Here is a 49,566-nt window from a genome sequence, read left to right as displayed (position 1 = left end):
TTTTATTGCCTCAAAATAGACTACTTAATTAAGCGGATTGGTATAAAAACAGTAGCTTATAGCTTTTCATTAAGTTTTTAAGCTTGAAATAAAAAAGCCCGAGAACGCGTCACTCATTCTCGGGCTACTGTGAAAAAACAAGATGAAATTTATTTAATTGCTGCTGTCGACTCACGAGTAATGAGCTTTGCTTCAAGGGTTACTTGATAAGGCGACTCTTGTGGATCACCAATATGAGTGATCAATTGCTTAACTGCTTGCTGAGTCATTTCTTCAACTGGTTGTGCAATGGTCGTTAACCCTGGCCAAATATGACGTGCAATTGGGGCATTATCAAACCCAGCAATAGAAATATCATCTGGCACTCTTAACTGCATTTGCGTAGCAAGCTTTAATACCGCCGCTGCCATGTAATCATTTGAAGCAAATACCGCTGTTGGGCGAGGGTTCAAATCTAAGATTGTACGAGCACTGTCAACACCAGAGTGATAACTGAAGTTACCTTCTTCAACTAAGCGTTCATCAAACTCAATACCATTTGACGCAAGCGCTCTTCGATAACCTTTAAAACGCTGCTCTGTCGCACTGTGATCAGGGTGACCTTTGATGAAGGCGATTTCTTTATGGCCCAGCTTAATAAGATGCTCTGTTATTTCAAACGCTCCCTGCTCGTCATTACTTCTTACCGAAATAGAGTCGTCTTCAAGTACCGCAGATGCGACACGGGCATAAGGGATCTTTTTCGACTTCAAAAAGCTTACAAGTTCAGGGAAATCTGAAAATGGTGGGGTCAGTACAATGCCGTCTAAACGTGAGGTTTGAATTAATTGCTCAATGTTACTAATTAATTCTTCGCCGCGTAATTCACATGGGTGGATCAATAAATTGTAGTTAAGCTCATGACATGCCGCTAAAGCACCGGTTTGTACACGTGTAATATAGCTTTTACTCGGATTGTCGTACAAGCAACCAATGATGAAACTGCGGTTTTGTGCCAAGCCACGAGCGATTGGGTTTGGTGTGTAATCAAGCTCTTTAAATACTTTAAGTACTTTTTCGCGCGTTGCATCACTCACGTTTGGCTCATTGTTGAGCACGCGAGATACTGTTTTTTTCGATACACCGGCATAGCTGGCGACACTGTTGATGGTTACTTTCTTCATCCGCTCTACATCCAACTGCTAATTACGCGTTACTTTTAACATGTATACACGCAGCAGCACCAATGAATGGAATGTTGTCTTGTGTTACAAGCGTAACGGGGATCTGTGAAGTATATTGCGACATAATGCCTTTGTCTGCAAAACGCTCAACAAATCGACTAGATAATAGACGTTGTTGCATACGAGGTAAAATACCACCGCCAATAAATACGCCACCTAATGCGCCAAATGTCAGGGCTAAGTCCCCTGCTACGCTGCCAATCCAATCACAAAATTGATTGAGTGTTGCATCACAGACTTCACATTGACCAGTGGTTGCAAGCTCGCTAATTTGTGCTGCATCTAAATTCTTCGCTTCAACGCCTTTTACCGCAGCCATAGCGCCATATAAATGAGCAATACCAGGGCCTGAGAACACAGTCTCAACAGATACATGATTTAACTGCTTTTTAAGCTCAGTGATTAACAAGCGGTCTAACTCTGTCACTGCCGCAAGGGTAATGTGCCCTGCTTCGCAGCTAAGAACAGCGCTGCCTTGTGATGTGCGAACTAAACACGCAGCACCAAAACCTGTACCTGGTCCCATAACTGCGATATTCGCATTTTCATCAGCCTGGCCTGCTTTAACAGCCATATTTTGCGAATCATCTAAATAAGGTGCTGCATAGGCAAATGCTGCAAAGTCGTTGATTACTTCAAGTTGCTCAAATGAAAACTCAGCTTTTAAATCTGCAACGTTAAAGTGCCAGCCAAGGTTTGTTAAGTGAACTTGGCCTGCTTTGATCGGGCCAGCTACTGCTAAACATGCACGGCTTGGCTTTGGAAACGAAATTTGGCTGAAGTACTGGTTTATCGCACTTTCTAAAGAGCCAAAGTCAGCACTTGGAAAAGTTAAATTGTGCTCGATAACAAACTGGTTAGTTTGTGCATTAAAGTCAGTGATTAAAGCGAAACGAGCGTTAGTGCCGCCGATATCGGCAACAAGAATAGGAGCGAATTCTGTAGTTGACTGTGTGTTCATGATGTTTTCTCTATTTGTCTAAGCTAGTTGCCGCTTATTTTTCTAGTTTTCAATGGCAAAGCCACTGTGTCTGCTAAACTTTGGGTCATTGCCTCAAAGAAGCTATCTTTTGTATTAAAAAAATGCTGCCCAAATGAATGGGCAGCCAAATACGTTTTGACAACAAAATGATAAAACAGTGACATTATGACACCGGTGTCAGATTAGGATCAATAAAAATTTTCATTATTTGTGCATGCATACGTATTTAATGGAAAAACCTGCGTATTAAGTATCGAAAAAGCATTTATATACGCATAAAAAATACCTAGCTGTGTACAGAACAGCCACACACACGCCGCTTGTCACAAATAGCTTGAAAAAAATATTAAATAGCCGAAAATGGCAATTACTACTTCTGTTATTTGGTAACCATATGAAAGGTAAGGCGACATCTTTTGACATTGCACATTATGCGGGTGTGTCGCAGTCAACCGTCTCTCGCGCGCTGCGAAATAGCCCTTTAGTCAACGAAGAAACGCGTCGACGTGTTCATGAGGTAGCAAAACAGCTCAACTATAAAGTTGATAAAAATGCCAGTAACTTAAGAACTCAACAAAGTAGCACCCTCGCCCTTTTATTATTTGAAGATCCCACTTCGGATGAATCACAAATAAACCCTTTCTTTTTGGCGATGCTAGGCAGTATTACAAGAGCTTGTGCAAAAGAAGGCTACGACTTACTGGTATCGTTTCAGTCGAGCAGCTCTGATTGGCAAGCCGATTACGAAGACAGCCACCGTGCAGATGGCTTAATACTGCTTGGTTATGGTGATTACCTCGATTACCAACCTAAATTTAAAACCTTAATTGACCAACATACTAAGTTTGTCTGTTGGGGTGCAAGCGTCGATAACCGCCCAGATTTAACAGTCAGCTGCGATAACTACGGCGGTGGTAAATTAGCAGCAGAACATTTACTCGCAACAGGTAGAACTGATTGTGCATTTATTGGTGATGCTTCTGATCATAGCCCTGAATTTTTTGCTCGCTACCAAGGTTTTAAAGATGCTTTCTTAGCCAAAGGCGTGGCTTTAAACGAACGTAAGATGGCAAATGCGATTTCAACTGAAGAATCAGGCTATCACGCAACTCGTTCCCTCATAGCAAATAACATTCGCTTTAACTCATTGTTTGCCGCCAGTGACCTTATTGCTATTGGTGCTATTCGCGCTTTGAAAGAAGCGAAAATCAAGGTTCCTGATGATGTACATGTTGTTGGCTTTGATAACATTGCTGTTGCCAGCTTTGTAAACCCACCACTTACCACCGTACAGCAAGACACCACCCTCGCCGGACAAATGTTGGTCGATAACCTGCTCAAACTTATTCGTGGTGAAGATGTAGAGAATACCCTTTTACCACCGCGTTTAATTATTCGTGGTTCGAGTGTTTAATTTTTAGCGATGACAGCTTTGTTATCGCCTCCTCCTTACCCAACCAGAAACTTATTGCATTAAAATCAGTTTTTTTTCGATTTACCCAAGACTATTACTTCGAAAAAGCAGATAATTACGCCTATTATGTTGAAAACGCTTATCTGGCAAACAAAGCTTTAGATAACAACGCGCACAAAGGTGGAATTTTTTAATGGAAATTAAAGTTAATTTTCTCGACAACCTCAGGCTTGAAGCCAAGTTTGATGATTTCTCTGTCATTGCAGACCAACCTATTCGCTATAAGGGTGATGGTACTGCACCAAGTCCATTCGATTACTTCTTAGCATCTTCTGCATTGTGTGCGGCTTACTTTATTAAAGTGTATTGTAATTCACGCGATATCCCGACAGATGGTATTCGTGTTGCACAAAACAATATCGTTGATCCAGAAGACCGCTATAACCAAATTTTCCAAATTCAGGTTGAGTTACCAGAAAGCCTTTCTGAGAAAGACCGCACGGGTATTTTACGTTCTGTTGAGCGTTGTACAGTAAAACGTGTTATTCAAACTGGCCCAGAATTTAAAATCGATACTGTTGAAAGCATCGAAGCAGACGCGCAAGCAATGTTGATGGCAAAACCAGGTGATGACAGTAATACCTTTATTTTAGGTAAAGACTTACCCCTTGAAGAAACCATCGCAAATATGACGGCCATCCTTGAAGAGTTAGGGATGAAAATCGAAATCTCTTCTTGGCGTAATATTGTGCCAAATGTATGGTCACTTCATATTCGTGATGCAGCGTCGCCAATGTGTTTTACCAATGGTAAAGGTGCAACTAAAGAAAGCGCGCTATGCTCAGCTTTAGGCGAGTTTATTGAGCGCTTAAACTGTAACTTCTTCTATAACGATCAGTTCTTAGGCGAAGACATTGCCAATAGCGAGTTTGTTCATTACCCAAATGAAAAGTGGTTTGCTCTGACTGATGATGACTCTCTACCAGAGGGCATATTAGATGATTATACCCGTGAAATTTATAATCCAGATGGTGAGCTATGTGGCTCACACTTAATCGATACTAACTCTGGTAATAAAGAACGTGGTATTTGCTCTATTCCTTATGTTCGCCAGTCAGACGGTGAAACAGTTTACTTCCCTTCAAACCTAATTGAAAACTTATTCTTAAGTAATGGTATGAGTGCTGGTAACAACTTTGCCGAAGCAAAAGTACAGTGCTTATCTGAAATTTTTGAGCGTGCAGTTAAGCGCCAAATCATTGAGCAAGAAATTGTTTTACCAGACGTACCTCAAGAGGTTTTAAACAAGTACCCAGGTATTGTTGCGGGTATTAATGGTCTTGAAGAACAAGGTTTCCCTGTTGTAGTAAAAGATGCCTCGCTAGGTGGTCAGTTCCCAGTGATGTGCGTAACACTCATGAACCCTAAAACAGGCGGTGTATTTGCTTCTTTTGGTGCGCACCCAAGCTTTGAAGTTGCATTAGAGCGCAGCTTAACTGAGTTATTACAAGGCAGAAGCTTCGAAGGCTTAAACGATGTACCTAAGCCAACATTCAATAGTATGGCAGTTTCTGAACCGGAAAACTTTGTAGAGCACTTCATTGATTCAACTGGCGTGATCTCATGGCGCTTCTTCAGCGCTAAGCACGATTATGATTTTGTTGAATGGGATTTCTCAGGTAGCAATGAAGAAGAAACAGCGAGCTTATTCGGTATTTTAGAAAGCTTAGGTAAAGAAGCTTACATTGCTGAGTTCTCAGACCTTGGTACTGCATGTCGTATTTTAGTGCCTGATTACTCAGAAGTTTATCCTGTGGAAGACTTGATTTGGGACAATACCAATAAATCACTTAACTTCCGCGAGGATATCTTAAACCTGCATCGTTTATCAGAAGATCAACTTGCTGATTTAGTTGAGCGCTTAGAAGAAAGTGAACTAGATAACTACATAGATATTATCACCTTAATCGGTATTGAGTTTGATGAAAACACAGTGTGGGGTCAGCTAACGATTCTTGAGCTGAAGCTACTTATTTACTTAGCACTTGGTGATTTAGAAGCAGCAATGGAGCTTGTTGAAGCATTCTTACAGTATAACGACAATACCATTGTTGAACGCGGCCTATTCTACCAAGCAATGCATGCAACATTGGAAGTCGCACTCAGCGATGACCTAGAGATTGAAGATTACATTCATAGCTTCACCCGTATGTTTGGTCAAGAAACGATGGATGCAGTCGTTGGCTCAATCAACGGCGATGTTATGTTCTATGGTTTAACAGAAACCAGCATGAAGCTTGAGGGCTTAGACAGGCACCTTCGTTTAATCGAAAGCTATAAAAAGCTACACGCTGCTCGCGCTAAAAAAGCAGGGCTATAACGAAGAAATATCAAAGCCGCACGTTTTCGTAACCTGCGGCTTTTCAACTTTACTTAACCCGTTACTTAACGAAAACGAACACCTGTAATGTCGTATTCAGCAATGAAACGGCCACCATAAGTATCTACAAACATAAACTCCATCTCTATTTTTTCTCTTCGGCCTTTGTGCTCAAGTAATTCAACAATAAAGTATTTATTAGAATTAAGGTCATAAGAGCGACCTTGTGTTTCTCGGGTAATATTAAACTTTGTAGGGTTACCTATGCTATCAAAATACTCAAACAGCACGTTTAGACCCCGCGCATAAATTCCCGAGTCTCGCTGTGAGGAATTAGGTCTTTGCTGTGCCAACAACCATGTTTTGTCTTTTTGATTTACAGCCTTAATAAACTCACTTATTAATTGTTGGTGTTCAACAAGAGGCGGCATCTTTATTTCTTTTAGTGATTCTGTGAGTTTATCGCCCGCTCCCCCGGTTCTTGCTATGTAATTCTCAAAACCGGCGTCTATCGACATATAATTTAAATAGTCAGCAAGGCCATTATTATAAACCTGTTCAAATGTTCCGTATTCTTCCGAGAGGATACTTTCAAGGCGATTATATAAAGAAAAAGCGTGCGCTGAGTCTAATTTCTTCAGTTCAGAAGTGTCTACCAATTGACCAAAAAGTAGTGCATTTAAGTCAATTGTATTTGTTTTATCATCAAACGTAATGATTTCCTTAGCCCATTCTTTATCTGCTGTGGCAATTTGCAAATAGTAACGTTGAAAAGGCGCACCATGCTCATCGTTGATGGTTATTTTCTTGGTCGAAAAGTCATAAATTTTGGCATTTTTTGTAGGGCCAGTCCTAACACTTACCTTTAAACCTTTTGACAGTTCGGTAAATTTATCTGACTTTTCAATCACAACTTCTTGAGCAGCAAAAATAGTCGTCGGAAGTAGCAACAATAAGCTGGCAATGCATTTACTAACATTTTTCATATAAATCCCTTTTAAGTTAAAATTAAGCTAAACCCAATTGAGGTACAAACGATATCTTAAATGTATATTAAAGTGGTAACTAATTGAAGCCTAATGTGAATGTTAGGGTTTATATCGGTAATGCCCTGTAATTTTGTAAGTGAATAACCTATCTTCCATTTTAGGACCCCAGCCTATGTTATGAACAATCAGAGCTCTTAATTTATCTTTCGATAGTTCATCTGTAAGCTACAAAATGCTACATGATTTTAGCAGCGGTAGTTTCAGCTTAACTGAGCAAAAATCTCTTTATTTCATTGTTTTAAAGTAAGAAATAGTCAGCAAGCTGATATGTAAAATTAATCACACTGCTTTGGCTCCAGCAACCATATTGTATTTATGAGTAGCCATTGCTAAATTACTCACCTCTTACCACATTATGTTTTAATAAATAGATTTATTACGTTTTTTATTTACCTTATTCGCTCTAATGAGTATTTCACTCAGTCATTCAATTTCCGCTAAAGTGCTTATTGGTGTATCAAGTGAAAATGGCGAGTCATTAAAGTACTCACGCAAACAATTTAACGGTGAATTAAAATCAGCCTATAGCTGCGTTATCAATCAACTTGATAGCAACTACGACGTAATCACTGTACCGCAAGCACGGCATATTAAAATGCTGCAAAACAATGAAGTAGATATTGCCATGCCACTTTTATTGTTACCACATAGATTTATTTGCGACTCGCTCAGCGACAATTTATCAAGTTGGATATGAGTTAATCAGCCACAGTACTAACCCAGACTTGAGTATCGAGAATTTACGCAGACAGGCAAACTAAAATGGTATCGTCTATAAACGCGGAACTGGGGCACGTACCTTAATGCTTAAATATTTAGGCATTGATAAAAATGAATCGATAAGCCATGAACATCAAGTCAGTACATGGCAACAAGCCGTTGATTTTGTGGCTAAGAACAGAGCTGGTATAACAGCCCTTCCTGCTGTGATTGCAAAAGATATTGAGCCTCACCGCTTTAATGGCATTACACGCATTAAAATGCCCGACCATCAATTAAGTCTTTACATGTCATCACATTTTTCCAAAAGCGCTGAAGCAACTGCTATCAACGATGCATCAAAAACCTGTAAAGAATTTAGATAGCTATAGGTTATTTAGTTTTAAGCTCAGCTAGACGACTTTCAACTTGTAAGCGCTCTTGCTCTGTTAGTTCACCATAAAGCTTAGGGTATGGCCAGCCATAACCCCAGCGAAAGCTAGTAGGTAAAAAAGGTGTTCCACCCACTCTAACACCGGCAAGCATCAATACTGCAATTTCTTGCTCACCTACTTGTGCAACACACGCTTTTAAATCTATATCAGCTTGCTCACGTTGCTTGAAAGTACCCCCTTGCCAATATGCAAGATCATGGGCTGTACAGCACGCCAACCATAAGTTTTTATGTTCTATTGTTCCATCAGGAAAAGAGCTGCAACCATCTGTAGTGAAGGGTTTAAGTTCAGCACAACTGGTAATAGAAGCATGAAAAAGTAACATCAAACCTAGGATAGCGTTAGGATAATTCGCCACAGTCCAGACCTTAAGTAACGAGATGGAAATAGTAAAAGTTTTTAATATTCAACTTGGTACGCAAACCCTTCACAACTCAGCGCTTTTTGGCAATCAGTATCTGCATGAGCACTGATATAACACTGTCCAAATACAATCGCGTTGCCACCCCTTTGCTGTACTTTACTTTTAAGAGTGTCTTGGAGTTGACTTCTAGAACCATTAATATCATCAAACGGACCCGCTTGTGGTAAATGCATATCACTTTCTAATTGGCAATAATAGCTCGAAACCTGGCCAAGAAATGTTGCTCTGTGGCTCACTAATTGGCGTTCTGTAAATACTTCAACATTGTGACCTCGGACTGAAGTTTCAACATCACCAAGCACATACTCACCCACGTTTGTATTTATTGCACAAGAACACAATAAACCAACACCCAACAAAGTAGATAAAGCCTTGAACATATTTGCACCTTCCCTGAATTAATTGTTCAGCTACAAATTACACCAAATAGTAATGGCTTTTGTTTACTGAATTAAAGTTAAGCTATCTTAACGTACCCATATAAGGAAAGCACAATTAAATTGTAAAAAAGTGCAAAACAAAAAACCGCCGAGGTTAATTCGGCGGTTTAATTATTTAAGTAGCTATTTAAAAGAAGCTTACTTAGCTAATGTTTCGGCTGCTTTTTCTGCAAAAAGGTTACCTAGTCTTATATAGTAATTACTTTTATAGTGCCATTTATCTTCAATGAATTCGACAGGCTCATCAAAGGCAACTAAATGAGCATTAGCATTTGATTTAACGAACTTTTCCTGAGCATCCCATACACTCTCAATATATGGCATCATTCGTGTTTGGGGTGTTTTACCAGAGTCTTCTATTCTGCCAAGTATGATTGGTAACTCTATATTGCCAAAAGTCATCTTCATATCATTCATCAGACTTGTTAAATTAGCTAAATAAACCTTAGATGCTTGCTCATGATAGGCATCTGCCTCACCCTGCATCCAAATGATCCCTGCTGGGACTAAAGTATCGGCTTCACCATCACCATCTATATCATTGTTAGCTAACGCAGCTCTTACGGTAGTTTGAAAGTTATCCCATTGGTTAATCTTAGTGTTGTCAGCATAGTTCTGCCCCCATGTACCAAAGCCAGATGCCCCAAGCGCAATAGATGAGCCTCCACGTGCATATTTAATAATGGCTATTTTCTTATCTGTAAGCTCAGATAAGCGTTTACCAAAACTCAATTCAGGACCAAATCTTTCAGATAAAATAATTGAATGACCTGTCGATCTAGCGCCTGTTCCAAAGCCAGGCATTAAATTAGTCCAAACACCTTTACCACCATTTAATGCATCATCAGCAACAGGGTTACCAAAAAAGAGTAAGGTATTTTCAACTGGTTTTTTATACTCCGCAGGTAAATCTTTATTAAAGCCAAATCCTTCCATATTTGATTGGCCACCCATAAAGTAAAGCAAGTAATCATCCGCTTTACTTTGCGTACTTACTGCTAATAGAGCACATAAAGCCATTCTTTTTAACATTATTTTTCCTTTTGCCAAAAGCAACATGCCCAATAAATATTGGGCATGTTAAATAAGTTTTTACTTCAATGCGTCTTCAACAACTGGGTAATGGTCCCATACATGTTTATCGCTCACTGAACGGAGTAACTTAATGTATTCAGCGTGAGTCCAAGCCAGTGGTGTGGCTGAGTTTGTACCCTCACCTAGCTGATAGCCTGCTTTATTGTTGCCTACGCCATCCCAAACTTGTTCAGGTAACATCATGCCTTCATTAGCAAATGCTTCCATACCTTTTACATAAGTGTCTTTAATCGCTTGTTGCTTCATCACATCAAGGCTGTTGGTTGCGTTTGCAGCGGCGATTTCATAGTGACCGCGTTCACCTGTAAAAAACGGCCATACACGACCACGTTGACCAGGGGTGTTATTGCCACCTTCGGCATAGTTATTACCTGTCACTTCATCTTCACCGTAACCATCGTTACCATAGCGGCGGTAGCCTGGGAATGAACCCGAGCCATCAGCAAAATTAAAGGTGTAACGCACTTGCAGATTATCGACTAAGGTTTCGTCATCGTACTCTGGTAATGTTTTTACAATGCTTGGCGCAAGTGCATCACGAACACCATAACGTACAAGCTCTAAGAATCCACCATCAAGGATTTGCTTTTTATCAAAGCCTTCACGCCCGTTATTGGCATTAAGTGTGGTTGATGAGTTTGGATCTTTGTCTTGACCGATACGAATGAAATATTCACCATCGCTGTTTTCAGACTTAAGGTTACCTTGAGTCGTAAACATCGTACTTTCAATTTCACTATTGAACGTTTTAGCCGTTGCTAGGTAACGCTCTGCATTTTTAGTGTCGCCTGCTTTTTTAGCAATATCTGCAGCCGTTACTAGGCCTGCAACAACCGCTGCAGTTGTTGATGGTGAAAAACCATTTTGTTCTTCCCAACGCTCTTGTTGCGTTGCTGGCGGTGTAATTTGCGTGTCGTTCCAAAGAATTTTCGCAAGGCCACCATCAACTAAGAAATCAGCAGCTGGTTTTAACATTTTGCCATACCAATCTGTCAGCTCTTGATCGCTAAGTACGCCAGCTTGATGTAGTTTCCACGCTAACATAATTGGCATTGCTGTTTGGTCAAGCTGAACACCTACCCACTCAAGCTCACCATCAACGTGAGTCTTTTGTAAGAACCAACCAGTGTCACCACCATTGCCTGGTGTGTTATCTGTTACTTGTACTTTTTCTAGATATTCAAACGCTGTCTTGGCGGTACGTGCATCACCCATGGCCATAAATGCCATTGCTACTTGATAGAAATCACGTACCCAAACCGCTTTATAACCGGTAGAACCTGTTTTAGCCGACACCGTTTCACCCCAAGGGTTAGAAAGTGACGCAATTAAAGCACCGGCATGAGTTTTATCTTCTTGCGCTTTTAATACCATGGCGCTGGTATAAAGCAACTTTCCATTATCTGCGGTGCTGTTAGTTAATGTGCTTAAAGGTTCAAGGCTTGCTAAGTAGTCTTGCCAACCAATTGCAGCACCTTCACCGTTATATGCAGCAAGCACTTTTTGGTAGCCTTGATTTAAACTTGCTTGACCTTCTTTTAAGCTTGCAGCTTCAGAATTACCAAAGCTTAAAGCTAAATCAAAGCTGGTGTTTTTTGATACTTCACCAAGCTCTGCAAGTAAGCTTACATTACCCGACTTATCACCAGTACTTTGGTAAGTCGTTGATAATGATTGCGATGCTTTTAACTCTTTTAAGCCATCACTTACACCCGTAAAGCCAACGCTTGCTTGCTTAAATGGTTGAGCGGCTTGTAAAGATAAAAAGTTATCATCTTGCCAAGCAACTAGACCCTTATCAGTTACTTTTGCAAAATCGTCTAAACCGTTGTTATCAATGTAAGGGTTCACATTAACGTAGGCTTTTACACCTTCAAGGTCTGTATTAAATACGCTACGAACAAACAATGTTTGGCCGTTTGGATCTGTAAAGATATGTTTTTCTAAAGTGAAACGACCTTGTTTATCTTTACTTACTACTTTGTAAGCAAGCGATAATGGACGACCAGCGTCGTCTTTGTATAAATAATCAATGCTTACATCGAGATCATCGTTTTCTGTAACGGTAAAGTCTTTACCAACTACAACAAACTGCATATCTTTGATTTGTGCTTGGTGAATTAAACCAAACATGGTTTCGGTGATCATGCCTTTCGCGATTGAAAACCAAACTTTTGATACTTTGCCGGTAGCAGCTGCGTCGCTGTAGTGGCCATCTTGGTATTGCTCGTAAGAGGTACCAATCCCCGTTTTACCAGAGTATGCCCAAAAAGGCTCAACACCCGGTGCGCCTGGCGCCGGCACCTGCTCAACTGCTGTATTAGCTGATTGTTCTGAACTACAAGCTGTTAAACCTAACACTAACAAGCTTGCTGTAATGAGATTAAATTTTTTCATGGTGTGTCCTTATTATTGTTGCTTAACGCGCAGTACAGCGACCGCTGCTAGTACGAATGACACTGCACCTAGCACTAACGCATAAATCGGTTGATTATCAAAAAAGTGACGTAAAATTAGGCCTAATACGCTTGCCGCTAAAAGCTGCGGAATAACAATAAAGAAGTTAAAGATACCCATGTACACACCCATTTTTTTACTTGGTACTGAGGTACTTAACATTGCGTATGGTAAAGATAGAATTGACGCCCAAGCAAACCCTACTCCAATCATTGGCCAGATCAGTAAACTTGGATCTTTGATAATAATGAAGCTGACCAGACCCAATGCACCTAGCACTAGGTTGATAGCGTGAGCCATTTTTAGTCCTACTTTTTTAACGATAACCGGAATACACAGTGCTGCAATGGCAGCAAAACCATTGTAAGCGGCAAATAATACACCAACCCAATCCGCACCGTTATTGTAGGCAAGAGAGCTTGTATCACTGCTGCCGTAGTGGAAGCTAGTTACTGCCGATGTGGTGTAAATCCACATTGCAAACAATGAGAACCAGCTAAAAAATTGTACCCAAGCCAATTGTTTCATCGTTTCTGGCATAGTGAATACATCATTCACAACTTGATAAAAGCCACCACTGGTTGCGTTTTTAGCCTTTAAAGCACCAGCAATAAATTGAATAACACCAAAGCTAATCAAACCACCAGCAAGTAAATAAAGCTCTTTTTCAAGCGATAGACCCGTAACAATACCAAGTACTACTAGACCAAGAACCGTAAAGATTGCAGCGCCTTTGTTAAAGTTTACATCACTTTGAACATCGCCCGAGTCATCGCTTTGCTCTTGTTCATGAAAGCTTTCAAGTTCTTCTGGTGAATATTCTTTAGTAGTAAAGACAGTCCAAAACACAGCAATAATTAATACTACTGCGCCAAAGTAAAACGAGAATTTTACAGAATCTGGAATTTGCCCTGCAGGTGCAGTATTGGCAATATCGAACCAGTTAGTCATCATCCAAGGTAATGCAGACGCGACAACCGCACCAACACCAATGAAGAAGCTTTGCATTGCATAACCAGTTGCACGTTGCTTTTTCGGTAAGTTATCACTGACAAGAGCACGGAATGGCTCCATAGTTACGTTAATTGACGCATCCATGATCCATAACATACCCGCCGCAATCCACAGGCTTGGTGAGTTAGGCATAATGAATAACGATAACGTTGTTAAAATAGCCCCATAGAAAAAGAACGGACGACGACGACCTAACTTATTCCATGTTTTATCACTCCAATAACCGATGATCGGCTGAACAATAAGGCCTGTAAGCGGCGCTGCAACCCAAAGAATTGGAATGTCATCAACATTGGCACCTAAGGTTTGAAAAATGCGGCTTACATTACCGTTTTGTAATGCAAAGCCAAATTGGATACCAAGGAATCCAAAACACATATTCCATATTTGCCAAAAGCTTAGCGTTGGTTTGTTATTATTCATAGTCAGCCTTTAAGGTAAATACTGCACTGCTTAAGCCGTTCAGTTGTAATTGAATTGGCGCCTTAGTAGATGCCTCAGGAATCACAATGTCGGCATGATTTTCTAGGTTATCAGTAAACGTTAAACCACTGTGGTTAAGCTTAGGTAACAACGCTTGATTAAGAGTAAGCTCAACATTTTGTTGGTTTTCTGAAAAGTTACTTACTACAAGCACTAGTTGTTGGCCTAGCTTACGCGTGAACGCAATAACTTGCTCTGAGCCTGTCAATTCAACCGCTTGCATGTCACCACCAACAATGGCAGGAAGTGTGTTTAACGACATCAACTTGGTGTAGTAAGCGCGAAGATCAGCTTGCTGCTTTGAAAGCGCACCGCCATCGAATTTACCATTATTCATCCATGCTTGATGCGCAGGTACCCCCATATAATCGAAAATGCTGGTACGCGTTGGGTCGCCAAAACCACCGTCCTCAGAGCCATCTTCACCGACAGCTTGACCAAAATAAAGTAAGGTTGGCGAGCGCGACATCAATGTAGATACCACCATCGCTGGCTTACCTTTTTCACTACTACCAGCGAAATCTGGGCTAGCAATACGTTGCTCATCATGGTTTTCTAAAAAGTGCAGCATGTGCTGTTCAATATCAGCCACTTGGCTTTGGATATCGAAAATAGTATCCGCTGATTGCTTGCCTTGCATCACAGCTTTAACCGTGTCGTAAAAACCGACTTTGTCGTAAAGGTAATCCATCTTACCTTGTTGGATATATGGGCGGTAAAGCGTTGGGTTATATACCTCAGCCAAAATAAAGGCATCGCTTTTTTGCATCTTGATTGATGAATTTAAAAAGCTCCAAAACTCAACAGGCACCATCTCGGCCATATCATAACGGAAGCCATCGACACCTTTATCTAACCAATAAAGCGCGATATCGCGGAATTTATACCAGCTATTTGGTAGATCTTTATCTTGCCAAAATGCGTAGTGCGCACGGTAATCTTTATCAGCGTAATCATCCGGTAGTGTTGGGAAGTCGTAGCTACCGTCTGGTTTCACACCGTAATTGATTTTAACTGTTTCGTACCAATCATTAATGTCAGGTTTAGCGGCACGGGCCCCATTACCCGTCCATTTTGCTGGGGTTTCGGCAAACTGATTATCAGCAAGAGGATGCGGGTTACCACCTAACACTTGGTAGCTATCGCTGGTAGGCACTTGAAATGACTGCCCTGTTACATAGTAAAAGTTATTATCGCGAGCATAGGTTTTCGTCGTATCATCTTCAGCACCAAAATCCTTTACGCCTTCAGGCTTGGCGACTGACTCGTAATTACGCGCTACGTGATTTGGCACAATATCAATAACAACTTTCATACCGTGCTTATGAGTACGATTAATTAGCTCTACAAACTCTTCTAAGCGGCGCTCAGGGTTAATTGCTAAATCAGGATTAACATCGTAATAGTCTTTCACTGCATAAGGTGAGCCTGCACGGCCTTTTACAACATCAGGGTCATCTTGTGACAAACCGTATTCGGTATAGTCAGTTACTAAAGCATGACGCGGTACACCAGTGTACCAAACATGTGTTGTACCTAGCTCTTTAATGCCTTGTAATGCTGCATCATTAAAATCAGCGAATTTACCTACCCCATTTTCTTCTAATGTGCCCCACGGTTTATTGGTTGTGTTAGTGTTACCAAATAATCGAGTGAATACTTGGTAAACCACAGGCTTAGAGATAGCTGCTTGGCTAGATTCTGATTGCTGCTTTTGCGTGTTCTGCTGTACTGGCGCATCGTTACCACAGGCAGTTATACCTAAAACCGAAGCCACTACTAACGCAGTTAGTTTGTATGTTGTCATCATTACTTCATTTTTCTGTAAATATCAGTTCATACTAATGTTAAGGGCTGCATACGGACAGTAAATGCATACGTATTCAGCCTATTAGTTGCAATTATTCAAGCTCGATTAAGCGTGCTTGCATAGCTTTTAAGCGGATTGGCGCTGCAAGATCAACGCGTTTTTCACTAATTAAATCGCGTCCTTTATTATTGCCTTTCAGCACTTCTTGCATGTAGCTTAAATCCCAATCAATGGCTTGTTGGTTTTTGTTAAGAACAACCAATACAGTTTGGCCATTGTGCTCCCTCACATAGCTGTAAACGCCTTGCTTGGGTGAAAAATGCATTAAACGACCTTCGCTTAACGCTGGTTTTTCTTGGCGCAGTTGAAGCAGTTTTTTCATGCTAGCTAACATCTCTTGCTGATCAGCTGAAAGCCCCTTACCTGTGAAGGCATTCGCTTTTTGACCTTTAAACCCACCCGGGAAGTCAATGCGAATATCACCGTGGTCATTACTTGGTGTGTTATCAAGTAACAGTTCTGTGCCGTAATAAATTTGTGGAATACCACGAGTTGTTAACAGCAGCGTCATGGCTAATTTTGTTTTTGCTAGGTCTTGACCAAGCTCAGTGTAAACACGGCTCATGTCATGATTATCAGCAAACACTAAAATGTTATCTGTATCAGCATATAAAAAGTCATTCGCTAGCGATTGGTACACTTTTACCCAACCTGTATTCCAGCTTTCTTCTTCGTTAAGTGCCTGGATCAACGCCTCTTGTAATGAAAAGTCCATTACACTTGGTAAATCTGAGGTATAACCATCTTGATTGACTTTGCCACGCTGCCAATAAGATGCAATAGCCGGGTTGGTTGTCCACTCTTCGCCAACAATATTAAAGTTTGGATACTCGGTCATAATGGCTTTAGTCCAATCGGCTAAAAATGCTTTATCTGAGTATGAGTAGGTATCAACACGAATGCCGCTTAAGTTGGCGTATTCAATCCACCAAATGGCATTTTGAATCAAATACGTTGATAGTAACGGCTGGCGCTGATTTAGATCAGGCATAGACTCAACAAACCAACCATCGTTAAATTGACGTTTGTCGTATTGGCTTGCGTGAGGGTCTTGGATTGTTTGTCTGGCGTGACTGGTTGCATTTTTACCGTTTTCAAACTTGCCATCAAAGTTAACCCAATCAGCAGTAGGCATATCAGCCATCCACTGATGCGATGAACCAAAGTGGTTAAGTACCATGTCCATCACTAAGCCGATACCATGCTCTTTCGCTTCTGCAGATAATGTTTTATAAAGCGAATTACTGCCCATACGCGGATCAACTTTGTAAAAGTCAGTAATAGCATAACCATGATAAGAATAACTTGGCATGTCATTTTCAAGCACCGGTGTTAACCAAAGTTGAGTCACGCCTAAGTTCTCAAGATAATCTAGGCTATTAATAACACCTTGAATGTCACCGCCATGACGGCCACCTTTAAAACTTGGGTTTGCAGGCTCCTTCATACCAGCAACGGTGTCATTGTTTGGATCACCATTTACAAAGCGATCAGGATTGATTAAATAAAGCGTATCTTTATTTGTAAAGCCATGACGATTGACACTTTGTTTATCACGGGCATTTAATGGGTAAGTAAATTCTGTGCCATCTTCAGCTTTAAAGGTTAGTGTTCCCGCCTTTGCATTATCGCTAATGGTTAAATCTAAAAACGCGTAGTTAGGGTTATTCGTTGTTGTCACCCCTTTAAACTCAACACCTTTATAAGGCATCATTTGCCACGTTTTGTTAGCAATATTGTTATCGTAAAGCATGACTTGTAACGAGTCATTTTGCATGCCCACCCACCAGTTTTCTGGTGATGCAGTAATAGCAAAACTGGCTGTTGAGTTAAAAAGTGTAAATGCGGTCGTTAGCGCTAAAAATGATTGTGTTTTTTTCATAGTTAATTTTGTACTTTTTCTAAGAATTGACTGTGGCTCGGCAGCTGCTCGACAGTGCTATTAATCAAGGTTTTTAGATTGCTAAATAACTCATTTAATTGCTCGTCTGATAACGCATCAGTTAATGGATGGTGATCCTCTGCAATTAGCCCTTGCCCTATCATCACTTGCTGCCACGCAACTTCGGCAAATAGCTCATCGTCTTCTCTTACGAGCTTTCCGCTGGTTTTAAATAGCTCAATTTTCTTTTTAAGACTGCTTGGAATATCCATGCCTTTACAAAAGCGCCAAAACGCACTGTCATCACGCTCAGTAATCTTGTAATGAAGAATAATAAAGTCACGAATTCGCTCAAATTCTGTTTTACTTTGTTGATTAAATTCATCCACAAGGCTTTGTTTAATACCTTGATGAGGAAAAAACTTAATTAAACGAATGGCTGCACTTTGAATTAAATGAATACTGGTCGATTCTAATGGCTCTAAAAATCCGCTTGATAAGCCAACTGATACTACATTTTTATGCCACTGTTTTAAGCGACGACCTGTTTTAAACTTAATAACGCGGGGCTCTGTCAGTGGTTTAGCAGGTAGGTTTTCTAAGAGCTGTTGTTTTGCCGCTTCGTCTGATAAGAAGCGCGAAGAATACACTAGGCCGTTGCCTACACGATGCTGTAATGGAATTTGCCACTGCCAGCCTGAGTCTCTTGCAATTGAACGTGTATAAGGAATTGCATCAGAAGCTGATTCACTTTGCACCGCAATCGCACTATCACATGGTAACCAATGTGACCAATCTTCAAAGCCGGTATTAAGAGTTTGTTCTATTAATAAAGCACGTAAACCGGTGCAATCAATAAATAAGTCGCCGTCTATTTGCTCGCCATTTTTAAGTAGCAAAGAGCGAATATACCCGCTTTCATGGCATTGGTTAACCGATTCAATTTTGCCTTCAATGCGTTTTACGCCTCGTGATTGCGCTAATTCCTTTAAAAATTCGCCATAACGAGTGGCATCAAAATGGTAGGCATAATGTAAGCCCGCCAACTGAGTGTTAGGAATGTGCTTGAGGTGAGCAAATTTATGCGCTTTTGCAGCTTGATAATTAAGTGAAAAATCCCAAAAATCAGGCGCATTATTAGCTTGATTTGCTTTTAGCCAAAAATGATAAAACTCACAAAACGGAAAATCCTTACCTATCTCACCAAAGGCATGCATGTAGCTGTGGCCTTGGCTGCGCCAATTTTCAAACTCGATACCAAGCTTAATCGTGGCACCAGTAGCCTTAATAAATTCTTTTTCAGAAATGCCTAGCGCACCATTTAGATGCAAAATAGGTGGGATGCTTGCTTCGCCTACACCAACAGTGCCAATCTCTGCTGACTCTACCAGCGTGATATCAATTACTTTGCCCAGCACTTTATTAAGTAATGCAGCGGTTATCCACCCTGCAGTACCACCACCGGCAATCACGACCTTGGTTATTTTTTTTGTTTCCATAGTACACCTAACGCCAATTTCAATTCATTGAGTGTAGCTCACTAATATAAAAAAGCCCTTGTAAAACAAATCACAAGGGCAATTTTCTATCGCTGTTTTAGCTAATTACAGCTTGTAGCTAAAGCCTAACAGGAATGTACGACCGTAGTCTTGGTAGTCACGTACTTGAAGTGAGTTATCACCTTGTAATGATGTGAACGGCTCTTCTGTGATGTTCTGTACTTGGAAAGTGACAGATAAACCATCAAGGCTCTCTACACCGCCTTCACTAAAGTCGTAACCAATTTGTGCATCCCAAATTGTTTCGCCTTTAATGTCAACTTGTGTAGTTGCAAAACCTAAACCGTATACGTCACCTTTAAAGTCGCTACGCTTACGCATGCTAGTACGCGCTTGGAAACCGTTACGCTCAAAGTAAACTGTTAAGCTATCGATTTGGTCAGATAGACCAGGTAGCTCATAATCGTTACCATTTTGGTCAGTTAAGTCTTGCTCAACACCTGTATGGCTTGCGATTAAACCAAAACCATCAAGTGACTCGCTGAACATAGTGAATGGTAGAGTTAATGAAAGCTCGTAACCCCATAGGTCACCAGAACCACCGTTCACTTTACCTGAACCTGTACCTGTTGAAGTTTCAGGGATTTCACCAGTAGACGGGTCAGCTACACCGCTCATATCGATTTCATAAGTACCGTCAAAAATCCACTGAGTGATATCTTTATAGAATACAGCTGCAGCGAAGTAACCTTCTTCATGGAAGTAGTTTTCATAGCTTAAATCAAAACCAGTTGCTTCTTTTGGCTCAAGCTCTGGGTTACCACCTGATACACTCCAGTAGTTACCGTTTTCATCTGGTTGTTGATTGTAAGACGCATTAACTGATGAGTTCATTTCGTCTAAACGAGCACGAGAAATCGTTTTTGCCGCACCAAAACGTACAGTTTGCTCTTCATCAATTGCAAATGATAAGTTGATGCTTGGCAAGAAGTGGCTGTAGTCATGGCTTACATCTGTTGGAGATACAACAACTAAACCATCCACAGTATTAGCAGCGAAGCCTTGTGAAGACTGTTCAGTTTTCACATAACGCACACCAACGTTACCTGTTACAGGGATAGAGCCCAGCTCTGCATTAATGTCAGCTTGTGCGAAGAACGCGGTTACTTCCTCTTGAACTGTCCAAGACTGTGTCTTGTGTTTTGAATCAGTTAAGCTTTCTTGAAGAAGGCTATAGTAACCATCATTCACCAGACCGTTGGTATCGTAAGCAACCATGTTGCCCATACCAATGAAATCAAGGCTAGCTGACCCTAAACGGTATTGTTCAGGGATAGATAACATACCAGGGTTTGATAAAGAGAAGTCTTTTAGTGTCATGAAGTAACCTTCAGACAACTTGCTCTTTTCACGGTCACGGTATGACATACCGAATGACACACGGCTGATGTAAGCGTTATCAAGTACTTTGCTTGCAGCAAGTTTCAATGTGCTTAGTTCATCATTGATTTCTGGCGCATTGATGAAACCATCTTGCGCAGTATTTTGATAAGCAGTATCAGTTAGGCCGTACTTATCGTTAAGTGCAGCACTTGCACCCCAAGATAATGGGCCACCAAGTTGAATTAAGTCATAATCGCTGTAATCAAGGTTATGGCTGAATTGTGCGCCAGTGTTACCACCGTCAAACTCATAACCAATCGTATCAGCAACACCATTTGCATCACCACGACCTGTACCTGAGTAGCTTTCGATACTCCAGATTTGACGCTCAACTTCAGAGCGGCTTACGTCAAATTCTACTGACCAATCATCGCTAATGTCGTATTTTGCATTAAAACCAAACTGAGTTAGTTCTGCGTTACGCTCTTCGTAGTCATTACGAACAACAACACGTTGGCCTTCTGTTACTGCGCTTGTGATGAAACCAGAATCAGCGTCAACAACAGCTGAACTTGGGTCAATTGAACCTTGGCCCCATGCAAATGGCACTTCGATACCACGTAAGATTTTCTCATCAGAGAAATCTACATATAAAGCATCAAATGTCATGTTTAGGCGATCAGTCGGCGCAGCTTCAATAACAAGCATTGCTGTATCACGTTCAAGAGTCGATGAACGTACGAATGGCTTAGCACCACCTAAAATTGAGTACGTATTACCATCTTCACCTGTAAATTCAGGGTAACCCCAAGAGTTCCAACGTTTTTCTTGGTTTGGAGAGCTCATCGTGTTGTAAGCGAATGCAACACCGATTGTGTCATCTGCAAATTGGTCAATGTAAGAAACCGTACCACGGAAACCTTTATCGTCTCCGTCTGGGTTTAATTTGTCAAAACCCGTTTGCTCGTATTGGCCGTTGAACATGATAACTTGCTCACCTTTACTTAAAGGTTTAACAGTTTGCATGTCGATAACGCCAGCGATACCTTCAGCATCAATGCCTGCGCTTGGAGTTTTATATACCGTTACGCCACTCATAATTTCTGATGGGTAAAGGTCAAATTCAACGCCACGGTTGTCGCCGATTGAAACTTGCTCACGACCGTTGAATGTTGTTGCACTTTCGTTTTCACTGAAACCACGAACACTTACACGGCTAGCTCGACCGTCTAGACGTTGTGCTGTTAAACCAGGAAGGCGTGCGATTGATTCTGCGATTGATGAATCAGGTAATTTACCGATATCTTCTGCTGAGATTGACTCAACAACTTCAGGAGTGAAGCGTTTAGTATTAATAGATTCTACAACACTGCCACGAAAACCTTTTACTTCGATAACTTCAACGTTATCGTTTTTTGCTTTTTGGTCTTCTTCTGCAGCATAAGCTACAAAGCTATTTAAACCTGCGGCTGTTAAAGCCAGAGTTAATATACTTGGTTTGAACATAGACATGATGTTTTCCCATTACCCAAATTGTAATGCCAACGTGTTGCAGTTATTCATTAACATAATAGCTGTAATTCGCTGACTGATTTTGTTGTCGAATTGAATATTAACGCTCTGATTATTTTCTTAACAAATTTATGCATACGTATTCAGCGTAGTCCACCACCACGAACATTAACAACATTTTTACAAAATAGAATTGTAACTATATGAATATAAATGATTTATCAATTTTATTGTGTGATTTAATAGTATTGAAACATTTTCGCTATATTTTCGCCCCAAATTTGGTTACACAAATAGGTACTAAGCCATTTATCTCGGTTAAATGGTGACTTAACGCAATTATTAAAGGTAGTAGTCTATACCAATGATAATTGGTCTTACCAATACAACCCCTGCACCATTATGGTGTAAGCCAGCTATATTATGCACCAAGCTGGCGTTCGCGATCATAATTAAAACCCAGCAAACCTAATTGGTAAATTTTATTGATAGAAATTCGAGTTGTTTACTTTTAAATCAAGTTAATAAATTTTACTGAGAACAAAGATGAATTTGGCGTGCATACGTATGCAGAGTTTTTACAGTATCTCACCCTTCACGTATGCTTTTGACATTCCGGCAACATATTGCATTAACGGTTGCCTAACAGTTTACATACACTGAGTGTCACGATGGAGAAAAACATGGCTCAAAAGCAGTGGTATAAAGGTGCGGTTATTTATCAAGTTTACCCGCGCAGTTTCCAAGACACCAATGGCGATGGCATTGGTGATATCAAAGGTATCATTGATCGTATTGATTATATTAAAAGCCTAGGTGTTGATGCTATTTGGGTTTCGCCTTTCTTTAAATCACCAATGAAAGACTTTGGTTATGACATCAGTGACTATCGTGATATCGACCCATTGTTTGGTAACCTTGACGATTTTGATGAACTCATCGCACAAGCTCATCAACGTGATATTAAGATCATTATTGATCAGGTATTGAGCCATACCTCAGATCAACATCAATGGTTCCTTGATAGCCGTGAAGATAAAACCAACGACAAATCAGATTGGTACGTTTGGGCTGATGCAAAGCCTGATGGCACACAGCCAAATAACTGGTTATCAATTTTTGGTGGCCCTGCATGGCAATGGGAACCGCGTCGTGGTCAATATTACTTACATAACTTCTTTGCTGAGCAGCCAGATTTAAACTTCCATAACCCTGAAGTACGCAAAGCAGTATTAGATAATGTTGAGTTTTGGCTGAAGAAAGGTGTTGATGGCTTCCGTTTAGATGCAATTAACTTTTGCTATCACGATGCTCAATTACGTGATAATCCAGCTAAGCCACCAGAGAAACGTCAAGGCCGTGGCTTTAGCGAAGACAACCCTTATGCGTTCCAGTATCACTACTACAATAATACGCAACCTGAAAACCTTAGTTTTATGCAGGACATTCGTGCCCTACTAAACAAGTACCCTGGTACAGTTGCATTAGGAGAAATCTCATCTGAAGATTCACTCGCAACCATGGCTGAGTACACATCAGGTGGTGACAAACTTCATATGGGCTATAGCTTTGAGCTACTTACTAACGACTATAGCGCGGAATATATTCGTACTACAGTTAGCACTTTAGAGCAGCGCATGACCGAAGGTTGGCCATGTTGGGCATTTAGCAACCACGACGTTGAACGTGTTGCTAGCCGTTGGAGTCAAGGTGAAAAAATTGAGCCTCAGCAATGTAAGATGCTAACAGCCCTACTTGCTTCGTTACGTGGTAGCGTTTGTATGTACCAAGGTGAAGAACTTGGTTTAGGTGAAGCTGAAGTTGCATTTGAAGACTTACAAGACCCATATGGCATTACATTTTGGCCAAACTTTAAAGGACGTGACGGGTGTCGTACACCAATGCCATGGGATGCAGCAGATGCTGAGCAAGCAGGTTTCTCAACAGTAAAACCTTGGCTACCTGTGGGCGATGCGCACAAATCAGTCGCCGTAAATACGCAAGATCAAGATAAAGATTCAATTTTGAATGCTTATCGTGAATTTATGGCATGGCGTAAAGATAAGAACGTATTGTTAGAAGGCGATATTGAATTTATCGAAACGCAAGAGCCAGTGCTTGCTTTTTATAGAACGCTTAACGACACTAAAATGCTTTGTGCATTCAACTTAGGTGCACAAACTAGTGAACTGACAATCTCTGATTCTGTGTCTTCACAGCATACTGAGATATCTCATCACACAGCTGAATTAAACAATAATACAGTCACTCTGCCCGGGTTCGGTTGCTTTTACGCAACCCTGAATTAATAATCAGTTGTTAAAAACCAAGCCCTGCAATGCAGGGCTTTTTTATTCCTAATCGTGGTATTAGTGGTTCATGGTTTTACTATTAATGTAATCTGTGAGCGCAAACAACACCCCCGACACCACAAACGTGACATGTATTAACACCTTCCAGAGTAGCTCATCTGTTGAATGGTTGTTCGAGCTAATAAAGACTTTTAAAAGCTCCACAGCCGATATAGCGACAATAGCGCTTATCAGTTTCATCTTCAGACCCGAGAAACCAACTTTACCCATCCACACAGGCCTGTCTTCATGATTGTCTATATTCAACTTTGACACAAAATTTTCATAGCCACTGAAAATGATGATAAGCAAAAGCCCTGCTAGTAGTGCAGTGTCAACTAAAGTCAAAATACCTACCAAAAGCTCTTGGTTTGACGCAGTGAACGTATTTAAGGCCATACTGTATAAATACTTAAAGAACTTTAGCAGCAGTAATACCACAGCGACTAATAAGCCAATAAAGAATGGTGCTAATAACCAACGCGAGCGAAAGATAAAAGTCTCCACAACTTGCTCTAGTTTGGTTGGTACTTTCTTTATTTTTGAATGAGTCACTTGTTCAGACATAAGTTAGTTCACTTTTCTTTTAAAATTAGCGCGATAATACGTGTTTTGACCTTACGATTACCAGCATTAGAAGCAAAAGAATGGTTATTTTTTGCTTATCTTTACGATAAAAATTTTTCGTTATCTTTTTTTGAAATTTAGTTTATAAATTCACTCAAGCAAAGTGAGATACACATTGCGCACCATTACTGTGCAATTGAGCCGGTAATAATTACTTTTGTTGATTAGGAATAATTAAATGAAAAAAGCATTGCTAGCACTAATTTTGGCACCTGTTTTAAGCGTGTCAGCAACGAATGCAATCGCTAACGAAGCACCTGAAGCATCAGCTGAAATGATCAAAGAATACACTGAAATGTGCTTAAACTGGGCAAAAGATGATGACATCAGCAACGAAGAGTTAAAGCCATACGTATTAAAATGTTTAAACGATGAGCTTGAAGCTGAAGGCTATAAAAAAGTAAAAGACGTACAAATCTAATTTTACGCCTACTTAGAATATAGAAAAACCGGAATGACACAATGATGTGCGCTCCGGTTTTTTGTTTTTAATGACTGTAATAATCAGCTAATGCACTTAATAAAAATAATAACGAACCTACCATGAATAACACCACCCCCACTGTGGCATATTCTATAAATGCAGGTAGAAATAAGGTACTCCCAAAGAAAAAGGCGCATGCTGATATGATATTCACCAACGCATTAACTTTAGGTGCGAGTGTAAACTTCATGACCATTCCTTATTCTGTTAACTCAGGGATAAAGTGAAACGCTTTAACTATGCGATTCCAGCTGTTTATCTCAAGTACTACCGTCGTTAATACCACGATGTCTTTTTCGTTAAAAATAGCAGACACTTGGTTGTAAACATCGTCTTCAACATGTTTATCAATGATACTTGTCAAGGCTTCCGCCCAAGCGAGTGCTGCAGTTTCTTGTTCTGAAAATACAGGGACTTCACGCCAAGCGGCTAGTACATCGAGTCGCTGTTGACGCTCACCTTGGCTTCTCAGCTCTGCTGAATGCATATGCTGACAAAACCCACAGCCATTAATTTGCGACACTCTTAGTCTTACTAAATCAGCGAGCTTCGCGGTTATATTTGTATCTTCTGGCAGTGCGCTGAGCCTAGTTAAATGTTTAACAAGTCCTGGGTTGAGTGAATATAGCTGCTGTTGTGATAAACGTGTTTGCATTTTAAATCTCCTGTCTTGATGTTGATGACAGAATAACAACAGCCTAAAAGCAAATATTGGTAAAAAACGACATTCGCAGTGTCATACAAGCACAAAAAAGGGATTGCAATTGCAATCCCTTTTTATAATCAAGATAGATGTAAATTTACTTTTTAGCCGCCGCTTTTTTCTTAGCTGGGGCTTTCTTTTTGCTCTCTTCTACCCACTTGCCATTTTGGTAGTGAGCAGTCCAGCCTGTGGCTTTACCATCTACTTCACTCATTACATACTGCTCTTTATTTTTACGGCTGTAACGAACAACTGAAGGATTACCATCAGGGTCTTTTGCAGGTGCGTCAGCAAGGTAATAAAACTTTTCAGAAATACGGTCTCTGAAACGTTTTAATTCTTCCACTTTTGGCGCACGCGTTTCACGTGATTTAGGGAAGGTATTTGCAGCTAAGAAAATACCCGATGCACCATCACGCAGTACAAAGTAAGCTTCTGATTTTTCACATTCAAGTTCAGGTAAATGAACTGGATCTTCTTTTGGTGGCGCGGCTTCACCGTTTTTAAGTAACTTACGTGTATTTTTACACTCTTCATTACTACAACCGAAGTACTTACCAAAACGACCCGATTTTAACTGCATATCTGAGCCACATTTATCACATTCGATAATTGGGCCGTCGTAACCTTTAATTTTAAAGGTACCTTGTTCAACGATATAACCCTTACACGCTGGATTGTTACCGCACACATGTAATTTACGTGTTTCGTCGATCAGGTATGAATCCATTGCCGTTTCACAGATTGGGCAACGCTTCATTTGCATCAAAGATTCAGTTTCTACGTCTTCCACATCTGCCGCAATAGCTTCATCACCTGGCACCAAGTTCATGGTCGTAGTACAACGCTCTTTAGGTGGCAGGTTGTAACCCGTACAACCTAAGAATACACCGGTTGATGCAGTACGAATCCCCATCTTACGACCACAAGTCGGACAATCGATATCAGTCTCAACCATTTGGTTTTGGCGCATACCACCGCGCTCTTCGTCGCCTGAGGCAATTTCAAGCTGAGTTGAAAAGTCTGCATAAAATTTATCAAGAACTTGTGTCCAAACACGCTCACCTTCTGCGATATCATCCAGACGACCTTCCATCTTAGCGGTAAAATCAAAGTTCATCAGATCTTCGAAGTTTTCAACTAAGCGGTCTGTAACAATCTCACCCATTTTTTCGGCGAAGAAACGGCGGTTTTCAACACGTACGTAACCACGGTCTTGGATCGTTGAGATAATAGATGCATACGTAGAAGGACGGCCGATGCCGCGCTTTTCTAATTCTTTAACTAAGCTTGCTTCACTAAAACGTGCAGGTGGCTTTGTAAAATGTTGTTTAGGATCTAACTCAACAAGGGTCAGTACATCACCTTCTTTAACTGCAGGCAGTGATTGATCTTCTTCGTTCTTTTTACGAACAGCTGGCTGAACTTTAGTCCAACCATCAAAACGAAGCACGCGGCCTTTTGCTTTTAACTGATAATCACCAGCACCAACCGTTAAAGTTGTTAAATCGTATTCTGCTGGAACCATTTGGCAGGCAACAAACTGACGCCAAATTAATTCGTAGAGTTTTTTAGCATCCGCTTCAACACCGTCTAAATGACCAGACAACACAGTAACACTAGAAGGACGAATCGCTTCGTGCGCCTCTTGAGCATTACCTTTTGAGCTATAACTAATCGGTGCTTTCGGTAAATACTTCTCACCAAACTGCTCTGTCACGTAATCACGACACATTTCAACCGCATCTTTCGATAAGTTAGTTGAATCGGTACGCATATAAGTAATGTGACCTGCTTCATATAAGCGTTGAGCCAGCATCATGGTCTTCTTAACACCATAACCTAGGCGTGTACTTGCTGCCTGTTGCATGGTTGAAGTAATAAATGGTGCGCTTGGTTTACTCTTACTAGGCTTTTCTTCAACGCTAATGACCTTGTAGTCGGCTTTTTCAAGTTGACTAACGGCAGACATCGCCTGCTCTTCATTAACTGGCTTAAAAGGCTTGTCAGCGTGTTTGGTCACTTCTAGGCGTAAAGCTGCTTCTGTATTTTTAACATCAGCATGGATATCCCAGAACTCTTCAGGAATAAATGCTTTGATTTCGCGTTCACGTTCAACAAGTAAACGTACTGCAACAGATTGCACACGACCGGCTGATAAGCCACGTGCCACTTTAGCCCACAGTAATGGCGACACCATAAAACCCACTACACGGTCAAGGAAACGACGCGCTTGCTGTGCGTAAACCATGTCAGTGTTTAATTCACCTGGTGTTTCGAATGCTTGCTGAATCGCATTCTTAGTGATCTCGTTAAAAACAACTCGCTTATACTTTTCAGGTTCACCGCCGATAATCTGTTCAAGGTGCCATGCAATGGCTTCCCCTTCTCTATCCAAATCGGTTGCGAGATAGATTTTATCGGCGTTTTCAGCAAGTTTTTTTAATTCTTGTACAACTTTCTCTTTGCCCGGTAAGACTTCGTAATGTGGTTCCCAGCCTTTTTCAGGATCAATACCCATGCGAGCAACAAGATTTTTATAATCGCGTTGCTTCTTATAGGCAGCTTTTTCTTCTGGCGACATTTTTCGAACTTCAGCAGGCGTTTTCGTCGCTGCAGTCTTCGTTTTGCCTGAACCTGAAGTTGGTAGATCACGCACATGTCCAACGCTGGACTTTACGATGAAATCGTTACCTAAGTATTTATTAATTGTTTTTGCCTTTGCTGGAGACTCTACAATTACAAGTGATTTGCCCATAGCTGCCTATTTCTGACCGAGTATTTTAAAAGTTTTTTGCCCTTATAAATGTATATCCATCACATTAAACAAATAAGTATGATTTTTTAACATTGGAGCACGAATATTTATAGGTATATCTACAAACACCAATTGTTACAAGCTTTTAATAGAAACTTTTCTTCATTGAGTGAATAATTAAACAATTTTTGTTGCTAATTTAGTCAATGTGGTGTTTTGCGGTAATTTCAAGGGGAATATATAGAACAGCAACAAAAATGCCAACCTTCTGGTTGGCATTTTTTTAAATTTAAACAATTAACTACTTAATTAACCATCGTCACTTATTGCTATTGTAGCAGTTGATACATTGTCTTTACCTGTTGTGAATTCAACAGTTAAGAAACCATCTGTTTTATCATTTGGATCAGCTTCACGGCTAATCGTAAGGGCAACCCCAGTCGCTGTTGTTTGGCTTGTATTACCAATATCAAAACCAGATGTACCACTGTAATCACCATTATCTGCACTTATTGCAACCGCAGTGCCTGAAGGCATTGGGTTGTTGTAAATATCAGAGAAATAAAGCTCAAAACTCAGCGCTGACAACTGGTTACCTGAATCAGCGGTAGTAATGTTAATTGAGCCTAAATCACAGTAGTCTGTATTCGCTGTGGCTTCTAAACGAGCAATAATAGCACCTGACTGCGTATCTGCTTGTCGATAAATTGTACTACAGTTCTCAATATCAACAGCAAGTTGCATTGCATTATCTGTAAATACAGTTGGATCGTCTTCTGTTGTTTCAGCAAGTGCTTCAGCAAAGCGATTACGTAGCTCATCTTTTGTTACTACAAAACGACTGTATGCAAAGCTTCCTGACATAATAATCTCAAATGAGTCACGAACATCAATAAGCTCTTTGGTACATAAAGTCTCAAATGTTGCGTCTTCATCAGGCTCTGTTGCGGCTGCAGAACACTCAAGACCATTGTATTTACCATCAGCAAGTGTATGCATCTCATTTAGGTCAATATCGAAGTTCTCTTCTGTATGACCTGCATTAGTATTCGTTGCACTACATGGGTCGCTTGCATCACCTTCTTGACAGTTTTCAGCAGCTTTAGTGACCGCTGCTGTAACTGGGTCATAAATTGCGGCTAAACCATCGTAAACGCCATTTTCATTATGATCGACAAACGCTTCAGGTAAGTCATAACCACTGTAATACTCATCTTTGTCATAACGTCCATTACCATTAATGTCGATAAATGACTCTTGACCTTTTGCAGTCACAAGTACTGTTGCGCGACCACCGAGAGGTACACCATCATCATCAAACGCAGCATTTAAAATACCCGCCATACAAGGTGCTGCCACACCAAAATATAGGTCGCAGTTAATTGCACTTGTTTTTGGGTTAGTGCTATTGATTTTATTGCCCCATTTATCTTCGCTAAATGGAATCGGGTTTTGTGAGCGCCACTGTGCAACGCACGCACCATCAACCGTGTTACATTCAAGTTGAGGGTTAAACTCCTCACCATCTAATGTCCCTACAGCGCCACCTTCTGTCGTTAAATAAACCGAAGTCCCATCTGGTACTGGGTTATTGAAGTGATCTGCAACATAAACAGAAATATCTATGGTATCACCAATGTAATTTAATGCTTCAATGTTGATGATTTCCGGGCCTGCGGTAAAGCTATTACCATCAGGTAAGCCTGAGCTGATTGAAACAAGATCTGATACGCTTGTTACTTGCTCATCTAATGAAACCAACGAAAGCTCACCAGAAGGACATGAAACACTGCTATCACGGTCTGCTTCATCTAGAAGACATTCGTCATAAAGCTCTTTCCAACAAGTTACATTATCATTTTGATCTGCTGGGATCTGGTCATCAGGAATATAACAGGCTTGTACACGCACTGCTTGTGGAACAAAACCAGAGTTTATCTGAATTCGAGCTAAACCTTCTGAATCAGTTGACACGCTGGCATGAGAATAACCACTTGCATCTGTAACTTCAGAGAGTGAAATTCCACCATTGGTAGAGGTTAAACGAAAATCTAAACGTTTTTGCTTCGCAACATTACCAATTGCATCGGTAAGTTTAAAAGTAAGTTGGCTTGTTTCTTGGCGTGAAACACCACCCGTCCCTTTTAGAGCAAGCACATTTTCTGTCGCTTCTACAAATTCGATTGAGCTTACTTCAGCTGCTGATACAGGCACATTCACTGATACCACTTTTGGTGTTCCACCAGTTAGTACTGTCGCTGTTACTGTATCGCCCTGTGAAGTATTACAGCCGTTGCTTCTGTATGTTGCTGTAGCAATGCCGCTAATACTCGTCGCGGTTTCATCCATTACAGATAAATCTGATTCAACACACCCTGAAGTGAACTCAACATCAAGAGGAGAAACATATAAATCACCTGCTGCATCATAAATTGTTACTGTAATAACAGTAGTCGCACCTGCAGCAAGCGGCACAAATTCGTAATCAATAACATTGCCTGAGTCATCAAGCTTGTTATATAAACCATTTGAAATTTCAACGCTTAATTCAGCTGTCGCAATTTCAAATGCTTTTGAAGAAGTCACAGACTTAGCAGTCACAGTAACCTCGCCCGCACCACTATTGGCGCCAGGCTGTAATTTTAAAATGGCAAAGCCAAAGTTGTCAGTCAGGGCTTTTCCAGATTCTGGTAATAAACCACCAAGATCTGTTGAAAGCTCAGCGATAATACCGTCGATACCGTCACCCGAGCTTGTATCTGTCACTTTAACCATTACATCGATAAGTTCGTCAGATGAGAATTGATTTACAACTGTACACCCTGACGTTAAGTAAGTAGTTTCAAGAGATGTTGTACTGCGATTGGCATCCCAATCAGTCGCACAGCCTTGAAGTAGTTTAACATCAAGCTCAGCTTCAGCACTTTCAACTGGGGCATCATCACCATTTGAAATAAAGCCTGCGATTTTTGTGATACTGTTACCACTTTCATCTGTGTAAGTTGCAACGACTTGACCTGCACCTTTTGAGTCACCACTGCTAAGCGTTACAAATGCCTCACCATTTTCATCGGTAAGGGCTGTGCCTAGTACTGGTGTAATTTTACCTGTGTAGTTAGTGGTAAATGAAATAAGTTGCCCATCGAGTGGCGTGTCTTCATCAAGTAAAGTCGCAGTAACCGTACCTTTGTTATCTTTACTCACTGGATTATCTAGAGAGAATGGCTGACCTGAGCTATCTACGATGTTAAGGCTTAGCGTAATACTACCGCTAACACTCGAGTCATCTGTTTCAGAGCCATCTGATGTAAAACCAAACGTATCAGTATATGTCTCACTATCAATTACATATGTAGCAGTAACAATACCTGCCCCCGCAGTATCACCCGCAGTTAACGTAATTGATGCAACACCATCAGAATCAGTTAAATCTGTTCCAGAAACTGGGTCTAATAGACCTATGTCACCATCTAGACTGAAATTAATAACTGCACCTACAACGGCTTCGTCATTATTAGTCAATGTTGCCGAGATGGTTAACGGTGTGTCAGCTGTAACTGCACTCGCTTCATCTGTAGTAGATTGGTTGTAGCCTTGAACAGACACAACATAGTTTGTTTCTACGGTTGTGTCATCATCTCCATCGGATGAATCACTATCTAATGATCCTCCACCGCCACAGGCGGCTAACAATGAGATGAAAACTAAAACACTTAGCCATCGCAATAAAGGCATCGACCTCTCCCTAGTTAGCTATTTTTTACTTATGTGATTGTTTACCTAATATTAACCTAAAAATTAAACGAAGATCATAATTTTTTTCCTTTAAAGGCAACGAAATTATTTAACTATTTATCGAATTTTTCTGTATAAAAATCTTCATGCTGGTAGTCTATGGCAAAATTTATAAAAAAATAGACTGGGTGTATGTCAAAAGTACGATCTTTAAGCCTTACATCTCGTATCATGGTAGGTATGGTACTGGGTGTAATCGTTGGTTTTATCTTTCAAGCCATTTTAGCGGGTGAAGACGATTTCCTTATTCCACTAGGGTTATTCTCTTTACCAATTAAAGCATTTTTTGTTGATGGTATTTTCCATGTTGGTGGTCAAATTTTCATTGCGAGCTTAAAGATGCTTGTGGTGCCACTGGTTTTTGTATCATTAGTCTGTGGAACTTGTAGCTTAAGCGACCCTAAAAAATTAGGCCGTTTAGGCGGTAAGTCAATTTTGCTTTATTTAGCAACGACCGCAATTGCGATTACTGTTGCTATTACCTTAGCCTTATTAGTTAACCCAGGTGAAGGAATCAATTTACCTTCGGATGCTAACTACAGTGCAAAAGAAGCACCTACCCTTGCGCAAGTCATTATCGGTATGTTCCCAACAAACCCTATTGATGCTATGGCAAGTGGCAATATGCTACAGGTTATTGTTTTTGCATTATTATTCGGTGTTGCTATGGCCCTTAGCGGTAAAGCAGGCCAACGTGTTGCAAATGTTTTTGAAGACTTAAACACTGTTATTTTAAAGCTAGTTACCTTACTTATGAACATTGCACCTTATGGTGTGTTCTTCTTGATGGCAAAACTCTTTACAACCATCGACTTAAAGCTAATTAAGAGCCTTGCTTTATACTTCGGTGTGGTTGTATTTGCACTTCTGTTCCACGGTTTAGTTAACTACAGTGTCTTGTTTAAGTTATTTACCGGCCTTAACCCAATTACGTTTTTAAAGAAGATGAAAAACGCTTGCCTATTTGCATTTAGTACATCTAGCTCAAGTGCAACTATGCCTATTACCCTTGAAACTGCGAGCAAGAAGTTAGGTGCGCACAACTCAGTTGCTTCGTTTACTGTGCCTTTAGGCGCAACCATTAACATGGACGGCACAGCAATTATGCAAGGTGTTGCGACCGTGTTCATCGCACAGGTATTTTCAGTTGATTTAACAATTTCTGATTACTTAATGGTAATTTTAACCGCAACACTTGCTTCTGTGGGTACTGCGGGTGTACCTGGTGTTGGTCTTATTATGTTAGCCATGGTGTTAAACCAAGTAGGCTTACCTGTAGAAGGTATTGCTATCATCATTGGTGTTGACCGTTTACTCGATATGACACGTACCGCTGTCAACGTAACCGGTGACTGTATGGTTACCTGTGTGGTTGCAAAATCTGAAGGTGAATTTGATGAGGACGTATTTAATGACCCTAATGCCGCTAAAGATTTAGAGGACTATCATAAGTCAATTAAGTAATTACTTATCTGCAGCCCATAAAAAACCCGCTAAGTTAGCGGGTTTTTTATTGATAGTGCTTGATTATGGATTTAAGCCTTTAAAACGTGACATTAAACTAACACCCGCTTTACTTACTCCAGAACTTAAACCAACGGCTAGCTTATCGCTTAAATTCTTCTTTATACGGTATTTAACTTTATAAATTTGACGCTCTTTCGCTTGGCTCAATAAGATATCATCACTTGTGTCAATCTTATCAACTAAACCTTTATCGAACGCTTGGGTAGCAAACCAATGCTCACCGGTTGCAACAGTATCAATATCTAGAGATGGACGCTGCTCACTCACAAAGGTTTTAAATAAACCGTGAGTCTGTTCAATTTCTTCTTTGAATTTTTCACGGCCTTTATCAGTATTCTCACCAAAAATAGTTAACGTGCGTTTGTACTCACCTGCGGTGATTTGCTCAAAATCAACATCATTCTTTTTCAAGATTTTATTAAAGTTAGGAATTTGTGCAATAACGCCAATCGAGCCAACAATTGCAAAAGGTGCTGCAATAATCTCATTGGCCACACACGCCATCATATAGCCACCACTTGCTGCTACTTTATCAATAGCAACAGTTAAATGAATTCCAGCATTACGTAAGCGTTGTAGTTGAGAGGCAGCAAGACCATAGCCGTGCACCACACCACCACCACTTTCAAGGCGTACCAGCACGCGATCTTTTTCTTTGTCGGCAATTGTTAAAATAGCGGTAATTTCTTCTCGTAGGCTTTCTACTTCGTGGGCATCAACACTGCCATTAAAGTCAATTACATATAAACGTGATTTAGGCTCGTCGTTTTGCTGTTTTTTAGTCTCAGCTTTTTGCTGTTTTTGGTGAGCCTTGAGCTCTTTTTTTGAAAGAGTATTTTCGATAAAGCTTTGTTTTAGATCATCAAGTTGCTCACTCAAATCATCAATCGTTATCTCCCCTTTCTTCGCTTTGGGTTTCACTGCAGCGCCCATGATAATGGCAACAATCACAGCAATTGCGATGACAAATGTCAGGGTCTTTGCAAAAAATAACCCGTATTCATATAAAAATTCCAATCAAACTCTCCATTTATTATTGCATCGGCACAATTTACCACGCTTTAAAGTAAAAAAAAGCCACATGATGTGGCTTTTTACTTAATTGGTTATTACTTAATTAGTAAGGTTTCGATTATTCAGTAACGACTTCTGTATTAGTAACCTGAAGATACTGACCACGGCTAGCTAGGAAAGTCGCGATTTGCAATTGCATTTCTGCAGTTGCCGCCGCACTTTCTTCAGCAGTTGCACCTGAATCTGCCGTTGCAGCAGGTGTTAACACTGAACTGTGATGGCCTTTAGTGAATTTAACCACATAACTCATTGCATCAGCTGTTGGACCTTGTGTTTCAGCTACCGTTGATAAACCCATTAAGTTAGCAAGAGGTAAACTACCAGCAATTGGGTTACTCGCTACCATAGGTGGAATAACCATATCAGCATTATTATTTTCACCATCACCTACTACTACGCTCATGTAGACTGGCGTACCAAGCGCCGCAACAGATGCTGCGTAGTTAGACGGGTCGCCGCTATCAAGTGCTGTTTGCGCAGCAAAGGCAAACTGAGTGATCACACTTTGAATGTTAGCTAATTTTGCTGTTTCGCCTGCCATTGTTAACGAACTTACGTACTCTTTATAAGCACATGTAACGAAAGCCGTTTGGTTAGACGCAAGTGAACCACAGTTCGATAGCGCTTCATTTTGAGTATAAGCACCAAACTCCGCTGATTCAGCTGTGCCTGCTGCAAGTAATACAGAGCCTTGTACAAATGGGCCAAATGTATTTGACTCAATTAAGAAGCTGGCGATACCACCGCCACCACTGGCAAGTGCTACGCTTTTAACGTTGAACATTGGATCAACTTGGTCAGCTAGCGGTGCATTAGTCACAGCAACAAATGCTGGAGCAACTACCGAGCCTAATGAATGGCCTAAGAATGATACATCTTGCGCATTTAAATCAGCAGCACCTGTAAAGTTAAGACCTAAGCGTAAGCCAAGTAAATCAGCAACTGATTGGCGTAAGCTATCACGCGCTACTAATAATGACTGTAAGTTCATATAGCTCAATACAGAACCTGTAGAGGCATTAAAGTCATCAGTACCGTCGCCGTCTACATCTACACCACGCTCACCATGCATAGGGTGATCGATTGCGGCTGTTGCAAAGCCTTGCATTGTTAGCTGTGCGGTAATAGCTAGCATATCTTCTTTTTTAGAAGTAATACCGTGCTGAAGGATAACAACAGGCCAGCCTGTCTCAGGCATGCTCAATGCATCTAAGCCAATATTTGCTCTAATAGCATTGATCACAGGTAAAATTGGTTTAGTAATTTGCACTGGCACATTAGCAATGCTTTGAGTTTTTGGAATTGTGTTGTACTTAGTTAAGTGTTTAGTTTGGTCTAAGCCTAAATCACGTAACTTGCCTTCACTTAACGCCATACAAAGGCCATCAGTTTCGCTAATTGGGTCTGTTGGGAATGAGTCACCGGCTGCTGCCGCATAACCTAACACAGCAACACCACTATCACATAAACCTTGCCAATAAGTCGCTGATAAGTCATCGACCGTTGTGCCTGTAGGCGTGGCTAAATACATAGGTAACATCACGCTACCTTTTTGATATTGCACACCGCCAAAAACAGGTGATAAACCAGTAATACCTTGTGATGCGAATACTTGCTCAACCGTAATAACAGGTTGCTCAGGAATTTGCACCATCGGCGTAGGTAGTGCATCTTGCGTTAAACTTGCAGCAAGAAGCTGTTTTACTGTACCAAGTACTTGACCTGCTGATTGCATTGTCATCGCAGCAGAATAGATAATTTCATCTTTTGTGATGGCACCACCCGATGTCACAGCATCTTCGTAGCTATTGATAACCGCTTGAAGTGACTTTTGCGAATCAGTGATAAGTGTTGTCTCTTCGCTCACTAGTGCATAAGTTGAAGATGGCTCAATTGAACGCCCTTCTGAGTCCATTAATGATGTTGTCAGAACATTAATGTAAGTGCTTCCCGCTTTAAATGGCTTAAGTGGGATAACAGCAACCGCATCACCAGAACCTTGAGTAATGAAGTCAACGCCAAAGGTTAATTCAGACACTAATTTACAAGCAATACCCGCTGGCACTTGCGAGCAAGTTTCATCTGTTTGGCTTGCACCCATTACAACTTCAAAAATACGCACAGCTCCTGGTGAAGCAGCAGAAGTCATATCAAGAGAAATACCCGCAGGAAAAGTTAAATCGATTTTAAACGGAGTTTGTGTTGACCAGCCATCAAGGGCACCAAGTGCAAGCTGAGGATCAGCATAAGCTGCACGTTCAACACTGACATTGTTGTCGTCTAATTCACCCGGCATGTTTAAAGTACCATCAAGGGTACCACTCATCAGTAAATCATTCGGTACTGAGATTACACTATTCGCTGGGTCAAATTTTACTGTCGCGGTTGGGAGAACAGGAGGATTATCATTTTTTACATCTTCTAATGTTTCTCCTCCACCACAGCCAGTAATGGCTGACGCAATGGCTAGTGAGAGTAGCAGTTTTTTCATAATTTCGCTCCGCGCAAATCTTATTGTTATTGTGTGTTCAGGGTTAAAAGTAGTTATTCTACTACCTTCATTCTAAGTTAATTTAATGTAATTAGGTTATTAATGAGACATTAGACCAGTTAAAGTTAACGTAAAGTTTCAATTTTCGCCACCTTAATTTGCAATAAATTCGATAACTTGGCTTTTTGCTATGGTAAAATGATGAAAAATCTAATCGATGGTACGTTTATGCATACTTATAAAGCCGCAGAGAATGCGCTAAAAGACAAAGTAATTTTAATAACAGGTGCTGGTGACGGCATTGGTCGTGTTGCCGCATTAACTTATGCTAAGCATGGTGCCACTGTTATTTTACTTGGAAAAACAACCAATAAACTTGAATGTGTTTATGATGAAATCGTAAATGCAGGCTATCCACAACCGGCTATTGTGCCAATGGACCTAAAAGGTGCCACAAAACAAAACTACCGTGACTTAGCTGCAACCATCGAAATGCAGTTCGGTAAGTTAGATGGTTTACTCAATAACGCTGGTATTTTAGGTTCATTGGGCCCACTTGAACATTTCTGTGTTTCTACCTTTGAAAACATCATGAAAGTGAATGTAACTGCACAAGCTATGATCACTAAATTCATGTTCCCACTGCTTCGCAAATCTGATAGCGCATCTGTTATTTTTACTTCGTCAGGTGTTGGTCGCCAAGGCCGTGAACACTGGGGGGCGTATGCAATCTCAAAATTTGCTGTTGAAGGTATGATGCAAACTTGGGCTTGTGAAGTGGGTAAAACCAATATTCGCGTAAACTGTATTAACCCAGGTGCTACCCGCACATCGATGCGTGCATCAGCATACCCTGGTGAAGATAGAGATAAGTTAGCAACACCAGAAGATTTAATGCCAACTTATTTATACTTGATGAGCGACGACTCTAAAGAGGTGAACGGCCAGTCTTTAGATGCTCAGCAAAAATAAAGCAGATTGCTAATACCTAGATACAAAAAAGCAGCTTTCGCTGCTTTTTTAATTTTCGATTAAATAAAACGTTTGATAATAAAATCAACTTTTACACGTTTAGCCTGCCCCAATAGCTTTTTAACCGGTGCAGGATAGTCATCCATCGTCTCTAAATCCTGTGGACCTGTTAAACGACGACAATGCTGCAAAATAGCTTGTTTTTCATTTTCTATTTGCTCAAGAATATGCTGCTTAGGGTCGTCAATTAAAATACCGTTTTCGATATCTAAGCCCCATGCGCGCGGATTTAAATTATGCCCACTTAATAAATGTAAGCGCTTATCTGAGCAAATCCCTTTTAAGTGAAAAGAATTACTTTCATGTTTCCAAAGGTAAACATTCAAATTACCATTACTGATGTGGCGTTTTTGTGACTTTAAAAACTTATACAAAATGGTTTCATATAAATAAGGTAATGCACCAATTTTACTAAACGGCTCACTTGGCGGCAGGTAAAAATCGTTTGCGGTTTTATCCCCTACCACAATAGTTACTTGCTTGCCTTGCTTCAATAAACGGCGTAATGAACGCATTAATGGTGCCGGAAAGTTAAAGTAAGGGGTATAAAGAACGAGTTCTTGCTCTGTGGTATCGAATAACGACTTAATTAAACGATTCAGCTTATTACTTCTGCGTCCTAAACCTAAAAATAAACGCACACCCAACTCACCGGCACTGGCTTCTGCAGCACTTTCGTAACTTGCCGATTTAAGTTCACGCATCAATTGTTTTTGCGCGACTTTAATATCATTAAACTTTACCAGTGGACGCATATCAATACGTGGCACTGCTGCTGAGCTTAAAAGATGTGTTTCTATAAATTCGATGACCGAATTACACAAACCAGCTTGGCGAACTAAAAAGTAGCGGTCTAAACGGTAACGTTCGTCTTGCTGCAGATACACATTATTTAAGCTTGCGCCGCTGTATAATAATGTGTCGTCAATCACAAAGCCTTTTAAATGCAGGACTCCGAAAAGCTCTTTGGCTTTTACTGGAACACCATGAACTTTAACATTTGATTGATACTGCTCTTGAAAATCACAATACATGCTGGCATTGCCATCAGACTTAGCCGCACCAATTAAACCACGTTGAGCACGGTGAAAATCAACGAGCACTTTTACTTCTAACTCAGGGTTAGCAAGTGATGCCTCATGTAACGCTGTTAATATTTCTCGCCCAGCTTCATCGTCTTGCAAATATAAAGCAGTAATATAAATTCTTTTTTTCGCTGCACCAATTAAACGCAATAGTTCAGTGCGATACTCTTTTGCATTGGTTAAGACTTGTACGTCTTCTGTAGTCAGCCCAAAAGCGGGCTTTTCCTGCCAAAATACCATAATTGCCTGTTCGTTTAGTTAGCTCATACCAAGAGCTAATATCAAAATTAGCTAAAACATACCAAAAAAATATTGCTTGGTCATGAATTACCGTACTTTGATCACAGAACAATTTGTAATTAGCCTGTTTTATGAGCAAAAAGAGTTATTTAAATTATAATAAGTAAGGATTATTTGACAGCTTAGCGATTTGACTAAAAAAATAATCAGGGCTTTTGTTTACATCCGCCTTGTTTTTCTTAGAATCGGGCGCATAGACATCGTATTGAAACGTTTTTAGGAAAAACCATGAGTGACGCAAAACACTGTAAACTATTAATCTTAGGTTCTGGCCCAGCAGGCTACACGGCAGCGGTATACGCAGCACGTGCCAACCTTAACCCTGTTCTTATCACTGGTATTCAGCAAGGTGGTCAATTAACGACAACCACTGAAGTTGAAAACTGGCCTGGCGATGCACACGGTTTAACAGGCCCAGCATTAATGGACCGTATGAAAGAACACGCTGAACGTTTCGAGACTGAAATTGTTTTTGATCATATTAATAAAGTTGATGTTTCAAAGCGCCCTTTCACTTTAACAGGTGACTCAGGCACTTATACGTGTGATGCATTAATTATCGCAACAGGCGCGTCGGCTAAATACTTAGGTTTAGAATCAGAGACTAACTTCCAAGGTCGTGGTGTTTCTGCTTGTGCAACCTGTGATGGTTTCTTCTACCGTGGTCAAAAAGTAGCGGTTGTAGGCGGTGGTAACACTGCTGTTGAAGAAGCACTTTACTTATCAAATATCGCTGATGAAGTTCACGTTATACATCGTCGTGACAGCTTCCGTAGTGAAAAAATCTTAGCTGATCGTTTAAAAGAAAAAGCTGAAAACGGTAACGTTGTTTTACATTACAATCGCACTCTGGATGAAGTACTTGGTGATGAAATGGGCGTAACTGGCATCCGTATTAAAGCAACTGATTCTGAAGAAACAGAAAACTTAGATCTTGCCGGTGTATTCATTGCAATTGGCCATAAGCCAAACACTGACATGTTTGAAGGTCAGCTAGAAATGAAAGACGGCTATTTAGTCGTTCAGTCTGGTTTAAACGGTAACGCAACACAAACAAGCGTACCAGGTGTATTTGCTGCAGGTGACGTGTCTGATCACATTTATCGTCAAGCAATCACATCAGCAGGTACGGGTTGTATGGCTGCACTTGATGCAGAACGCTTCTTAGATAACCTATAAAATAGTTGATCTAAAGCACTAAATACTAGGGGCTGTTGTAAACAGCCCCTTTTTTATAGCTAAATTTTTGTTAAAATCAGAGCAAATAACAACGATACGCTGATATGATCAAGCAACTGTACCAACTCTCGCCCGAGACTGTTGATTTTCCAGACCCAGAACTCGCCCTTGATGAGCCCGATGGCCTGTTGGCAATTGGCGGGGATTTATCAGTTGAGCGCATTAAAAATGCCTACAACACAGGTATTTTTCCTTGGTTTAGTGACTATGAGCCCATTATGTGGTGGTCACCTAGCATGCGTGGTGTTATTGAGCTAAATGAATTTCATGTTAGTCGCAGCTTAAAAAAGCATTTAAAGCGTTTTCCTGTGCGTGTCACCATAAATCATGCATTTTCCCACGTTATCAATGCCTGTCGTGAGCAACGTATCGATGCAGAAGGTACATGGATCACTGAGCAAATGATGCATGCCTACATTGAAGCGCACCACCAGGGTCTAGCGCACAGCCTTGAAATATGGCACCAAGATGAACTCGTAGCTGGTCTCTATGGCATTATGCAAAATGGCATATTTTGTGGTGAATCAATGTTTCATCAAGTCAGTAATGGCTCAAAGCTGGCGATGTGGGCATTAGTTAATTGGCTTAAGAAGCACCAAGCCCATTTTATTGATTGCCAACTAGAAAACCCTTATTTAATCACTTTAGGTGCAAAAGTTATCCCACGTAGAGAATTTTTAACTAGACTTAAATTAGCGCACAGTTATGTGCCTAAAAAAGATATGTGGCAACCACAAGAGTTGATTAATATTTATGACTGAGCACTTACCCGCTAGGCTTGGTTTAAGCCAGCAATTTGATTGCAGTTATTTACCCGACCGTCAGGAGCAACTACTTGTTATACTTGATCCAAGTTGTTATTGCCCTGATAAATTTGAACAGTTATTAGCATTGGGTTTTAGACGCAGTGGCGACCAAATCTATCGTCCACATTGCCCTATTTGTAATGCCTGTAATTCAGTGCGCGTTTTGGCCCAACAATTTACCCCTTCAAAATCGCAAAAGCGCAAATTAAATAAAGCAAATAAGGTTTTCACAGTCAGTTATAGTGAATACGAACGCGCAGAATATTACCCGTTATATTGCAAATACATCACGCAAAGGCATCAAGATGGTTCAATGTTTCCGCCTGATCAAAGTCAGTACGAAAGCTTTTTGTTTTGCCAGTGGCTACCCGTTACGTTCTTAGAGTTAAGAGATGGCGATAAATTAGTTGCTGTCGCGGTAACCGATTGCATGACCAATGCCCTATCAGCGATTTATACCTTTTTTGACCCTGATTATGAGCAATACAGTATTGGTAGCATCATGATCATGGAACAAATTAAATTTGCAAAACAACAAGCAAAACAATTTGTCTATTTAGGTTACCAAATCGACGAATGCACTAAAATGAAATATAAAACCCAATTTTTGCCTGCACAAAAGCACATTGGCGACGAGTGGTTGGCGATTTAATTTACAAAATTGAGCCCTGTAGCTTTACTTATTGCTGTATTTTCGGCAAAATCTGCAGCGTTTAACTATTAAAGAGGTGTTACGCTAAACATGGCGAAAGAAGACGTAATCGAAATGCAAGGTACGGTCCTTGATACTTTACCAAATACAATGTTCCGAGTTGAGCTAGAAAATGGTCACGTTGTTGTGGCTCATATCTCTGGTAAAATGCGCAAAAACTACATCCGCATCTTAACTGGCGACAAAGTAACCGTAGAAATGACTCCTTACGATTTATCGAAAGGTCGCATCGTATTCCGTGCTCGCTAAGTTAGTGCGTTAACGAGAGATTTAGCTTTTTGCTGCTTTGAATGAGCAGGTGTGTTTATTACAAAGAGCTAAAAGCGTTTGTTAAATGGTGTTAAAACTAACTTAGTTTTAATTCCATTTAATAAACAAAAAGCCCAGCAATTGCTGGGCTTTTTGTTTTCAGCTAAAAACAACTTAAGCTGTTTCTAGGCTAGTTTCAAAGTCAAAGTGAATTTTCTTATCTTTAACCGATACCTTAACTGAACCACCATCGGCTAGCTCACCAAACAAGATTGCATTTGCAAGCGGCTTTTTAAGCTCATCTTGGATAACACGAGCCATCGGGCGTGCACCCATCGCTTTATCGTAGCCTTTATCTGCCAACCACTCTCTTGCTTTGGATGTAAGTTCAAGGTTAACCGACTTCTTATCAAGTTGTGCTTGTAACTCAACAATGAACTTATCAACCACTTGCAAGATAATCTCTTTCTCAAGGTGATTAAACCAAATGATATTATCTAAGCGGTTTCTAAACTCAGGTGAAAACACTTTGTTGATTTCACTCATTGCATCATGAGAATGGTCTTGTTCGGTAAAGCCAATCGACTTACGTACAGTCTCTTGAACACCCGCATTCGTCGTCATCACCAATACTACATTTCTGAAATCGGCTTTACGACCGTTGTTATCAGTAAGGGTACCGTGATCCATTACTTGCAGTAGAATGTTGTAAATATCTGAATGTGCTTTTTCAATTTCGTCTAGTAGCACAACTGCATGCGGGTTTTTAATTACCGCTTCAGTTAATAAACCACCTTGCTCAAAACCTACATAGCCAGGAGGTGCACCAATTAGACGGCTGACCGCATGACGTTCAACGTATTCAGACATATCAAAGCGAATAAACTCAACACCCATACATTTAGCAAGCTGCTTAGTGACTTCTGTTTTACCAACCCCTGTTGGGCCTGCAAATAAGAACGAACCCACCGGTTTATCTTCGTTAGCAAGGCCTGAGCGCGATAAACGAATTGCTGAAGTCAATGCATCGATTGATTGGTCTTGACCAAACACCAGCATTTTCAGGTTACGGTCAAGGTTCTTAAGTGTCTCTTTATCGCTAGAAGAAACGCTTTGCTGAGGAATACGCGCCATTTTAGATACAATGAGCTCGATATCAGCCACACCGATTGTTTTCTTACGCTTAGAAACGGGCTGTAAACGCTGATTAGCACCTGCTTCATCAATAACATCAATAGCCTTGTCAGGTAAGTGACGTTCATTAATGTATTTAGCACTAAGTTCTGCTGCTGCTTTCAATGCTTTTTGAGTATAACGAATACCATGGTGCTCTTCGTAACGCTCTTTTAAACCGTTAAGAATTTTCGTGGTATCAGCCACACTTGGTTCAAGCACATCAATTTTTTGGAAACGACGCACTAGCGCACGGTCTTTTTCAAAGATATTCTTGAACTCGTTATAAGTAGTTGAGCCCATGCAGCGCAGCTTACCACTCGAAAGTAGCGGTTTAATTAGGTTCGATGCATCCATTACACCACCCGATGCTGCGCCGGCACCAATGATGGTATGAATTTCATCAATAAATAAAATTGAACCTGGTTTAGCTTGTAACTCTTTAAGCAGCGATTTAAAACGTTTTTCAAAATCACCACGGTATTTGGTACCCGCTAATAATGCGCCCATATCGAGTGAGTAAACAACTGCATCGGCAATCACTTCAGGTACTTCTTTATTTACAATACGATAAGCTAGGCCTTCAGCAATGGCTGTTTTACCCACCCCTGCTTCACCAACCAAGAGTGGGTTATTTTTCTTACGACGACATAACACTTGTACAGTGCGTTCAACTTCGTTGTCGCGACCCACTAATGGATCTATATTGCCATCAATTGCCTGCTGATTCAGGTTAGTCGTGAAGTTTTCAAGCTTAGTCGGCTCTTCACCTTGCACTTCTTGCACTTCTTCATGAATGTCATCGTGGTCTTCACCGCCGATATCATCATCTGTTTTGGAAATGCCATGCGAAATAAAGTTAACAATATCTAAACGATTAACATCTGATTTTTTAAGTAAATAAACAGCTTGGCTTTCTTGCTCAGAAAAAATTGCTACTAGTACATTAACGCCAGTTACTTCGTTTTTGCCTGATGATTGCACGTGAAATACTGCACGCTGCAAAACACGCTGAAAACCTAATGTCGGTTGCGTTTCTCTGTCTTCTTCGAGATCAGGAATAACCGGCGTTGTTTCGTCAATAAAATCTGATAGTTCGACTTTTAATGCGCCCATATCAACGCCGCAGGCGTTTAGCGCTTCTCCAGCAGAAGGGTTATCGAGCAGTGCAAGTAAAAGATGCTCGACGGTCATAAATTCATGACGGCGTGTTCTCGCTTCGCGAAACGCCGCATTCAAGGTTAGTTCTAAGTCTTTGTTTAGCATTGGCAACCCCTTACTGAGATAATATTTATATACCGTTGTGACGGGCTAATTGGTTCACCCTACCTTGGTATTTATTCCTGCTCACAACTACATAGCAGTGGATGCTCGTTGTCTCGTGCGTAACGATTAACTTGTTCAGCTTTGGTATGAGCTACATCGGCGCTGTAAACACCGCAAATTGCTTTACCGTTATGATGAACTTGAAGCATCACATCTGTTGCTCTATCGCTATCCATATTAAAAAACGTCATTAGTACTTCTATCACAAAGTCCATAGGCGTGTAATCATCATTATTTAAAATGACTTTATATTTTCGCGGTGGTTGCAATTTTTGCTTTTCACTGTCGCGAACTGTTTCAATAACACCAGAATCTTTCATGCCACTCATAATTAAATATAGTCTTGTCTTTAGAACTCAAGCAAACTTGAATAAAAAAATAAATAAATTGTTAAAAAATAGTCTAAAACACTTGACTGACTGGCTAAATAAACTACAGTCAAATATAGATTGACTAATCATTAGTCAGTCTAGCAAATTACACGGTTTAGAATAACTAAATTAGTCAACTTATAGAAGGATGTAGAAGTATGGCTTGTGGAAAAGTCAAATGGTTCAACAATGCCAAAGGTTTTGGCTTCATCGTAGAAGACGGCAGCGAGACTGATATATTCGCTCATTACTCAACGATTGTAATGGACGGTTATAAAACACTTAAAGCTGGTCAAGATGTAACATTCGAATTGCAACAAGGTCCAAAAGGGTTACACGCAACGAATATTGCGCCTAACGATGAAATCTCTTAGGTAAAACCTATTCGAGTATCAAGCGAGCGACCTTGTTAAGATCCTCGCTTACTCTTCTCATTTAAATATATCTCTCACTTCCCTTGAAATTCCACTTCTTTACCCAAATTGTTTAATTGTTATTAGCCCTTTAGAGCCAAGCTTGTTACACTCTTGTTGCTTAAATTTAGCTTTTTCGTCATTTTGACGTAAGGCTTTTGGCTAATTTCATAATTTGCTTATTTGAGCTATAAGAATTTTACAGTCTGTCAGCTGTGGTTATTTTAATACTATGTATTGAGTTGCAACAGCTAACAGACTGCTTGCTGTTGTTTTATCAAGGCACTTAAGCTTGGTAATTCAAGGCTATCTATTGCATTGTTGAATATGGCTAATTAAGGGTTACTGCTAGCAGTCATTACCAAACATTACGCCAACTATCTAGGAATGATGATGACATCAAAAATTATCTATACTAAAACAGATGAAGCGCCAGCTCTTGCGACGTATTCATTGTTACCAATCATCCAAGCGTATACAAACGCTGCGGGTGTTGAAGTTGAAACTCGCGATATTTCATTAGCGGGTCGTGTAATTGCAAACTTCCCTGAGTACTTAACTGAAGATCAACGTATTGATGATGCACTTGCAGAGTTAGGTGAAATGGCTAAAACACCTGAAGCTAACATTATCAAGTTACCTAATATCAGTGCTTCTATCCCTCAGCTACGTGCAGTAATCAAAGAGTTACAAGAAAAAGGTTACGCATTACCTGACTACCCTTCAGAGCCAAAAACTGATGAAGAAAAGAAAGTTAAAGCAACTTACGACAAAATCAAAGGTTCTGCTGTAAACCCGGTACTTCGTGAAGGTAACTCAGACCGTCGTGCTCCAGGTTCAGTAAAAGAGTACGCTCGCAACAATCCACACTCAATGGGTGCATGGAGCAAAGATTCTCAGTCTTACGTTGCTAGCATGGAAGAAGGTGACTTCTTCGGTTCTGAGCAATCAGTGACTGTTGCAGAAGCAACTGACGTACGTATCGAGCATGTTACTGAAAATGGTGACATTACAGTTCTTAAAGCAAGCACACCATTACTAGCGGGTGAAGTAATTGACGCGTCTCGCATGAGTGCTGCTAAGCTTCAAGCTTTCCTTGCAAAAGAAATTCAAGCAGCAAAAGACAAAGGCGTGTTGTTCTCATTACACATGAAAGCAACTATGATGAAAGTGTCTGACCCAATCATCTTCGGTCACGCTGTAAAAGTGTTCTTCAAAGACGTATTCACAAAACACGCTGATCTTTTCAAAGAACTAGATGTTGACGTAAACAACGGCTTTGGTGATGTATTCTCAAAAATCGAAAGCCTAGATGCAGCTAAGAAAGCTGAAATCGAAGCTGATATCCAAGCGGTATACGACAACAACCCTGCTATTGCAATGGTTGATTCTGACCGTGGTATCACTAACCTTCACGTACCAAGTGATGTGATCATCGATGCATCAATGCCTGCTGCAATCCGTTCTAGCGGTCAAATGTGGAATAGCGAAGGTAAATTACAAGACACTAGCTTTGTAATTCCAGATCGTTGTTACTCAGGTGTTTACCAAGCAACTATCGATTTCTGTAAAGAGAATGGTGCATTCGATCCAACAACTATGGGTAGCGTACCTAACGTTGGTCTTATGGCTCAAAAAGCTGAAGAGTACGGTTCACACGACAAAACGTTTGAAGTAGCTGCTGCTGGTACAATCCGTGTAGTTGACACAACTGGTACAACTTTACTTGAGCATGCTGTTGAGCAAGGTGATATCTGGCGTATGTGTCAGGTGAAAGACGCACCAATCCAAGATTGGGTTAAACTTGCTGTTAACCGTGCTCGCGCAACTAACACGCCTGCAGTTTTCTGGTTAGACGAAAACCGTGCACACGATGCTGAGCTAATCAAAAAAGTAAACGCGTATTTACCACAACATGATACTGATGGTCTTGAGATCCACATCTTAGCACCAATTGAAGCGACTAAGTTCTCATTAGAGCGCATCAAAGAAGGTAAAGACACTATTTCAGTAACTGGTAACGTATTACGTGACTACCTAACTGACTTATTCCCAATTCTTGAGCTTGGTACAAGTGCTAAAATGCTTTCAATCGTACCACTTATGAATGGTGGTGGCTTATTCGAAACAGGTGCAGGTGGTTCAGCACCTAAGCACGTTCAACAGTTCGAAAAAGAAAACCACTTACGTTGGGATTCATTAGGTGAGTTCTTAGCGCTTGCAGCTTCTTTAGAGCACTTAGCAGTTAATACTGGTAATAAGAAAGCACAAGTTCTTGCTGATACGCTTGATAAAGCAACTGGTACTTTCCTAGCTGAAAACAAATCACCTTCACGTAAAGTGAAAGAGATTGATAACCGTGGTTCGCACTTCTTCCTTTCTTTATTCTGGGCACAAGAACTTGCTGCACAAAATGATGATGCGGAATTAAAAGCACAGTTCACACAAATCGCTGCTGATCTTGAGTCTCAAAAAGACCAAATCGTTACTGAATTAAACGATGCACAAGGTCCAGCAATGAGTGTTGGCGGTTACTTCCAACCAAATGATGAGTTAGCATTCAAAGCAATGCGTCCAAGCTCAACATTTAATGACATCCTAGCTAAACTGGTTTAATTCATTTAAACATAATTAATTAGCTATAAGAGAGTTACCTCAGTGTTTTTAACACCGAAGAGGTAACTCTTTTTTATTTTAGCTACTTAAAATCAATTTTTAATACCAATTCGCTTAATTAAGTGGATCTATTTTGAGGCAATAAAACCTCGTTGATAGCAAGGCAAAAATTT

36 protein-coding genes and 1 pseudogene are annotated in these 49,566 nt (G+C 40.5%); 14 read left to right on the top strand and 23 right to left on the bottom strand.

All coding sequences use genetic code 11. The annotated features are described in order from the left end of the window. Positions 1–149: 149 nt before the first annotated feature. Both AN213_RS12440 and glk read right to left on the bottom strand, forming a co-directional pair. Positions 150–1,163: a LacI family DNA-binding transcriptional regulator gene (locus AN213_RS12440; RefSeq protein ID WP_054561637.1), complete on the bottom strand. Its 1,014-nt coding sequence runs from the start codon at positions 1,161–1,163 to the stop codon at positions 150–152. A 22-nt stretch (positions 1,164–1,185) separates the two neighbouring features. Continuing rightward, positions 1,186–2,184, bottom strand: a complete 999-nt coding sequence (gene glk, locus AN213_RS12435) for a glucokinase (protein WP_055198757.1) — start codon at positions 2,182–2,184, stop codon at positions 1,186–1,188. A 415-nt stretch (positions 2,185–2,599) separates the two neighbouring features. Here glk and AN213_RS12430 point away from each other — a divergent pair, with 415 nt between their 5' ends. After that, complete coding sequence (locus tag AN213_RS12430; protein WP_055198756.1) at positions 2,600–3,619, top strand: LacI family DNA-binding transcriptional regulator; 1,020 nt, start codon at positions 2,600–2,602, stop codon at positions 3,617–3,619. 193 nt (positions 3,620–3,812) lie between these two features. Next, the gene (locus AN213_RS12425; protein WP_054561640.1) at positions 3,813–5,999 is read left to right on the top strand and encodes an OsmC domain/YcaO domain-containing protein; all 2,187 of its coding nucleotides are present in this window, start codon (positions 3,813–3,815) and stop codon (positions 5,997–5,999) included. Between the two features lie 65 nt (positions 6,000–6,064). On the opposite strand, the gene AN213_RS12420 is transcribed toward AN213_RS12425, so the two are convergent. Both AN213_RS12420 and AN213_RS20175 read right to left on the bottom strand, forming a co-directional pair. Continuing rightward, positions 6,065–6,985 (bottom strand): hypothetical protein, encoded by a 921-nt coding sequence (locus AN213_RS12420; protein WP_055198755.1) that lies wholly within the window; start codon positions 6,983–6,985, stop codon positions 6,065–6,067. Positions 6,986–7,087: 102 nt separating this feature from the next. Next, positions 7,088–7,186 (bottom strand): annotated as a pseudogene (locus AN213_RS20175) (DUF1287 domain-containing protein); the annotation flags it as partial. A 268-nt stretch (positions 7,187–7,454) separates the two neighbouring features. Here AN213_RS20175 and AN213_RS12415 point away from each other — a divergent pair. Both AN213_RS12415 and AN213_RS12410 read left to right on the top strand, forming a co-directional pair. Continuing rightward, positions 7,455–7,745 carry a hypothetical protein gene (locus tag AN213_RS12415; protein WP_055198754.1) on the top strand — a complete coding sequence of 97 codons (291 nt, stop codon included), beginning with the start codon at positions 7,455–7,457 and terminating at the stop codon, positions 7,743–7,745. A gap of 106 nt (positions 7,746–7,851) precedes the next feature. Then, entirely contained in the window at positions 7,852–8,133 is a 282-nt protein-coding gene (locus tag AN213_RS12410; RefSeq protein WP_055198753.1) for a hypothetical protein, read from the top strand. 7 nt (positions 8,134–8,140) lie between these two features. Here AN213_RS12410 and AN213_RS12405 read toward each other — a convergent pair whose 3' ends face one another. From AN213_RS12405 to AN213_RS12365, 9 genes are all read right to left on the bottom strand, one after another. Then, positions 8,141–8,527 carry a hypothetical protein gene (locus AN213_RS12405; protein WP_055020870.1) on the bottom strand — a complete coding sequence of 129 codons (387 nt, stop codon included), beginning with the start codon at positions 8,525–8,527 and terminating at the stop codon, positions 8,141–8,143. Between the two features lie 74 nt (positions 8,528–8,601). Then, positions 8,602–9,006, bottom strand: coding sequence for a hypothetical protein (locus tag AN213_RS12400; RefSeq protein WP_055020848.1), 405 nt, complete (start codon positions 9,004–9,006; stop codon positions 8,602–8,604). A 198-nt stretch (positions 9,007–9,204) separates the two neighbouring features. Continuing rightward, the gene (locus tag AN213_RS12395; RefSeq protein ID WP_055198752.1) at positions 9,205–10,098 is read right to left on the bottom strand and encodes a sialate O-acetylesterase; all 894 of its coding nucleotides are present in this window, start codon (positions 10,096–10,098) and stop codon (positions 9,205–9,207) included. Between the two features lie 60 nt (positions 10,099–10,158). After that, on the bottom strand, positions 10,159–12,558 hold the full coding sequence (locus tag AN213_RS12390; RefSeq protein ID WP_055198751.1) for a glucan 1,4-alpha-glucosidase: 2,400 nt from the start codon (positions 12,556–12,558) through the stop codon (positions 10,159–10,161). Between the two features lie 12 nt (positions 12,559–12,570). Next, the gene (locus tag AN213_RS12385) at positions 12,571–14,055 is read right to left on the bottom strand and encodes an MFS transporter (protein ID WP_055020845.1); all 1,485 of its coding nucleotides are present in this window, start codon (positions 14,053–14,055) and stop codon (positions 12,571–12,573) included. Then, complete coding sequence (locus AN213_RS12380) at positions 14,048–15,922, bottom strand: alpha-amylase family glycosyl hydrolase (RefSeq protein WP_408002937.1); 1,875 nt, start codon at positions 15,920–15,922, stop codon at positions 14,048–14,050. Before AN213_RS12380 ends, AN213_RS12385 begins: the two co-directional genes overlap by 8 nt. A gap of 94 nt (positions 15,923–16,016) precedes the next feature. Beyond that, entirely contained in the window at positions 16,017–17,867 is a 1,851-nt protein-coding gene (locus tag AN213_RS12375) for a glycoside hydrolase family 13 protein (protein ID WP_055198750.1), read from the bottom strand. A 2-nt stretch (positions 17,868–17,869) separates the two neighbouring features. Beyond that, entirely contained in the window at positions 17,870–19,366 is a 1,497-nt protein-coding gene (locus AN213_RS12370; protein WP_055198749.1) for a tryptophan halogenase family protein, read from the bottom strand. Between the two features lie 105 nt (positions 19,367–19,471). Continuing rightward, entirely contained in the window at positions 19,472–22,261 is a 2,790-nt protein-coding gene (locus AN213_RS12365) for a TonB-dependent receptor (protein ID WP_055198748.1), read from the bottom strand. Positions 22,262–22,944: 683 nt separating this feature from the next. Between AN213_RS12365 and AN213_RS12360 the strand changes: the two genes are divergently transcribed. Further along, complete coding sequence (locus AN213_RS12360) at positions 22,945–24,570, top strand: alpha-glucosidase family protein (protein ID WP_055198747.1); 1,626 nt, start codon at positions 22,945–22,947, stop codon at positions 24,568–24,570. Between the two features lie 60 nt (positions 24,571–24,630). Here AN213_RS12360 and AN213_RS12355 read toward each other — a convergent pair whose 3' ends face one another. Beyond that, entirely contained in the window at positions 24,631–25,179 is a 549-nt protein-coding gene (locus AN213_RS12355; protein WP_055198746.1) for a TIGR00645 family protein, read from the bottom strand. 238 nt (positions 25,180–25,417) lie between these two features. On the opposite strand from AN213_RS12355, the gene AN213_RS12350 reads away from it, so the two are divergent. Further along, positions 25,418–25,660: a hypothetical protein gene (locus tag AN213_RS12350; RefSeq protein WP_054561654.1), complete on the top strand. Its 243-nt coding sequence runs from the start codon at positions 25,418–25,420 to the stop codon at positions 25,658–25,660. A 67-nt stretch (positions 25,661–25,727) separates the two neighbouring features. Here the strand turns inward: AN213_RS12350 and AN213_RS12345 are convergent, their stop codons facing one another. From AN213_RS12345 to AN213_RS12330, 4 genes are all read right to left on the bottom strand, one after another. Beyond that, entirely contained in the window at positions 25,728–25,913 is a 186-nt protein-coding gene (locus tag AN213_RS12345) for a YrhK family protein (RefSeq protein ID WP_054561655.1), read from the bottom strand. Positions 25,914–25,922: 9 nt separating this feature from the next. Then, positions 25,923–26,378 carry a carboxymuconolactone decarboxylase family protein gene (locus tag AN213_RS12340; RefSeq protein WP_055198745.1) on the bottom strand — a complete coding sequence of 152 codons (456 nt, stop codon included), beginning with the start codon at positions 26,376–26,378 and terminating at the stop codon, positions 25,923–25,925. A 145-nt stretch (positions 26,379–26,523) separates the two neighbouring features. After that, on the bottom strand, positions 26,524–29,184 hold the full coding sequence (gene topA, locus AN213_RS12335; RefSeq protein ID WP_055020836.1) for a type I DNA topoisomerase: 2,661 nt from the start codon (positions 29,182–29,184) through the stop codon (positions 26,524–26,526). A 309-nt stretch (positions 29,185–29,493) separates the two neighbouring features. Then, complete coding sequence (locus tag AN213_RS12330; RefSeq protein WP_055198744.1) at positions 29,494–32,919, bottom strand: hypothetical protein; 3,426 nt, start codon at positions 32,917–32,919, stop codon at positions 29,494–29,496. 192 nt (positions 32,920–33,111) lie between these two features. On the opposite strand from AN213_RS12330, the gene AN213_RS12325 reads away from it, so the two are divergent. Then, entirely contained in the window at positions 33,112–34,443 is a 1,332-nt protein-coding gene (locus AN213_RS12325; protein ID WP_055198743.1) for a dicarboxylate/amino acid:cation symporter, read from the top strand. Between the two features lie 63 nt (positions 34,444–34,506). Here AN213_RS12325 and sohB read toward each other — a convergent pair whose 3' ends face one another. Together sohB and AN213_RS12315 are read right to left on the bottom strand one after the other, a co-directional pair. Continuing rightward, entirely contained in the window at positions 34,507–35,523 is a 1,017-nt protein-coding gene (sohB, locus tag AN213_RS12320; RefSeq protein WP_055020833.1) for a protease SohB, read from the bottom strand. Positions 35,524–35,638: 115 nt separating this feature from the next. Next, positions 35,639–38,071, bottom strand: a complete 2,433-nt coding sequence (locus AN213_RS12315; RefSeq protein WP_054561661.1) for a VolA/Pla-1 family phospholipase — start codon at positions 38,069–38,071, stop codon at positions 35,639–35,641. A gap of 228 nt (positions 38,072–38,299) precedes the next feature. Between AN213_RS12315 and AN213_RS12310 the strand changes: the two genes are divergently transcribed. Continuing rightward, a complete protein-coding gene (locus AN213_RS12310) occupies positions 38,300–39,043 on the top strand; it encodes a YciK family oxidoreductase (RefSeq protein WP_054562005.1) in 744 nt (247 codons plus the stop codon). 59 nt (positions 39,044–39,102) lie between these two features. Here the strand turns inward: AN213_RS12310 and pssA are convergent, their stop codons facing one another. Further along, positions 39,103–40,428, bottom strand: coding sequence for a CDP-diacylglycerol--serine O-phosphatidyltransferase (pssA, locus tag AN213_RS12305; protein ID WP_054561662.1), 1,326 nt, complete (start codon positions 40,426–40,428; stop codon positions 39,103–39,105). Positions 40,429–40,716: 288 nt separating this feature from the next. Here pssA and trxB point away from each other — a divergent pair, with 288 nt between their 5' ends. The 4 genes from trxB to infA all read left to right on the top strand — a co-directional run bounded on the left by trxB (position 40,717) and on the right by infA (position 43,494). Further along, positions 40,717–41,667 (top strand): thioredoxin-disulfide reductase, encoded by a 951-nt coding sequence (gene trxB, locus AN213_RS12300; protein WP_054551466.1) that lies wholly within the window; start codon positions 40,717–40,719, stop codon positions 41,665–41,667. A 104-nt stretch (positions 41,668–41,771) separates the two neighbouring features. Continuing rightward, the gene (gene aat, locus AN213_RS12295) at positions 41,772–42,488 is read left to right on the top strand and encodes a leucyl/phenylalanyl-tRNA--protein transferase (RefSeq protein ID WP_054561663.1); all 717 of its coding nucleotides are present in this window, start codon (positions 41,772–41,774) and stop codon (positions 42,486–42,488) included. Next, positions 42,481–43,185: an arginyltransferase gene (locus tag AN213_RS12290; RefSeq protein ID WP_054561664.1), complete on the top strand. Its 705-nt coding sequence runs from the start codon at positions 42,481–42,483 to the stop codon at positions 43,183–43,185. Before aat ends, AN213_RS12290 begins: the two co-directional genes overlap by 8 nt. 90 nt (positions 43,186–43,275) lie before the next feature. Further along, positions 43,276–43,494, top strand: a complete 219-nt coding sequence (gene infA / locus AN213_RS12285) for a translation initiation factor IF-1 (protein ID WP_002962494.1) — start codon at positions 43,276–43,278, stop codon at positions 43,492–43,494. A gap of 174 nt (positions 43,495–43,668) precedes the next feature. On the opposite strand, the gene clpA is transcribed toward infA, so the two are convergent. Together clpA and clpS are read right to left on the bottom strand one after the other, a co-directional pair. After that, complete coding sequence (gene clpA, locus AN213_RS12280; RefSeq protein WP_054561665.1) at positions 43,669–45,933, bottom strand: ATP-dependent Clp protease ATP-binding subunit ClpA; 2,265 nt, start codon at positions 45,931–45,933, stop codon at positions 43,669–43,671. 71 nt (positions 45,934–46,004) lie between these two features. Next, the gene (clpS, locus tag AN213_RS12275; RefSeq protein ID WP_161804337.1) at positions 46,005–46,313 is read right to left on the bottom strand and encodes an ATP-dependent Clp protease adapter ClpS; all 309 of its coding nucleotides are present in this window, start codon (positions 46,311–46,313) and stop codon (positions 46,005–46,007) included. 209 nt (positions 46,314–46,522) lie between these two features. Between clpS and cspD the strand changes: the two genes are divergently transcribed. Together cspD and AN213_RS12265 are read left to right on the top strand one after the other, a co-directional pair. Further along, the gene (gene cspD, locus AN213_RS12270; protein ID WP_036968098.1) at positions 46,523–46,738 is read left to right on the top strand and encodes a cold shock domain-containing protein CspD; all 216 of its coding nucleotides are present in this window, start codon (positions 46,523–46,525) and stop codon (positions 46,736–46,738) included. 432 nt (positions 46,739–47,170) lie between these two features. Beyond that, entirely contained in the window at positions 47,171–49,393 is a 2,223-nt protein-coding gene (locus AN213_RS12265; RefSeq protein ID WP_055198742.1) for an NADP-dependent isocitrate dehydrogenase, read from the top strand. Positions 49,394–49,566 lie beyond the last annotated feature (173 nt).

This window comes from Pseudoalteromonas sp. P1-8, from assembly GCF_001399985.1.
Lineage (GTDB): Bacteria > Pseudomonadota > Gammaproteobacteria > Enterobacterales > Alteromonadaceae > Pseudoalteromonas.
The sequence above is the reverse complement of the archived record's forward strand: the minus strand, read 5'-3'. Positions and strand labels throughout refer to the sequence as shown.

Bases quoted from the DNA above. Each gene is read 5' to 3' on its own strand.
- AN213_RS12440 (WP_054561637.1), bottom strand. From the start codon at position 1,163: ATGAAGAAAGTAACCATCAACAGTGTCGCCAGCTATGCCGGTGTATCG.
- glk (WP_055198757.1), bottom strand. From the start codon at position 2,184: ATGAACACACAGTCAACTACAGAATTCGCTCCTATTCTTGTTGCCGAT.
- AN213_RS12430 (WP_055198756.1), top strand. From the start codon at position 2,600: ATGAAAGGTAAGGCGACATCTTTTGACATTGCACATTATGCGGGTGTG.
- AN213_RS12425 (WP_054561640.1), top strand. From the start codon at position 3,813: ATGGAAATTAAAGTTAATTTTCTCGACAACCTCAGGCTTGAAGCCAAG.
- AN213_RS12420 (WP_055198755.1), bottom strand. From the start codon at position 6,985: ATGAAAAATGTTAGTAAATGCATTGCCAGCTTATTGTTGCTACTTCCG.
- AN213_RS12415 (WP_055198754.1), top strand. From the start codon at position 7,455: ATGAGTATTTCACTCAGTCATTCAATTTCCGCTAAAGTGCTTATTGGT.
- AN213_RS12410 (WP_055198753.1), top strand. From the start codon at position 7,852: ATGCTTAAATATTTAGGCATTGATAAAAATGAATCGATAAGCCATGAA.
- AN213_RS12405 (WP_055020870.1), bottom strand. From the start codon at position 8,527: ATGTTACTTTTTCATGCTTCTATTACCAGTTGTGCTGAACTTAAACCC.
- AN213_RS12400 (WP_055020848.1), bottom strand. From the start codon at position 9,006: ATGTTCAAGGCTTTATCTACTTTGTTGGGTGTTGGTTTATTGTGTTCT.
- AN213_RS12395 (WP_055198752.1), bottom strand. From the start codon at position 10,098: ATGTTAAAAAGAATGGCTTTATGTGCTCTATTAGCAGTAAGTACGCAA.
- AN213_RS12390 (WP_055198751.1), bottom strand. From the start codon at position 12,558: ATGAAAAAATTTAATCTCATTACAGCAAGCTTGTTAGTGTTAGGTTTA.
- AN213_RS12385 (WP_055020845.1), bottom strand. From the start codon at position 14,055: ATGAATAATAACAAACCAACGCTAAGCTTTTGGCAAATATGGAATATG.
- AN213_RS12380 (WP_408002937.1), bottom strand. From the start codon at position 15,922: ATGACAACATACAAACTAACTGCGTTAGTAGTGGCTTCGGTTTTAGGT.
- AN213_RS12375 (WP_055198750.1), bottom strand. From the start codon at position 17,867: ATGAAAAAAACACAATCATTTTTAGCGCTAACGACCGCATTTACACTT.
- AN213_RS12370 (WP_055198749.1), bottom strand. From the start codon at position 19,366: ATGGAAACAAAAAAAATAACCAAGGTCGTGATTGCCGGTGGTGGTACT.
- AN213_RS12365 (WP_055198748.1), bottom strand. From the start codon at position 22,261: ATGTCTATGTTCAAACCAAGTATATTAACTCTGGCTTTAACAGCCGCA.
- AN213_RS12360 (WP_055198747.1), top strand. From the start codon at position 22,945: ATGGCTCAAAAGCAGTGGTATAAAGGTGCGGTTATTTATCAAGTTTAC.
- AN213_RS12355 (WP_055198746.1), bottom strand. From the start codon at position 25,179: ATGTCTGAACAAGTGACTCATTCAAAAATAAAGAAAGTACCAACCAAA.
- AN213_RS12350 (WP_054561654.1), top strand. From the start codon at position 25,418: ATGAAAAAAGCATTGCTAGCACTAATTTTGGCACCTGTTTTAAGCGTG.
- AN213_RS12345 (WP_054561655.1), bottom strand. From the start codon at position 25,913: ATGAAGTTTACACTCGCACCTAAAGTTAATGCGTTGGTGAATATCATA.
- AN213_RS12340 (WP_055198745.1), bottom strand. From the start codon at position 26,378: ATGCAAACACGTTTATCACAACAGCAGCTATATTCACTCAACCCAGGA.
- topA (WP_055020836.1), bottom strand. From the start codon at position 29,184: ATGGGCAAATCACTTGTAATTGTAGAGTCTCCAGCAAAGGCAAAAACA.
- AN213_RS12330 (WP_055198744.1), bottom strand. From the start codon at position 32,919: ATGCCTTTATTGCGATGGCTAAGTGTTTTAGTTTTCATCTCATTGTTA.
- AN213_RS12325 (WP_055198743.1), top strand. From the start codon at position 33,112: ATGTCAAAAGTACGATCTTTAAGCCTTACATCTCGTATCATGGTAGGT.
- AN213_RS12315 (WP_054561661.1), bottom strand. From the start codon at position 38,071: ATGAAAAAACTGCTACTCTCACTAGCCATTGCGTCAGCCATTACTGGC.
- AN213_RS12310 (WP_054562005.1), top strand. From the start codon at position 38,300: ATGCATACTTATAAAGCCGCAGAGAATGCGCTAAAAGACAAAGTAATT.
- pssA (WP_054561662.1), bottom strand. From the start codon at position 40,428: ATGGTATTTTGGCAGGAAAAGCCCGCTTTTGGGCTGACTACAGAAGAC.
- trxB (WP_054551466.1), top strand. From the start codon at position 40,717: ATGAGTGACGCAAAACACTGTAAACTATTAATCTTAGGTTCTGGCCCA.
- aat (WP_054561663.1), top strand. From the start codon at position 41,772: ATGATCAAGCAACTGTACCAACTCTCGCCCGAGACTGTTGATTTTCCA.
- AN213_RS12290 (WP_054561664.1), top strand. From the start codon at position 42,481: ATGACTGAGCACTTACCCGCTAGGCTTGGTTTAAGCCAGCAATTTGAT.
- infA (WP_002962494.1), top strand. From the start codon at position 43,276: ATGGCGAAAGAAGACGTAATCGAAATGCAAGGTACGGTCCTTGATACT.
- clpA (WP_054561665.1), bottom strand. From the start codon at position 45,933: ATGCTAAACAAAGACTTAGAACTAACCTTGAATGCGGCGTTTCGCGAA.
- clpS (WP_161804337.1), bottom strand. From the start codon at position 46,313: ATGAAAGATTCTGGTGTTATTGAAACAGTTCGCGACAGTGAAAAGCAA.
- cspD (WP_036968098.1), top strand. From the start codon at position 46,523: ATGGCTTGTGGAAAAGTCAAATGGTTCAACAATGCCAAAGGTTTTGGC.
- AN213_RS12265 (WP_055198742.1), top strand. From the start codon at position 47,171: ATGACATCAAAAATTATCTATACTAAAACAGATGAAGCGCCAGCTCTT.